At 34.9% G+C, this 57,671-nt stretch carries 47 protein-coding genes (1 of these 47 only partly in view); 18 read left to right on the top strand and 29 right to left on the bottom strand.

From position 1 onward, the window contains the following. The 6 genes from asnB (E0W73_RS05245) to E0W73_RS05220 form a co-directional block, all read left to right on the top strand. Positions 1-414, top strand: the final stretch of a protein-coding gene (gene asnB, locus E0W73_RS05245; protein WP_135221041.1) for an asparagine synthase B. It extends 1,263 nt beyond the left edge of the window; only the last 414 of its 1,677 coding nucleotides appear in the window; the start codon falls outside the window, past its left edge; it ends in the stop codon at positions 412-414. A gap of 302 nt (positions 415-716) precedes the next feature. Beyond that, positions 717-2,333 carry an asparagine synthase B gene (gene asnB / locus E0W73_RS05240; protein ID WP_135221040.1) on the top strand — a complete coding sequence of 539 codons (1,617 nt, stop codon included), beginning with the start codon at positions 717-719 and terminating at the stop codon, positions 2,331-2,333. A gap of 482 nt (positions 2,334-2,815) precedes the next feature. Beyond that, a complete protein-coding gene (gene gyrB / locus E0W73_RS05235; RefSeq protein ID WP_135221039.1) occupies positions 2,816-4,756 on the top strand; it encodes a DNA topoisomerase (ATP-hydrolyzing) subunit B in 1,941 nt (646 codons plus the stop codon). A gap of 111 nt (positions 4,757-4,867) precedes the next feature. Continuing rightward, positions 4,868-5,803, top strand: a complete 936-nt coding sequence (gene mdh / locus E0W73_RS05230) for a malate dehydrogenase (RefSeq protein WP_135221038.1) — start codon at positions 4,868-4,870, stop codon at positions 5,801-5,803. A 225-nt stretch (positions 5,804-6,028) separates the two neighbouring features. Beyond that, entirely contained in the window at positions 6,029-9,019 is a 2,991-nt protein-coding gene (gene secDF, locus E0W73_RS05225; protein ID WP_135221037.1) for a protein translocase subunit SecDF, read from the top strand. An 87-nt stretch (positions 9,020-9,106) separates the two neighbouring features. Next, positions 9,107-9,721 (top strand): acyloxyacyl hydrolase, encoded by a 615-nt coding sequence (locus tag E0W73_RS05220; RefSeq protein ID WP_135221036.1) that lies wholly within the window; start codon positions 9,107-9,109, stop codon positions 9,719-9,721. Positions 9,722-9,771: 50 nt separating this feature from the next. Here E0W73_RS05220 and lgt read toward each other — a convergent pair whose 3' ends face one another. The 5 genes from lgt to E0W73_RS05190 form a co-directional block, all read right to left on the bottom strand. Next, positions 9,772-10,704, bottom strand: coding sequence for a prolipoprotein diacylglyceryl transferase (gene lgt, locus E0W73_RS05215; RefSeq protein ID WP_135221035.1), 933 nt, complete (start codon positions 10,702-10,704; stop codon positions 9,772-9,774). A 67-nt stretch (positions 10,705-10,771) separates the two neighbouring features. After that, positions 10,772-11,020 (bottom strand): membrane protein insertion efficiency factor YidD, encoded by a 249-nt coding sequence (yidD, locus tag E0W73_RS05210; protein WP_135221034.1) that lies wholly within the window; start codon positions 11,018-11,020, stop codon positions 10,772-10,774. 107 nt (positions 11,021-11,127) lie between these two features. Beyond that, on the bottom strand, positions 11,128-12,609 hold the full coding sequence (cysS, locus tag E0W73_RS05205; protein ID WP_135221033.1) for a cysteine--tRNA ligase: 1,482 nt from the start codon (positions 12,607-12,609) through the stop codon (positions 11,128-11,130). Positions 12,610-13,090: 481 nt separating this feature from the next. Beyond that, the gene (gene folE / locus E0W73_RS05195; protein ID WP_135221032.1) at positions 13,091-13,762 is read right to left on the bottom strand and encodes a GTP cyclohydrolase I FolE; all 672 of its coding nucleotides are present in this window, start codon (positions 13,760-13,762) and stop codon (positions 13,091-13,093) included. A 199-nt stretch (positions 13,763-13,961) separates the two neighbouring features. Beyond that, positions 13,962-15,158, bottom strand: a complete 1,197-nt coding sequence (locus E0W73_RS05190; RefSeq protein WP_135221031.1) for a pyridoxal phosphate-dependent aminotransferase — start codon at positions 15,156-15,158, stop codon at positions 13,962-13,964. Positions 15,159-15,281: 123 nt separating this feature from the next. On the opposite strand from E0W73_RS05190, the gene E0W73_RS05185 reads away from it, so the two are divergent. The 5 genes from E0W73_RS05185 to E0W73_RS05165 all read left to right on the top strand — a co-directional run bounded on the left by E0W73_RS05185 (position 15,282) and on the right by E0W73_RS05165 (position 23,102). Next, positions 15,282-16,607, top strand: coding sequence for a PDZ domain-containing protein (locus tag E0W73_RS05185; protein WP_135221030.1), 1,326 nt, complete (start codon positions 15,282-15,284; stop codon positions 16,605-16,607). Positions 16,608-16,766: 159 nt separating this feature from the next. After that, complete coding sequence (locus tag E0W73_RS05180; RefSeq protein WP_135221029.1) at positions 16,767-19,397, top strand: gliding motility-associated C-terminal domain-containing protein; 2,631 nt, start codon at positions 16,767-16,769, stop codon at positions 19,395-19,397. Between the two features lie 27 nt (positions 19,398-19,424). Beyond that, positions 19,425-20,351, top strand: coding sequence for a PorP/SprF family type IX secretion system membrane protein (locus tag E0W73_RS05175; RefSeq protein ID WP_135221028.1), 927 nt, complete (start codon positions 19,425-19,427; stop codon positions 20,349-20,351). 10 nt (positions 20,352-20,361) lie between these two features. Next, the gene (locus tag E0W73_RS05170) at positions 20,362-22,491 is read left to right on the top strand and encodes an OmpA family protein (RefSeq protein WP_162847662.1); all 2,130 of its coding nucleotides are present in this window, start codon (positions 20,362-20,364) and stop codon (positions 22,489-22,491) included. A 128-nt stretch (positions 22,492-22,619) separates the two neighbouring features. Then, positions 22,620-23,102 carry a hypothetical protein gene (locus E0W73_RS05165; protein ID WP_135221026.1) on the top strand — a complete coding sequence of 161 codons (483 nt, stop codon included), beginning with the start codon at positions 22,620-22,622 and terminating at the stop codon, positions 23,100-23,102. 127 nt (positions 23,103-23,229) lie between these two features. Here E0W73_RS05165 and E0W73_RS05160 read toward each other — a convergent pair whose 3' ends face one another. After that, positions 23,230-23,610: a DUF1573 domain-containing protein gene (locus E0W73_RS05160; RefSeq protein ID WP_135221025.1), complete on the bottom strand. Its 381-nt coding sequence runs from the start codon at positions 23,608-23,610 to the stop codon at positions 23,230-23,232. Between the two features lie 243 nt (positions 23,611-23,853). Between E0W73_RS05160 and E0W73_RS05155 the strand changes: the two genes are divergently transcribed. The 3 genes from E0W73_RS05155 to E0W73_RS05145 all read left to right on the top strand — a co-directional run bounded on the left by E0W73_RS05155 (position 23,854) and on the right by E0W73_RS05145 (position 30,102). Next, positions 23,854-26,487 carry a valine--tRNA ligase gene (locus E0W73_RS05155; RefSeq protein WP_135221024.1) on the top strand — a complete coding sequence of 878 codons (2,634 nt, stop codon included), beginning with the start codon at positions 23,854-23,856 and terminating at the stop codon, positions 26,485-26,487. A 320-nt stretch (positions 26,488-26,807) separates the two neighbouring features. After that, complete coding sequence (locus E0W73_RS05150; protein ID WP_135221023.1) at positions 26,808-27,869, top strand: hypothetical protein; 1,062 nt, start codon at positions 26,808-26,810, stop codon at positions 27,867-27,869. Continuing rightward, positions 27,829-30,102 (top strand): hypothetical protein, encoded by a 2,274-nt coding sequence (locus E0W73_RS05145; RefSeq protein ID WP_135221022.1) that lies wholly within the window; start codon positions 27,829-27,831, stop codon positions 30,100-30,102. Before E0W73_RS05150 ends, E0W73_RS05145 begins: the two co-directional genes overlap by 41 nt. A 60-nt stretch (positions 30,103-30,162) precedes the next feature. Here E0W73_RS05145 and E0W73_RS05140 read toward each other — a convergent pair whose 3' ends face one another. The 6 genes from E0W73_RS05140 to E0W73_RS05115 form a co-directional block, all read right to left on the bottom strand. After that, on the bottom strand, positions 30,163-31,479 hold the full coding sequence (locus E0W73_RS05140; protein ID WP_135221021.1) for an APC family permease: 1,317 nt from the start codon (positions 31,477-31,479) through the stop codon (positions 30,163-30,165). A 122-nt stretch (positions 31,480-31,601) separates the two neighbouring features. Further along, positions 31,602-33,506, bottom strand: coding sequence for a S9 family peptidase (locus tag E0W73_RS05135; protein WP_135221020.1), 1,905 nt, complete (start codon positions 33,504-33,506; stop codon positions 31,602-31,604). A gap of 381 nt (positions 33,507-33,887) precedes the next feature. After that, positions 33,888-36,164, bottom strand: coding sequence for a TonB-dependent siderophore receptor (locus E0W73_RS05130; protein WP_135221019.1), 2,277 nt, complete (start codon positions 36,162-36,164; stop codon positions 33,888-33,890). Positions 36,165-36,406: 242 nt separating this feature from the next. Further along, positions 36,407-37,129, bottom strand: a complete 723-nt coding sequence (locus E0W73_RS05125; RefSeq protein ID WP_135221018.1) for a hypothetical protein — start codon at positions 37,127-37,129, stop codon at positions 36,407-36,409. Positions 37,130-37,254: 125 nt separating this feature from the next. Continuing rightward, positions 37,255-38,409 (bottom strand): PepSY-associated TM helix domain-containing protein, encoded by a 1,155-nt coding sequence (locus E0W73_RS05120; RefSeq protein ID WP_135221017.1) that lies wholly within the window; start codon positions 38,407-38,409, stop codon positions 37,255-37,257. 70 nt (positions 38,410-38,479) lie between these two features. After that, positions 38,480-40,804, bottom strand: coding sequence for a TonB-dependent receptor (locus tag E0W73_RS05115; RefSeq protein ID WP_135221016.1), 2,325 nt, complete (start codon positions 40,802-40,804; stop codon positions 38,480-38,482). Positions 40,805-41,029: 225 nt separating this feature from the next. Between E0W73_RS05115 and E0W73_RS05110 the strand changes: the two genes are divergently transcribed. Beyond that, entirely contained in the window at positions 41,030-42,190 is a 1,161-nt protein-coding gene (locus tag E0W73_RS05110; protein ID WP_135221015.1) for an MFS transporter, read from the top strand. Positions 42,191-42,385: 195 nt separating this feature from the next. On the opposite strand, the gene E0W73_RS05105 is transcribed toward E0W73_RS05110, so the two are convergent. From E0W73_RS05105 to E0W73_RS05065, 9 genes are all read right to left on the bottom strand, one after another. After that, positions 42,386-43,456, bottom strand: a complete 1,071-nt coding sequence (locus E0W73_RS05105) for an outer membrane protein assembly factor BamB family protein (protein WP_135221014.1) — start codon at positions 43,454-43,456, stop codon at positions 42,386-42,388. A 19-nt stretch (positions 43,457-43,475) separates the two neighbouring features. Further along, positions 43,476-43,952, bottom strand: coding sequence for a DUF6265 family protein (locus tag E0W73_RS05100; protein WP_135221013.1), 477 nt, complete (start codon positions 43,950-43,952; stop codon positions 43,476-43,478). A gap of 782 nt (positions 43,953-44,734) precedes the next feature. Beyond that, a complete protein-coding gene (locus tag E0W73_RS05095; protein ID WP_135221012.1) occupies positions 44,735-47,035 on the bottom strand; it encodes a DNA topoisomerase 3 in 2,301 nt (766 codons plus the stop codon). A gap of 174 nt (positions 47,036-47,209) precedes the next feature. Further along, entirely contained in the window at positions 47,210-48,370 is a 1,161-nt protein-coding gene (locus tag E0W73_RS05090; protein WP_135221011.1) for an FAD-dependent oxidoreductase, read from the bottom strand. 53 nt (positions 48,371-48,423) lie between these two features. Continuing rightward, positions 48,424-49,179: a helix-turn-helix domain-containing protein gene (locus E0W73_RS05085; protein ID WP_135221010.1), complete on the bottom strand. Its 756-nt coding sequence runs from the start codon at positions 49,177-49,179 to the stop codon at positions 48,424-48,426. A gap of 69 nt (positions 49,180-49,248) precedes the next feature. Continuing rightward, complete coding sequence (locus tag E0W73_RS05080; protein WP_135221009.1) at positions 49,249-49,809, bottom strand: dihydrofolate reductase family protein; 561 nt, start codon at positions 49,807-49,809, stop codon at positions 49,249-49,251. Between the two features lie 261 nt (positions 49,810-50,070). Further along, a complete protein-coding gene (locus tag E0W73_RS05075) occupies positions 50,071-50,313 on the bottom strand; it encodes a hypothetical protein (protein WP_135221008.1) in 243 nt (80 codons plus the stop codon). 288 nt (positions 50,314-50,601) lie between these two features. Then, on the bottom strand, positions 50,602-51,030 hold the full coding sequence (locus tag E0W73_RS05070) for a copper resistance protein NlpE N-terminal domain-containing protein (protein ID WP_135221007.1): 429 nt from the start codon (positions 51,028-51,030) through the stop codon (positions 50,602-50,604). A 14-nt stretch (positions 51,031-51,044) separates the two neighbouring features. After that, positions 51,045-51,455 carry a DUF6157 family protein gene (locus E0W73_RS05065; RefSeq protein ID WP_135221006.1) on the bottom strand — a complete coding sequence of 137 codons (411 nt, stop codon included), beginning with the start codon at positions 51,453-51,455 and terminating at the stop codon, positions 51,045-51,047. 363 nt (positions 51,456-51,818) lie between these two features. Here E0W73_RS05065 and E0W73_RS05060 point away from each other — a divergent pair, with 363 nt between their 5' ends. Next, on the top strand, positions 51,819-52,196 hold the full coding sequence (locus tag E0W73_RS05060) for a GreA/GreB family elongation factor (protein WP_135221005.1): 378 nt from the start codon (positions 51,819-51,821) through the stop codon (positions 52,194-52,196). Positions 52,197-52,488: 292 nt separating this feature from the next. Here E0W73_RS05060 and E0W73_RS05055 read toward each other — a convergent pair whose 3' ends face one another. From E0W73_RS05055 to E0W73_RS05025, 7 genes are all read right to left on the bottom strand, one after another. Further along, positions 52,489-52,920, bottom strand: a complete 432-nt coding sequence (locus E0W73_RS05055; RefSeq protein WP_135221004.1) for a hypothetical protein — start codon at positions 52,918-52,920, stop codon at positions 52,489-52,491. 104 nt (positions 52,921-53,024) lie between these two features. Beyond that, the gene (locus tag E0W73_RS05050; protein WP_244248436.1) at positions 53,025-53,162 is read right to left on the bottom strand and encodes a PhzF family phenazine biosynthesis protein; all 138 of its coding nucleotides are present in this window, start codon (positions 53,160-53,162) and stop codon (positions 53,025-53,027) included. A 42-nt stretch (positions 53,163-53,204) separates the two neighbouring features. Continuing rightward, positions 53,205-53,699 (bottom strand): SRPBCC family protein, encoded by a 495-nt coding sequence (locus E0W73_RS05045; protein WP_135221003.1) that lies wholly within the window; start codon positions 53,697-53,699, stop codon positions 53,205-53,207. A 2-nt stretch (positions 53,700-53,701) separates the two neighbouring features. Beyond that, on the bottom strand, positions 53,702-54,244 hold the full coding sequence (locus E0W73_RS05040) for an STM3941 family protein (protein ID WP_135221002.1): 543 nt from the start codon (positions 54,242-54,244) through the stop codon (positions 53,702-53,704). A gap of 144 nt (positions 54,245-54,388) precedes the next feature. After that, a complete protein-coding gene (locus E0W73_RS05035; RefSeq protein ID WP_135221001.1) occupies positions 54,389-54,835 on the bottom strand; it encodes a hypothetical protein in 447 nt (148 codons plus the stop codon). A 332-nt stretch (positions 54,836-55,167) separates the two neighbouring features. Then, positions 55,168-55,395, bottom strand: a complete 228-nt coding sequence (locus E0W73_RS05030; RefSeq protein ID WP_135221000.1) for a hypothetical protein — start codon at positions 55,393-55,395, stop codon at positions 55,168-55,170. Then, a complete protein-coding gene (locus E0W73_RS05025) occupies positions 55,382-55,771 on the bottom strand; it encodes a hypothetical protein (RefSeq protein WP_135220999.1) in 390 nt (129 codons plus the stop codon). The genes E0W73_RS05030 and E0W73_RS05025 overlap by 14 nt, the downstream gene beginning before the upstream one ends. Before the next feature lie 242 nt (positions 55,772-56,013). Between E0W73_RS05025 and E0W73_RS05020 the strand changes: the two genes are divergently transcribed. Together E0W73_RS05020 and E0W73_RS05015 are read left to right on the top strand one after the other, a co-directional pair. Continuing rightward, positions 56,014-56,319: a type II toxin-antitoxin system TacA family antitoxin gene (locus tag E0W73_RS05020; protein WP_135220998.1), complete on the top strand. Its 306-nt coding sequence runs from the start codon at positions 56,014-56,016 to the stop codon at positions 56,317-56,319. Continuing rightward, positions 56,291-56,788: a GNAT family N-acetyltransferase gene (locus E0W73_RS05015; protein ID WP_135220997.1), complete on the top strand. Its 498-nt coding sequence runs from the start codon at positions 56,291-56,293 to the stop codon at positions 56,786-56,788. Before E0W73_RS05020 ends, E0W73_RS05015 begins: the two co-directional genes overlap by 29 nt. 216 nt (positions 56,789-57,004) lie before the next feature. Here the strand turns inward: E0W73_RS05015 and E0W73_RS05010 are convergent, their stop codons facing one another. After that, a complete protein-coding gene (locus tag E0W73_RS05010) occupies positions 57,005-57,358 on the bottom strand; it encodes a hypothetical protein (RefSeq protein WP_135220996.1) in 354 nt (117 codons plus the stop codon). Positions 57,359-57,671 lie beyond the last annotated feature (313 nt).

The following is a 57,671-nucleotide window of genomic DNA, read 5'->3' as shown; positions in this document are numbered from 1 at the left end:
ATGATCAACAAAGAACATCCGATGGAAAAATGGGTAGTTCGTAAAGCTTTTGAAGATATGCTTCCAGAAAGTGTGGCATGGAGACAAAAAGAACAGTTTTCTGATGGAGTAGGATACAGCTGGATTGATACTTTGAAAGAAGTTGTGGCAAGAGAGGTCTCAGACGAGCAGTTGGCAAATGCTAGATTCAAATTCCCATTGCAGACTCCGACTTCAAAAGAAGAATATTATTATCGTTCTATTTTTGCAGAACATTTCCCAAGTGATGCGGCAGCATTATGTGTGCCTCAGGAAGCAAGTGTTGCGTGCAGTACCAAAATTGCTTTGGAATGGGATGAAGCTTTTAAAAACTTAAATGATCCTTCAGGCCGAGCGGTTGCCAATGTACATGACGACGCTTATGTAAAAGCCTAAATTTAATTTTAGAATTAGTATATATTGCAGAAAACGTTCTCTTTTACAGAGGGCGTTTTCTTGTCTTAAAGTGTTAAATTTTTAATTTAAAAAGGTTTGTTAAATGTCATTGATGATTATTTAACTTTCTTTTAATATATTTGACATCCCCAGAAAAAACATTAAGTATGCTTATATTTTAGGATATAAGTAACAGAAAGCAAATAAACATGCCTGGTTTTGCTTTCTCCGAAAAATTTTAATGATTTTTTAATGTTCATTTCAAAACGAAATGAGCAGAAATGTAATAAAAAAAGAATAGTATGTCTGGATTATTAGCCGTTATCGGTAAAGGAAAAGACCCGCAGCTTGTAAAAGATTTGTCTGAAAGAATGTCTCATCGTGGTCCTGATGAGCGAGATATGCACATTATGGAAAATGGCAGTGTGCTCTGTCATGAGAGTCTGTCCATTATCGATCTTAATTCGGGCAAACAGCCAATTCAGGGAACCGATAAAGCTTGGATGATTCACGATGGAGAGATTTATAATTATCAGGAACTTAAAAATACGGTTTTAAAAAATCATCATTTCAGAACCGATTCAGATTCAGAAGTTATCGTGCATTTGTACGAAGAGTTTGGATACGACTTTTGCAATAAACTTGATGGCGATTTTGCTTTTGTAGTAATAGATGGCGATAAATATATTGCAGGACGCGACCCGATTGGAGTAAAGCCTTTGTACTACGGTCTAGACGAACGCGGGCGAATTTATTTTTCTTCAGAAATGAAATGTCTTGCAGACCAATGCAAATCGTTTTCAACCTTTCCTCCAGGGCACTACTATACCGCAAAAACTGGTTTTGTAAAATATTATCAGCCGGAATATGAAGACCATAAAAAAGCAGATCAATCTTTAGAACTTGAAGCAATTCGCAAATCTTTGATTGAGGGAACCAGAAAACGCCTATTGGCCAATGTGCCGGTTGGAGTTATACTTTCGGGTGGTTTAGACTCATCGCTGACTTCTTCTATAGCTTGCAGGCTCCTTAAAGATAAAGGCGAAAAACTGCATTCATTCTCAATCGGACTTGATGCTGACGCACCAGATAATAAGGCTGCAAGGACAGCTGCCGAATTTTTAGGAACAGAACATCACGAAATTCATTTTACAGTAGAAGAGGGTTTCGAAATTTTAGAAAAAGTTATTTACCATATCGAAACTTATGATATAATTTCAGTACGTTCTGGTGTTCCTATGTATTTGCTTTCAAAAGCAATTGCCGATCAAGGCATAAAAGTGATTTTGTCAGGAGAAGGTGCCGACGAAGTTTTTGGTGGTCATTTGTATTTTAGAAACGCGCCTTCAGCAGAAGAATTTCAGGACGAAACGATTGAAAGAGTGCAGAAGTTGTTTACAGCCGATTTGCTTCGTGCCGATAAAACGACAATGGCCCACGGACTAGAAGCCAGATTTCCATTCTTGGATAAAGAGTTTTTAGATACTACAATTAGAATCAAAACAGAAGAAAAACAGCCAAAATCCTATAATGGCGTTGAAAAATACATTTTAAGAAAAGCCTTTGACACTCCAGAAGATCCTTATTTGCCTTCAGAAATTTTATGGCGCCAGAAAGAACAATTTTCTGATGGAGTAGGTTACAACTGGGTTGATGAATTGATAGAATATTGCGCATCAAAAATAACAGACGAACAATTAGCAGGTGCTGCAACTGAATTTCCATATAATTCGCCTACAACTAAAGAAGCCTATTTATACCGCTCAATTTTTCATCAATACTATCCACAGGTCAGTGCCGCACAAACTGTCCGTAAATGGATTCCGAAATGGCAAGAAAATCTTGATCCAAGCGGAAGAGCAAATGCTGCACATTTAAACGGAAATTTTGAAAAAGCCAAATCTGGAATAGCGGTTTAGAAAATTTGGATTCCAATACTAGAATTCTAAATTCCAATGTTTAAATTTCAACTATTTAAATTCCAGTATTTAAATTCCAAAATCCAAAAGTTCAAATTTAAAATAGAATTTATAAAATAATAAAAGCCGAAATGCATTCAATGTCGTTTCGGTTTTTTTGTTGGAGAATTTTAAATTTTGAAATTAGGGTTTAACTATTAGACATTAGCAATCGTTTGAATTTGGAATTTTAATATTGGAATTTGTCAATGAAGACAGCGCTGATTTTGGTATTTGTAATTTTAGTATCGAAATTTAAACATTGAAATTTTGATAAGTTTTGGATTTTGGATTTAAATATTGGGATTTTATTATTTTTTTTGGTTTTTAAAATAATTCTGTTAATAACTTAGAAGCTTTAAGCGTTATTTTACTGGGTATATAGCCTGCATTTTTATATATTTGCCTGTTAGACAATAAATACATTTATTAGAATAAATTATATGAGCGAAGAAATCAAGAAGAACAATTATTCAGCAGATAGTATTCAGGCATTAGAAGGGATGGAGCACGTAAGAATGCGTCCGTCGATGTATATTGGTGATGTAGGTGTTCGAGGACTACACCATTTGGTTTACGAGGTTGTAGATAACTCTATTGATGAGGCAATGGGTGGCCATTGCGATTCGATTAGCGTTGCAATAAATGAAGACGGTTCGGTTACGGTTGAAGATAACGGTCGTGGTATTCCGGTTGATTTGCATAAAAAGGAAGGAGTTTCTGCACTTGAAGTTGTAATGACAAAAATTGGTGCCGGAGGTAAATTCGATAAAGATTCATATAAAGTTTCCGGAGGTTTGCACGGGGTTGGGGTTTCGGTAGTAAATGCCCTTTCTGTACACATGAAATCTACTGTTTTTAGAGAAGGCAAAATTTATGAACAGGAGTATGAAAGAGGTAAAGCGCTGTATCCGGTAAAACAAATCGGAGAGACAGATAAAAGAGGTACTCGTCAGACTTTCTTTCCAGACGATACTATTTTTCAGCAGACGACAGAATTCTCTTACGATACTTTGTCTGCTCGTATGCGTGAGCTTTCTTTCTTGAATAAAGGAATTACGATTACGTTTACAGATAAAAGAGAAGTTGATGAAAAAGGCGAATTCAGAAGCGAGGTTTTCCATTCTGATGAAGGTCTTAAAGAATATATCCGCTATTTAGACGGAAACCGTGAGCCGATTATTTCGCATGTAATCAGCATGGATCACGAAAAAGGAGAAATTCCGGTTGAGGTTGCTCTTATTTACAATACTAGTTATTCTGAAAATATTTTTTCTTATGTGAATAACATCAATACACATGAAGGAGGAACGCATCTTCAAGGTTTTAGAAGCGGTTTGACAAGAACGCTTAAAAAATATGCTGATTCTTCTGGATTGTTGGATAAATTGAAATTTGAGATTTCGGGAGATGACTTCCGTGAAGGTTTGACAGCTATCATATCTGTAAAAGTTGCAGAACCTCAATTTGAAGGACAAACTAAAACCAAGCTTGGAAACAGAGAGGTAGTTTCTCCGGTTTCTCAGGCAGTTGGAGAGATGCTGGAGAATTATTTGGAAGAAAATCCAAATGATGCTAGAGTAATCATTCAGAAAGTGATTTTAGCGGCTCAAGCACGTCACGCGGCGAAAAAAGCGCGTGAAATGGTACAACGTAAAACCGTTATGGGCGGTGGTGGACTTCCTGGAAAACTTTCAGATTGCTCAGAACAGGATCCTGCAAGATGCGAAGTTTACCTTGTCGAGGGAGATTCGGCTGGAGGAACAGCAAAACAAGGCCGTGATCGTAATTTTCAGGCCATTCTTCCATTGCGTGGTAAGATTCTGAATGTTGAAAAAGCAATGCATCACAAGGTATTCGAAAACGAAGAGATTAGAAATATTTTTACGGCTTTGGGTGTAACTGTAGGAACTGCAGAAGACAGCAAAGCATTAAACATAGAAAAACTTAGGTATCATAAAGTAATCATCATGTGTGATGCCGATGTCGACGGTAGCCACATTTCTACCTTAATATTAACATTCTTCTTCCGTTTTATGAAGGAGCTTATCGAAGAAGGTCACGTTTATATTGCTGCGCCACCATTGTATTTGGTTAAAAAAGGAAATAAGAAAGAATATGCGTGGAATGATGTGCAACGTGACCAAGCAAACGAAAGAATGGGAGGAAGTGCAAGCATTCAGCGTTATAAAGGTCTTGGAGAGATGAACGCGGAGCAATTATGGGAAACCACAATGGATCCAGAATTCAGAACTTTGCGCCAAGTAACAATTGAAAGTCTTGCTGAAGCAGACCGTGTTTTCTCTATGCTGATGGGCGACGAGGTACCGCCACGTAGAGAGTTTATCGAGAAAAATGCAGTTTATGCAAATATTGACGCATAAAATGAAAATTTAATAATTCCAATTCGTTTAATTGTTTAAATTTACTAGACAATTAAACGAATTGTCTTTTTTAGGAATAGACAAATAGTAATAACCGATAAAGTAAAAAATATGAAAGTTACCATTGTAGGAGCAGGAAATGTTGGAGCTACCTGTGCAGATGTTATTTCTTATAGAGGAATTGCTAGCGAAGTAGTATTGTTGGATATTAAAGAAGGTTTTGCCGAAGGGAAGGCGCTGGATATTACTCAGTGTGCTACCAACACAGGTTTTAATACCAAAGTTTCAGGAGTAACCAATGATTATTCTAAAACAGCCGGCAGTGATGTAGTCGTAATTACATCAGGAATTCCAAGAAAACCAGGAATGACCAGAGAAGAATTGATAGGCATTAATGCTGGAATTGTAAAAGCAGTTGCCGAAAATGTACTTAAGTATTCTCCTGACACTATAATTGTGGTGGTTTCCAACCCGATGGATACCATGACTTATCTTGCTTTGAAAGCAACAGGTCTTCCTAAAAACAGAATAATTGGTATGGGAGGCGCTTTAGACAGTTCTCGTTTCAGAACTTATCTTTCTTTAGCGTTAGATAAACCGGCAAATGATATTTCAGCAATGGTAATCGGGGGGCACGGAGACACTACTATGATTCCGTTAACTCGTTTGGCTTCTTATAATGGTATTCCGGTAACTCAGTTTCTTTCTGAAGAAGTATTGCAAAAAGTGGCAGCAGATACAATGGTAGGTGGAGCAACACTTACAGGATTGCTTGGAACTTCTGCTTGGTATGCTCCAGGGGCATCGGTAGCTTATTTGGTAGACAGCATTCTAAACGATCAGAAAAAAATGATTGCATGCTCTGTTTTTGTAGAAGGAGAGTACGGCCAGAGCGATATCTGTATTGGAGTGCCTTGTATAATAGGCAAAAATGGGGTTGAAGAAATTGTCGATATTAAATTAAACGATCAGGAACAAGCGCTGTTTGCAAAAAGCGCAGATGCAGTTCGCAGCATGAATGATGCTCTGAAATCTATTTTAGTATAATAAAAACCGAAAAAAAAGAAAAAGGCTGCACTTTTGCAGTCTTTTTTTTGAGATTAATTAATAAATTAATTGGTTAATATTTTCGTTAATTATATATTTGCTCGGTTTAAAAAAAAATTGGTAATTCGTGATCTCGTTTTTTTGTTTTAAAAAATCATGTCAGGGCTTATTTTATGGGACTTTAAAACAAAAACAAAAATAAAACATAATTAATTTTTAGTAATAATGCAGAATAAAGGACTTATTAAATTTTTCGCAATTCTATTTGCATTGGTAAGTATTTACCAACTATCATTCACTTTTGTGGCAAATGGTGTCAAAAGTGAAGCTAAAGCTTTTGCAGGAGATAATCCTGATAAAGAGCTGAAATATTTAGATTCTATTGGTAAAGTAAAAGTATTAAATCTTGGTTTTACTGATTTCACTTACAACGAAGTGAAAAACAAACAGCTTAATAAAGGTCTTGACTTAGAGGGAGGAATCAACGTAATCCTTCAGATTTCTGTAAGAGACATTTTAAAAGGGCTGGCTAATAATTCTAAAAATCCGGTATTCAATAAATCGTTAGCGGATGCAACTGCAAATTTAGAAGGAAATAAGACCTATTTAAATAAGTTTTTTGAAGCTTTTGACGCCAATTCAAAAGGTTCTGTAAAATTAGCATCACCAGAAATTTTTGCAAACAGAAGTCTTCAGGGAGAAGGTGGAGTTGATTTTCAAATGTCTGATGCTCAAGTTCAAAAAGTAATCAAAAGAAAAGTTGACGAGTCTATCGAAAGTGCTTATAAAGTATTGAGAGAGCGTATCGACAAATTTGGTGTTACACAGCCAAACATCCAAAAATTAGGAGAAACAGGAAGAATCTTAGTAGAGCTTCCAGGGGCTAAAGATGTAGACCGTATCAAAAAATTATTAGGAGGAAAAGCTCAATTAGAATTTTGGGAAACTTATAAAATCGAAGAAATCGGAAGCTTCCTAGTAAATGCTAACGAAGCTTTAAAGAAAACTGAGGTTAAGAAAACTGAAACTAAAACTGTTGCTAAAGACTCATTGAACGCTTTATTGACAGATGCTAAAGATTCTACTGCAGCTAAAAAAGGAAACAATCCGTTGTTTGATAAAATCATCATGAACGGTAATGGTCCTGTTTTAGGATTTTTTGCTCCAAAAGATACAGCCGTTATCAATTCTTACTTTAAAAGACCTGACATTAGAGTTTTACTTGGCGCAGATCAGCACTATGCTAAATTTGTATGGAGTAAACCAACAACTATAAAAGATCCTACAGCAAAAGATATCAATACTGCAAAAGATATCGAAGCAGTTGAATTATATGCTTTAAAAGGAAACAGAGACAACAATCCAGCAATGAGCGGTGGAGTTGTAACTGATGCAAAAGATACTTTTGATCAAATGGGTAAACCTGCAGTATCTATGCAGATGAACAGCCAGGGAGCAAAAGTTTGGGAAGAATTAACAGGAAGAGCTTTTTCTCAAAAAGGTTATATCGCTATTGTTCTAGATAACATCGTATATTCTGCACCAGGTGTTACAAGCGGACCAATTGCTGGAGGAAGATCTGAAATCACAGGTTCTTTTGATGTAGCTGAAACTAAAGATTTAGCAAACGTATTGAATGCCGGTAAATTACCAGCTTCTGCAGATATTATCCAGTCTACTGTTGTAGGGCCATCTTTAGGTCAAGCAGCGATTGATGCAGGTACAATTTCATCTGTATTAGGATTCCTATTAGTTTGTGTTTGGATGGTATTCTATTATGGTAAAGCTGGTTGGTATGCAAACCTTGCTTTATTATTAAACTTACTTTTCTTATTCGGAATTATGGCAAGTTTTGGTTTCGTACTAACATTGCCAGGTATTGCGGGTATCGTGTTGACATTAGGTACTGCGGTAGATGCGAATATTATTATATACGAAAGAGCAAAAGAAGAATTGCGTGAAGGTAAATCACTTTCTGAAGCGGTTCAAGCTTCTTATGGATGGCATGGTGCGATGCGTTCTATTATTGATGCAAACGTTACTCACGTTTTAACTGGAGCAATCTTATTTATCTTTGGTACAGGTCCGATCAAAGGTTTTGCATTGACTTTGTTAATCGGTATCGTAACTTCATTATTTACTTCGATTTTTATTGCGAGAATTTTTATCGACAGAAATATTGCTGGAAAAGCTGATTTAACGTTCTCTACAAATATTACTAAAAACTGGTTTACAAACTTCCACTTTGATTTTATTAAAGTTAAGAAGTTCACTTATATCTTCTCTTCTATTGTTACAGTAGTGAGTTTAACTTCTATCTTTTTCATTAACGGATTAGATGAAGGTGTTGATTTTGTTGGAGGTAGAACTTTCCAAGTTAAATTTGAGAAGCCAGTTGATGCAGCTGTAGTTTCTGACGAGTTGTCTGCTGCTTTTGGAACTCCAGTTGAGGCTAAAATCTTAGGAGATGATGATCAGTTGAAAATCACTACTAAATACAAAATTAAAGAAGATGGTGTTGCTATCGATGAAGAAGTAAACCAAAAATTATACAAAGCTTTGTCTAAGTATTATACCAATACTTCTTATGAGAAATTTACGAATACTTATGATGGTAAGAAAGTAGGGGTGTTGCAAGCTTCTAAAGTGGGAGCTTCGATTTCTGAAGATATCAAAACTAACTCTTACTGGGCGGTTCTTGGTGCAATGGCAGTTATCTTCTTGTACTTAATGGTTTCTTTCCGTAAATGGCAATATTCATTAGGAGCGATTGCTGCAGTAGCACACGACGTTATTTTTGTATTAGGAGTTTATTCATTATGCTATAAATTTATGCCTTTCCACATGGAAATGGATCAGCACTTTATCGCAGCGATTCTTACGGTAATTGGTTATTCCATGAACGATACTGTAATCGTATTCGACAGAGTTAGAGAGTTTATCATCGGAAACCGTAAAGGTAGTTTTGAAGATATCGTAAATGCTTCTATTAATACTACATTATCTAGAACATTGAATACTTCATTAATGATGATCATCGTTTTATTGACAATGTTTATCTTCGGTGGAGAATCAATCCGTGGATTTATCTTTGCAATGTTAATCGGTATTATCGTTGGTACATATTCTTCATTATTTATCGCTACTCCAGTATTGGTTGATACAATCTCTGCTGATGAGAAACATACAATTGAAGACAAACACAATAAAGCTTAATTAGAAGTTTTTTTAAATAATTAGAAAGATCCAGTGAAAACTGGATCTTTTTTTTATACTATATTTAAATACAGTTTAATTTAGTGTATGACAAGAAAATTACTTTTTGGTTTATTATTGGTCTTAACGGCTAAAACAGTTGCGCAGGAATCCTATTCACGTTATGCTCTAGGTTTTAATTACGGTTTTGGAAGTGAATTCAATAACAGAAACTATATATTTACGAATCATTTTTACAAGTTGCAGTTGTGTTACAAGCTAAAGGAATCGAAACTATTTAAGTATGCAATCCTTCTTCAGCCAGAAATCAATTTTGGAAAACATCAATTGTTGAATCTCTATTTTGTAAAACCCGATGATTCGGATTTTGAAGAAAGGAGAAATCGATATTTGCTTCTAAAAGATGTTCGAGAATATGTTCTTAATGTTGGTTTTTTGATTAGGAAACCTTTAATAAAGCATTTTTCGGCTTATCTTTTGGTGAGTTTAGGTCCAATGATAACCGACACAGAAACAGAAAGAATGTCCAAAGGTTTTGCTTTTGCCGATGTGTTGGCAGTTGGACTTACGATAGATTGCAACAGTTTTCAGTTTGATGTCCGTCCGAGTGTAAGACATGTTTCCAATGCTGGTTTAGGAAGCAATAATGCAGGTTATAACAGCAAAAATATTGAATTTGGTATTCTGTATAAACTTAAATAAAAACGCCCAATATTTGACTTATTGGCGTTTTTGTTTTATGTGACAAATTGTTAAGATTGCGCTAGTGGATTTCTTTGTGCTCTTATGATAAAGAAAAGACCTATAATTATAAATGGAATACTTAGCCATTGTCCTGTAGAAAACAAGCCTAATTCCTGCTCGATGCCTCCTTGGCTTTCTTTTACAAATTCGACTATGAAACGAACAACAAATAAAAGCACTAGGAACAAACCAAACAAAAGTCCTGATTTAAGTCTTGCATTTGTTTTCCAATATAAAAAGAATAAGATTGCAAAAACAAATATATAGCAAAACGCCTCATATAACTGTGTTGGGTGTTTAGCAGGAACCTGAGCCAATAAATCGGCAAATTTAGGATCTGTTGCTATTGCTGTGTAGGCATCTTTTGGGTTCGCAATTTGTGTTGCATTTACAGCTTCGGCTTTGCTGAATTGGTCGTGCAAAAATCGAACTCCGAAAGAAGATGTCGTTTCGTGTCCGATAATTTCAGAGTTGAAGAAATTCCCTAAACGAACAAAAATTGCACCGCTTGCAACCGGAATTACAACTCTGTCTAAAATCCATAAAAGCGGACGTTTAAGGATTTTTTTGCTGTAATAATACATTGCAATTATAATCGCGATGGCTGCACCGTGACTTGCTAATCCCTGAAAACCTGTAAATTCGAATTTTGGCTCAAATCTGAAAGGAAGAAAAATTTCCAGTAAATGGTTTCGGAAATATTCCCAATCGTAAAAAAAGACATGACCTAATCTTGCGCCTGCCAATGTCGCAAGAACCGTCCAAACAAATAGAGAGTCTAATTTATCAAGTGATTCGTTTTCGCGTTCAAAAATCTTTTTCATTAAGAACCATCCTAAACCAAAAGCGATTACGAACATTAAACTGTAGTAGCGAATCATAAAAAATCCCAAATCTATTCCTTCTGAAGGATTCCAAACAAAATTTAAGGCTTGTGTCATGTATATAATATGTTTTTATAGTGTTGTAAAAATAAATATTTAATAGAGAGCGCTTCTTTATAAAAAGTTAATGTTTATGTGAACATTTCTTTTCTGGAACAGGATCGTATCCATTTTTTCCCCAAGGATGACAGCTCAAAATTCGTTTGATTCCTAAAAATCCTCCGTAAAACAATCCATGTTTTTGCAGAGCCTGAATCATATAGGTCGAGCAAGTAGGCTCAAATCTGCAAGAAGCCGGTGTAAAAGGCGAAATAGCAGTTTGATAAAACCGTACCAAAAGCACAAATGGATAGATCAGGATTTTAGACAACATATTTTTTTAGTGTTCAGTGTTCGGTTTTTTTTGTATTCAGTTTTACGGTAATTTAGGTCAAATTGCAAATCTGAAGCCTGAAAAACACTGAATACTGAACACTTATTTTATTGTATGCTAAATGAAGTTCCTTCTTTTCCGTCCTTAAGCTGGATTCCTAAAGCGATTAACTGATCTCGAATCTGGTCAGAAAGGGCAAAATTCTTATCTGCTCTCGCCTGATTTCTCATTCCGATCAGCATATTTACTACACCTTCAAGTTTGTCGGTAGTACCATCTGTAGCTTTTTCATCATTCAAACCTAAAACATCAAAAACAAAAGCATTAACTGCTGTTGAGAAGTCTTTTAGATCTTCGGCAGATATGGTTTCTTTTCCATCCTTCAATAAATTTACATAACGAACAGCTTCAAACAACTGCGCAATCAAGATTGGAGTATTAAAATCATCGTTCATTGCGTCATAGCAAAGCTGTTTCCATGCTTTGAAATCTATAGAACTGCCGTTTGATGCTGATATGTTTGGTAAAGCATCAACGGCTTCCATTAATCGTTTGTATCCTTTTTCAGCAGCAATTATTGCATCATCAGAAAAATCGAGAATACTTCTGTAATGCGCCTGAAGCATAAAGAAGCGAGTTACCGAAGCCGAAAAAGGTTTGCTTAAAACAGTATTGTTACCGCTAAGAATCTCGCCTGGCAGAATATTGTTTCCGGTAGATTTTGCCATTTTCTTTCCGTTTAAGGTAAGCATGTTGGCGTGCATCCAGTAATTTACCGGAGATTGTCCTGTGCAGGCTTCATTTTGAGCAATTTCGCATTCATGGTGTGGGAATTTCAAATCCATTCCACCTCCGTGAATGTCAAAATGAGTTCCGAGATATTTGGTGCTCATTGCTGTACATTCAAGATGCCAACCCGGAAAGCCATCGCTCCAAGGAGAAGGCCATCTCATGATATGTTCAGGTTCGGCTCTTTTCCAAAGGGCAAAATCCTGTGGATTTCTTTTATCAGACTGCCCGTCAAGGTCGCGTGTATTGGCAAGCATGTCGTCGATATTTCTGCCGCTTAAGATGCCGTAATTTTTAGTTTCATTGTATTTTACCACATCAAAATAAACCGATCCATTTGCTACATAACCAATTCCCGTATCAATTATTTTTTTGATGATTTCTATCTGTTCGATAATATGTCCTGTAGCAGTTGGTTCTATGCTTGGCGGTAAAAAGTTGAAAGCTTTTAGAATGTCATGAAAATCAACAGTATAGCGTTGTACGACCTCCATTGGCTCCAATTGCTCTAAACGTGCTTTTTTGGCAATTTTATCTTCGCCTTCATCAACATCATCCACAATATGTCCAACGTCGGTAATGTTTCGAACATAACGAACTTTATAATCAAGATGCAAAAAGTATCTGAAAATCACATCAAAAGACATAAAAGTTCTCACATTTCCTAAGTGAACATTACTATATACCGTAGGTCCACAAACATACATTCCAACATTCCCTTCATGGATTGGTTTGAAATCTTCTTTTTCACCAGATAGTGAATTGTATATTTTGAGAGGTTGCGTTGTATATAATGGCATATTTTTGACTTAAATGTTTATTGTTTATGGTTTGTTGTTTATTGTTTTTGGTTGAAAATGTTATTTAAACTTTAATCCTTTGAGTTCACAATTATTAAGATAGTCCATCATTGCTCCAATTTTGTTTTTTATAAGTTCAACACTTTCATTTAGCTTTAAATGTTGTTCTTCAGAAATCAGTTTTTGTCAAAAGCTGTGTAAGATTGCGATTTAACCTAACCAGCGGAACCTTTTGCCATACTTAAAAAATTGGTGAATTTCTATTTCCATTTCGTTCAAAACCTCAGCAATATTATCCATAACTGGATCTGAACTTCTGTCAGTTTGATCTTTGAGAATAGTTTGTTTTTAAGCTTGTATTTTGAATTAGAAATTCGATTTGCTGACAGATTTCTCATGCCAGTCTCCAAATTTCCAAATCTTCAATCTATCTATTTTCGCCATCAGAACAACAACTATTAACTAAAAACAATAAGCTTTTTTAAAACTGAGTGTCTAGTTTAATGTAATCCAGAAATTCTCTTTTTGTTTGCGGATCTTTGAATTTCCCTCCGAATTCAGAGGTTACGGTACTGCTTTCGATATCTTTAATACCGCGTGAATTTACGCAAAGATGTTTTGCATCAATTACGCAGGCAACATCTTCAGTTCCTAAGGCTTTTTGTAATTCCTGAACGATCTGCATAGTCAGACGCTCTTGAACCTGAGGTCTTTTAGCATAATATTCGACAATACGGTTCATTTTAGACAAACCAATAACTCTTCCGCTCGAAATATAAGCCACATGAGCGCGTCCTATGATAGGCAGTAAGTGGTGTTCGCAGGTAGAGTAAACGGTGATGTTTTTCTCTACAAGCATTTCGCCATATTTGTAATTGTTGTCGAAAGTAGAAGCTTTTGGCTGTTTTGCAGGATTAAGTCCGCCAAAAATTTCTTTTACAAACATTTTTGCAACTCGGTTTGGAGTACCTTTTATGCTATCGTCTGTTAAATCCATTCCAAGAGTCTGCAGAATGTTTTCAACATCTTTTTTAATTTTTTCTATTTTTTCTTCGTCAGTAATATCAAAAGCATCTGCTCTAAGCGGGTTTTTTGCATTGCTGCTGAAGTGATTATCTCCTATTTCGTCTAAAAAATCTTCGTTATTTATCATTAAAAACTACTATTAGTATATGTATTCCTTTTTTAAGGCGGTAAAGATAATTAATAAATGGGAAACCTTTTCTATCGTTTTTATTATTTAATTCATGCTTTTTGGATATTCTGTAATTTAGTCTTAGAGCAGTTCATTAAAAGCACAAAAGACAATAACATTTTTGTTATTGCCTTTTGAGCTAAGTTTGGTTTCAGTTTTATTTTTTTGTGTAAACTTTTAAAGCTTCTTTTAAAATGTTAACAGCCGTAATAAGGTCTTTTTTGTTCAAGACATAAGCAATACGCACTTGATTCAATCCCATGCCGGGTGTCGAATAAAACCCTTTTGCAGGAGCAATCATAACGGTTTCGCCATTTAAATTATAACTTTCCAATAACCATTGAGCAAAATCGTCAGAATCGGCTATTGGCAGTTGGGCAATACAATAAAAAGCACCCTTTGGTTTGGTCACAATAACGCCTTCAATTTTGTTTAATTCAGAAATCAGCGTGTTACGTCGTTCTTTGTATTCGCCAATTACTTCGTCAAAATAGCTTTGAGGTGTATCAATTGCAGCTTCACAGGCAATCTGTTCGATTGTAGGCGGACTTAAACGTGCTTGAGCAAATTTCATTACCGTCGCAAGAACCTCCTTGTTTTTAGTAACCAGACATCCTATTCGCGCACCACACATACTGTAACGCTTAGAAACAGAATCTACCATAATCACATTTTGTTGTACATCTTCTAAATTCATCACCGAAAAATGCACATCATCTCCATCATACAAAAATTCGCGATACACTTCGTCTGCTATTAAATACAGGTCGTGTTTTTTTATCAAAGAAGCAAGCTGTTTGATTTCGGCTTCAGAATATAAGTAGCCGGTCGGATTTCCAGGATTGCAAATCAGAATGGCTTTTGTTTTGGGTGTGATAAGTTGCTCTACTTCTTCAATGCTTGGCAATGCAAAAGCGGTTTCGATAGAAGAAACAAGAGGAACTACGGTTGCACTTGTTGAAGATGCAAACGCATGATAATTAGCATAAAAAGGTTCAGGAATGATAATTTCGTCTCCTGGATCTGTAATTGTGGCCAGTGCAAAAAGTAAGGCTTCAGAGCCACCAGTGGTTACAATGATGTCTTCTGGGTTTACATTTACATTTTGGCGCTGGTAAAAATGAGCTAATTTTTTTCTATAACTTTCATATCCGGCTGACGGACTGTACTCTATAATACTTAAATCAATATTTTTTACCGCCTCGATGGCCACTTCGGGTGTCTTGATATCCGGTTGACCAATGTTTAAATGATACACCTTGTGTCCTTTTTGTTTTGCAAGATCTGCAAAAGGAGCAAGTTTGCGTATCGGTGATTCGGGCATGTTTCTGCCTTTGTGTGAAATTGTTGGCATGAGTTTAAATTATTGAAGTGCAAATTTGCATTTTTTTTTCGAATATAACGTATACAATATGAGCACTTGCGAAAATGTAACAATTATAGATATATTTACTAATTTTATAATAAAATATTGCCAATGAAAAAATATATAGGATTGTTTTTTGGGTTATTGCTGCCATTTTTTATTTCCGCACAAGGCGATTTTTCGATTCAAGGCAAGAACAGTAAGGTGGTGATTCCATTTAAAATGATCAATAATCTTGTTTTTATTCCGATAAAAGTAAACGGAGTTGAGCTAAATTTTCTCCTTGATTCTGGAGTCGAAGAGACAATACTTTTTAGTATGGAGGAAAAAAAAGAGGTTAGTTTTAATAATATAGAAAAAATAAGACTTCGCGGACTAGGGAGCGAGGAAGAGGTTGAAGGACTGAAATCTGCCAACAACGTTCTCGAGACGCATGGCTTGCGTTCGAGCGGGCATTTGGTTTATATAATCCTCGATCAGAGTTTTAATTTGTCTTCGCATATCGGGATTCCAGTCAACGGAATTATTGGCTATAAATTCTTTAAAAATAATGTTGTCGAAATAAATTACAGTAAAAAGAAAGTGATAGTCTATGGAAGTAAGAGTAAAATCAAGCAGAAACTCGAGAAAAAATTCACTCAAATCCCAATTACGATAGAAAGATCTAAGCCTTATATACAGACAAATGCAGTGGTTGATTCTGTTGCAATGTCGGCAAAACTCCTTGTAGATATTGGAAACAGTGATGCCTTCTGGATTTTTGAGAACGACAAAATAAAGCTTCCTAAAAAGAATTTTCCTGACTTTTTAGGAAAAGGATTCAGCGGCGATATTGAAGGGCATCGCGCCAAAATCGAAAAGTTTTCTATTGACGGATTTGAGTTTAAAAGGCCAATAGTTTCTTTTCCTGATTCGTCATCTATCAAAAATGTAAAAATGGTTCCTAATCGTATTGGGTCTGTCGGAGGAGAAATTTTTAAGAGATTTACTCTGGTTTTAGATTATCAAGATCAAAAGCTGTACCTGCGTAAAAATAGCAGATACAAAGAACCTTTTACCTATAATAAAAGCGGTATTACGGTACAACACAATGGATTGCAGTGGGTGCAGGAAACAGTGCATATGGAGACTGTTCAGGTTTCAAACTCTTTTAGCGATGTGAGTTACGACGGAAAAAAAGACGATAATTTTAAATATAAATTTGCTTTAAAGCCTGTTTACGAAATTGTAAACATTAGAAAATTCTCGGCCGCCGCCAAATGTGGTCTGCAGGCAGGAGATATTATTGTAAGCATTAATCACGAAAGGCCTTATAAGTATTCTTTGCAACAAATTAATCAAATGTTAAAATCAGAAGAGGATGTTTGGATTACATTAGAGGTAGAGCGCGACAGTGTCATTTTAAAATTCAGATTTAAACTACAAGATGAGCTTTAAGATGCTGTTTTAAAATGTGTTAAATAATTTTAATAAATGTTTGATTTTTATTAATATAATGCAGTTTCTATTGAAATTTGTGCAAAAATGAGTGTTAAATTGCATTTTATGCTAATAGTGGGCTAAATTTTAGTAAGTTTATCAAAAAAATACCACTTTATGGCAAAAAACTACAATAAATTCTTACGAATATTTTTATTTTTTGTTTTTTTCTCAATATTTTCTTCTTCGCTCCATGCACAATGTGCAGGTACAGATGCTGTTTTTACAGTCTGTGATATTCCTAATTCAAGCAGTAAGACAATCGATTTGTTTGCCCTTTTGGGAGGAAGCCCAACGCCGGGAGGAACTTGGACAGACGATTACGAGTCTGGAGGTCTTAATTTAAACACGGGAATTTTAAATGCACAGCTTATCCGTGAGAGTGGCATTTATAATTACACTTACACAGCGCCCGCCAACAACGGTTGCACCGATAATACAGCTATAGTTACAGTAACTATTGGCGGTTATTCTGGGGTGACTTCTCCCAATGTTTCTGTTTGTAGTTCTGTTGGTTTCTTTAATCTTTTTCAGGCATTTAATGGTGTAGATGTTAGTCCCCAATCAAATGGGCAATGGTATAATGATACGACCAATCAGTATGTCAATTCTTCTATAAATGTTACGAATATGCAGGGGAATTATAAATTTACCTATACTATGCCAGCTATCGGAACCTGTCCTGCAATGTCTTCGACGGCATTTATAAGTGTTTTCAGAGCACCAGAATCTGGTACTCCAGCTCATTTAGATTTATGTGCCAGTGACGGCCTTTCTGCATATACCGATTTAGATTTGTTCAGCAGAATTTCAGGCTATGATTTGGGTGGTACATGGAGAGATAATTCGGGAACGGGCGAATTGACTTTTAATGGTGATCATAACATTAACCTTGAAAGAATATACAATACCCGAGGCGAAGGAACGTACAATTTTTCGTATCGAGTGCCTTCCAACAATCCGATTTGTCCTGACGACATAACGACTGTAAGAATCAGACTGGAAACAAAACTTGATTTTACAGATGCAGTTGTCGTCGTTAACTCTGATATCTGCGAAGATGAAATCCCGACAGCAAGTTATTCTGTCATGATAACAAAAGGTCCTGCACCTATTCCGAACGGAACTTACTATGTTTATTTTAATGTATCAGGACCAAATGGCGGTTCTGAGCGAGTAACAGCAAATTTTACAAATGGTATCCTAATATTTCCTATAAGTTCGGATTATTTTAAAAACGTAGGTATTTTTAATGTCAACATTACCAGTATCGTTTCGGTAAACAGTATATTGGCTTGTCAGAATATCATCAACAATCTTTCAGACGATTTGATTATTTATCCGCTTCCAGATTTAACAGATGCTGTTTTGGATACTCCTGTAGTTTGTCAGAATCAAGATGCATTGATAAACATGAGCAATGCTGTAAATCTTGCCGATGGAGTCTACGATATTGTTTACAATATTTCTGGAGCAAACACAGCAACTGCACAGGTTGTACGTATAACAGTCGTAGACGGAAAAGCTGTTTTTACGGTACCCGAGGTTTTAAATGCAAGAAGCGGCACATCGGTCATCAGGATTACGAGAATTACTAATGTTGTATCGCAATGTACCAATACTGCAAATGTAAGGGGTGAAATCCTAATCAATCCATTGCCTAATTTTTCGACACTAAGGATTCAGATTCAGAATGTTTGTTTTGGTGAAGCAGTTAGAGCAACCATTTCTGGTTTTGGAAATTTGACAGATGTGGCTATATCTTACACCATTACCGGAAGCAATATTTCGGGAATAGAAACCATCACTCTGGCTCCTGTAAACGGAAGCGCTTCTTTTGTCGTTCCAGCAAATTTGCTTTCAAATTCAGGAACTTCAACCTTGAATATCACCAATTTAAAAAATAATAGCACAAATTGTGATACCGCTGTTATAGGGGTTTCAGATTCTTTTGTCTTAAATCCGATTCCGGTGGCACCAACAGTAAACAATCAGACTTTTTGTAAAGCCGACGATGCTTCTGTAGAAGATCTGCAACCGCATGGAACGCAATATAAATGGTACAATTCACCGACTTTAACAACGCCTCTTGCTGAAAGTTATATTCTAAAATCTGAAAATTATTATGTAACAGTTACTTCTGCAGCAGGATGTGTTTCTCCTGCATCTATGATTACGGTCACGATAACCGATGTCCCTGCTCCGGAACTCAAGCAAGACGGCGAAAATTTCTGTGGACTCGATAATCCGACAATTTTAGATTTGTCTAATAATACCAATTCGCCAATGACAGTGGTTTGGTATGATGCTCCAACTGGTGGAAATCTGCTCTCTTCATCAACTATTTTGATTGATAAAAATACCTATTACGGTTTTGATTTTTCGCCGACGGATAATTGTTTCTCAGATCAGAATTTAGCTGTAACGGTTTCGTTAAAAGATTGTGATGCACCACAGTATCCGTTTTTTATTCCTGATGGATTTTCTCCAAATGGAGACGGTGTAAATGATTCGTTTGTAATTAAAGATATCGAATTTCTATATCCAGATTATACGCTCGAAATCTTTAACAGATACGGACTTGGAATGTATAAGGGAGATAAAAATAAACCGGCATGGGACGGTATGAATTACGAAAGGAGCGGCATTGCGGGTGGCATTGCTCCAAACGGAGTTTACTTCTATGTGCTTCATTTTAATAAAGACAATAAACCGCCTGTTCAGGGTCGTCTTTATTTAAATCGATAATTCATTTTTTTTTTAATAAATCTTCAAATGAAAAAAATTATACTTTTTATAAATTTCCTTTTCTGTCTCTCAGTTACCGCACAGCAAGATCCAGAATACACACATTATATGTACAACATGAGCGTGGTAAATCCGGCCTATGCAACAGGAGTTCCCGCTATGATGAATTTTGGAGCGCTCTACAGAACACAGTGGGTTGGGGCGGTAGGAGCTCCTAAAACTTTTACCTTTTTTGGACACAGCGCTTTGTCGGATAAGGTCGAGGTCGGACTGTCTTTTATTTCTGATGATATCGGAGACGGTGCTAAAAAAGAAAATAATCTGTATGCAGATTTTGCTTATGTTTTAAAATTAGGAGGAAAGTATAACCTTTCGCTCGGACTTAAAGCCGGATTTTCATCAATGCAGACTAATTTTAATGGATTCCGTTTTACAGATCCGCAAACCGATTTTGCTTTCTCCGAAAACATAAATGCGACAAAGCCTAATATTGGTGTAGGAGCTTATTATTTTAGAGATAATTTATATGTTGGATTATCTGTTCCGAATTTACTAAAGTCAAAATATATCGAAGAAAAATCAGGAATTAATGCTTTTGGTTCTGAAGAAATACATACTTTTTTAACAGCAGGTTATGTTTTCCAGATGAATGATATGCTGAAGCTGAAACCTGCATTTATGACCAAAATAGTAAAAGGAGCTCCAATGACTTTCGACTTTACAGCCAATGTGCTCTACAATGAAAAGTTTGAATTTGGAGCTGCCTATAGAATTGGTGATTCTGTGAGCGCTTTATTCAATTTCAACATCACTCCAACACTTCGTGCGGGTTACGCTTACGATTATACGCTCACCAATTTCGGACAGTTTAACTCGGGTACACACGAAATTATGCTATTGTTTGATCTTGACTTATTAGGAAAAGGATTCGATAAATCGCCAAGATTCTTTTAAAATGAAAAATATGAAAAAACTCATCGTTATTATATTCGTATTTTCAATACAGTTTATAAATGCTCAAGATCAAGAATTAATCAGAGCAAAGAAATTCTTTGATAGGACTTATTACAGTGAAGCAATCATTCTCTATCAGAAATTGGCAGACGAAAAACCATCTCAGGAAGTCATCAAAAATTTGGCAGATTCTTATTATTACACCAATGATTTGATTAAAGCACAACGCTATTATCGTCTCTTGATCAATAATTATAATAATGGTCTCGATAGGGAATATTATTTTAGATATGCTCAGACTCTTAAAGCTACCAACAGTTACGAGGATGCCAATAATATGCTCAAAGAATATTTTTCTAAATCTGGAAATTCTGATGATATCGTCAATTTCGAGAAAGATATCAAAACTTTAGAAAATGTAACGGCAATCGGAAAACGTTTTGAAATTAAAAATCTTCCGATCAATACGCCAAATTCTGAATTTGGAGCTGTTAGATACAAAGACAATCTAGTCTTTGCCGGTGTAAAACTGAAACCTGGATGGTTTGATAAAAAATACAAATGGGATAATAATACTTACCTGAATCTAGTTTCGATTCCACTAAAAAATATATTTTCTTCAGACTCGCTTGTACATTATTTTGCTAAAGAACTGAAAACGGGAATGCACGAATCGAATGCTATTTTTACAAAAGACGGCAAAACGATGTATTTTACTCGTAATAATTCTAAAAACGGAAAGAAAAAGAAGGATGATAAGAAAATTTCGAATCTGCAGATTTTTAAAGCCGAATTAGTAGATGGAAAATGGACCAATATTACTTCGCTTCCTTTTAACAGCCCAAACTATTCGGTTGAACATCCAGCTTTGAGCGCCGATGAGAAAGTATTATATTTTGCTTCTGATATGCCGGGATCATTTGGTTCGTTTGATATTTATTCAATTAATATTAATAAAGGAGCATTTGATACGCCAAAAAACCTCGGGCCAGAAATCAACACCGCTAAACGTGAGCAATTTCCTTTTGCATCAGCAGATCATAAACTGTATTTTTCTTCAGACGGACATTTAGGATACGGTTTATTGGATGTCTTTGTTTCGGATATTAATGGAAACGAATATTCTAAACCGGTAAATATCGGTTTACCATTAAATTCAAATCTAGATGATTTTGCCTTTAATATTGATTCGGAAACCAAAGAAGGCTACTTTGCCTCTAACAGAGAAGGCGGGAAAGGAAGCGACGATATTTATCAGTTTAAAGAAATCAAGGATTTGATTGTCGAAGACTGCAAACAGTTTATAGCCGGAACGATTACAGATATGGACACGGGGCTTCCGCTTGAAAATGCAACTGTAATTCTGCAGGATTCTGATAAAAATACTTTGAACACATTTACAACTCCGCTTGACGGAAAATTTAATTTTACTATTGCCTGCGAGGCTTCTTATAAAATCTCTGCTTTTAAGGAAAAGTATACAAACGAATCAAGACTTGTTACGGCAGATAAAACAAGAGATGCAGTAAATGACGGTTCATTGGCATTGAAATCTATGGAAGCAATCAAGCTGGAAGAAAAAGAAAATGCAGAAAAGAAGAGAAAACAAGAACTTATTTTAGAAGAAGAAAACAAGAAAAAAGAAATTCTGGCCGCAATTGAACTGAAGGAGAAGGAGAAAAAAGCCAAACAGGCAGAAATTGTAGCTGCAGAAATTAGAAAAACTGAAAAAGTAAAACAGATTTTAGAGCAGGAAAAAGATGTTGTCAAGGACAAAGATCGTCTCATCATCAAGACAGACCCGATTTACTTCGATTACAATTTATGGTATATCCGAAAAGAATCAAAAGTGGTTTTGGGAAGAGTGGTTGAATTGATGAAAAAATATCCCGGAATGATAATCGAAATCGGTTCGCACACTGACTCGCGCGGGAATGAAAAGTTTAATGAAAATTTATCTCAAAAAAGAGCCAATTCTACTCGGGAATTTATTATTCAATCCGGCATTGATGCCAAAAGAGTTGTAGCAAAAGGCTACGGAGAATCGGTGCCGATTATAAAATGTAAAACTGATGAATCTTGTACAGAAGAAGAGCATGAGTTGAACAGAAGGTCAGAATTTGTGATTAAGAATTTATAATTTTCTCCGGTAGAGCCGACAGCTTTTTAAAACTTTCGGATTTCATCTTCAAAGAAAATTTTGCCAAAATCTTTTTGTTGATTTCTTTTTTATTTAATTTTATAGACCTAACAATTGAAATTTATATTATGAAAAATCTGACCTTATCTTGTCTGCTTTTGGCCTGCATTGGACTCCAAAGCTGTAAAAATGAAGAAAAGCAAAAAGCCGAAGCTGCTGCAAAAGCAGAAGGAGAAGCAGTAGTAAGCACTGCCTGCTACAAAGCAATTTATGAAAAAGATACAATAGATTTAAAATTGAATACCTTAAAAAACGGAAAATTAACGGGAGACATGATAATGAAGGTTGCTCCAGTAACGGTGAGGACCGGAGAAGTTGCTGGCGAATTTCATGGTGACACCTTATTTATAGATTATACTTTTAAGGAAGCTGCAAGCCAAGGAAAGACTTTCAAAAATCCGATGGCATTGTTAAAACGTGACAATCAGCTCATTTTAGGAAACGGAACTATGCAGACTACTATGGGCGTTACCTATTTAGTAAAAGACAAGCCAATCGATTTTGACCGTGTTAAATACAAATTTGATTCAGTTGAGTGTATTGAAAAATAAGGATAAGCTAATTATCATATCCTAACACCACAGGTTTTAAAAACCTGTTGATTTAAATTATAGAATGATAAAAAAAGCCGTTTCTACTTAAAGAAACGGCTTTTGTAATTTATAATTTTAAGTTTTTTTAGAAAACTTCACCTTTAATTTTAAGGGCTACACGTCCGTCAGGATAATTGACTGCATTGGTTTCGACTGTAATTGTTTTACGAATCGGACCGCTTGCCATATTGTATTTCACATCAATTTTTCCTTTTTTTCCTGGCATAATAGCTGCGGCAGGTTTGGTAACAACGATTGAACTTAATGTTGATTCTGCTCCAGTAATTAGCAGTGGTGCGTCGCCTGTGTTTGTAAACTCAAAGGAGCGAACTCCGCTGTCTGTCTTAGAAATTTTTCCATAATCAATTGTATTGTCTGGGGCAGCAAATTCAATTTTTGCGCCATTTTGTGCATAACCTATTGCGCTAAACAATACGATAGCAATAAAAGAGGCAACATTTTTCATTTTGAAATTGTTTTTAAGTTGTAAGTAAATATACATTCTTTTAATTAACACACAAATTATTAATTCGTTTTTTATAGTGTACTTAATTATTTACTTTTGCTGTCAATTATAATTACAAAAATTGAACCAAAGTTTTGGTTTGTTTGTTATAGTGGTTAATCGTTTCATTGATTTATTCAAGTAACGATTAAGCCACTAACAAATTGACGATTAAACGAATTAACGATTAAACAACCTAATTAAATGACAATTCCAGCACAATTTGACGCTAAGACGATTGAGAACAAATGTTATGATTACTGGATGAAAAACAACTATTTTCATTCAGAACCAGATCATAGAACACCTTATACAATTGTAATCCCACCGCCAAACGTCACTGGAGTCCTTCACATGGGACATATGTTGAACAATACGATTCAGGATGTTTTAATTCGTAGAGCGCGTCTTAAAGGATTCAATGCTTGTTGGGTTCCGGGAACAGATCACGCTTCTATTGCTACTGAGGCAAAAGTGGTAGCAAAATTAAAAGCAGAAGGAATCAATAAAAACGACTTGACCCGTGAAGAATTCCTAAAACACGCTTGGGAATGGACAGATAAATACGGAGGAACAATCTTAGAACAGCTTAAGAAATTAGGTGCTTCTTGCGATTGGGAACGCACTAAATTTACAATGGATCCAGATATGTCTGCATCTGTAATTCGTTCTTTTGTTGATTTATACAACAAAGGATTAATTTACAGAGGTTACCGAATGGTAAACTGGGATCCAGAAGCCAAAACGACTCTTTCTGACGAAGAAGTTATCTACGAAGAACAACAAGGAAAATTATTTTTCTTAAAATATAAAATAGAAGGTTCCGAAGATTTCTTGACGGTTGCAACAACACGTCCTGAGACTATCTTCGGAGATACTGCCATCTGTATCAATCCGAATGATGAGCGTTTTACACATTTAAAAGGTAAAAGCGCTATCGTTCCAATCTGCGGTAGAGTAATCCCGATTATCGAAGACGAATATGTAGATGTTGAATTCGGTACAGGATGTTTGAAAGTAACGCCTGCACACGATATGAACGATAAAACGTTGGGAGAAAAACACAATCTTGAAATCGTTGATATTTTTAATGAAGATGCTACTTTAAACAGCTTCGGATTACATTATCAAGGAAAAGACCGTTTTGTAGTTCGTAAGGAAATCGAAAAAGAACTTCAAGAAATCGGTGCTTTAGCAAAAACAGAAACACACTTAAATAAAGTTGGAACATCTGAAAGAACCAAAGCCGTAATCGAACCACGATTATCAGACCAATGGTTCCTTAAAATGGAAGAATTGGTAAAACCAGCCATTAAATCGGTTTTAGAAACAGGAGATATTAAATTACACCCAAAACGTTTCGAAAACACGTATGCACATTGGTTAAACAATATTCGTGATTGGAATATTTCTCGTCAATTATGGTGGGGACACAGAATTCCTGCATATTATTATGGTGACGGTAAAGAAGATTTTGTTGTTGCAGAAAACATCGAAGAGGCACTAAAATTAGCGCAAGAAGCAACAAACAATAAACAATTAACAACAAGCGACCTTAAACAGGATGTTGATGCTTTAGATACTTGGTTTTCTGCATGGTTATGGCCGATGTCTGTTTTTGGAGGAATTATGGATCCAGAAAGTCCAGATTTCAAATATTATTATCCAACAAATGACTTGGTAACAGGTCCAGATATCTTGTTTTTCTGGGTGGCGAGAATGATCATTGCAGGTTATGAATATGCGGGCGAAAAACCATTTACAAATGTATATTTAACTGGTTTAGTGCGTGATAAACAACGCCGTAAAATGTCTAAATCATTAGGAAATTCTCCTGATCCTTTAGATTTGATTGATAAATTCAGTGCAGACGGAGTTCGTGTAGGATTGCTTTTAAGTGCTTCTGCAGGAAATGATATTATGTTTGATGAAGAATTATGCAGTCAAGGAAAAGCGTTCTCAAACAAAATCTGGAATGCTTTCAAATTGATTAAAGGATGGGAAGTTTCAGAAACTATTCCACAACCAGAATCATCAAAAGTGGCAATCGAATGGTACGAAGCCAAGTTGCAACAAACTTTAGTTGACATTGAAGATAATTTTGAGAAATACAGAATTTCAGATTCATTAATGGCAATTTACAAATTAGTTTGGGATGATTTCTGTTCTTGGTTCTTAGAAATGATCAAACCAGCTTACCAACAGCCAATTGACAGCGTAACTTTCGCGAAAGCGATTGAAATGTTAGAAAACAATTTGAAGTTGTTGCATCCGTTTATGCCTTTCTTGACGGAAGAAATTTGGCAGTTAATCGCTGAAAGAACTCCAGAAGAAGCTTTAATCGTTTCAACTTGGCCAGAAATAAAATCATTTGATGCTAAATTAATCGCTGATTTTGAAAATTCTATCGAAGTGATTTCTGGAATCAGAACCATCAGAAAAGACAAAAATATTCCGTTTAAAGATGCAATTGAATTAAAAGGAATCAACAGCGAAAATGTTTCTACTTATTTCGATTCAATCATCACCAAATTAGGAAACGTTTCGGCTTTCGAATATGTTTCAGAAAAAGTAGACGGTGCATTGTCTTTCCGTGTAAAATCAAATGAATATTTCATTCCGATTACTGGAAATATTGATGTTGAAGCAGAAATCGCAAAACTGACAGAAGAATTGAATTACACAAAAGGATTCTTGAAATCGGTAGAAGCAAAGCTTTCAAACGAGAAATTCGTAAACGGAGCTCCAGAGAAAGTGCTTAATTTAGAGAAGCAAAAACAAGCCGATGCCTTGGCAAAAATTGCTACAATTGAGCAGAGTTTGGCTGGTTTGAAATAAGAGTCATCTCTGTTTTGATTATATAATTAAACCCGACAGGTTCAAAAACCTGTCGGGTTTGTTGTTTTATACATACAGTTTGTCATTCCGAGGAACGAGGAATCACACTAGTGACTCAACAAAGATTGGCGATTTTTATTGTGGAATTTCGAGTGTGATTCCCCGTTACAGAAGTATTGTCTTTCTTTTTATAGATAATCCGATTTATTGTTTTTATATACCCCATTTTTTTAAAAAATAGTCTAAGTTTTTTGATTTTTGTATCTCGAAAAAATATAAATTTAGTACGATTTTACGTTAAAACAAAAAACGTCTTTACAATGAAAAAATATCTTTTATTTGTGTTTGCTTTCTGTTTTTTATTGGGGTGTTCTAATAAGGAAAATAAAGTTAAAAATATAGAGAGAGCTTTCTATTACTGGAAAAGCGGATCTTCTTTTAGTACTGAAACAAGTAGTCAGCTTAATAAATTGGAGGTAAAGAAAATCTATTACAAACTTTTTGAAGTAGATTACAGCGAAACGATGGGAAATTTTCCTTATCAAAAAAATAATCCTGATCAATATACCTTCCGGGATTTAGATTCTGTAAATGTTGTTCCTACTATTTTTATCAAGAATGAGATTTTTCAATACAATAATGAAAAGTCATTGGATAAGCTTGCAGATAATATTGTTTTTCTGATAAACAAATACCGCAAAGAACGTTATCGATATGGTAATAATGAGGAAATTAATTTTGATTATTCTGAAATTCAAATTGATTGTGATTGGACAAAATCAACAAAAGACAAATATTTTTATTTATTGAAAAAGATAAAAGAATTGTCAAAAAAGGAAATTAGTTGTACCCTAAGACTTTATCCGTATAAATATCCGGATATTATGGGAGTTCCACCTGTAGATAAAGCGATGTTAATGTGTTATAACTTGATAAAACCATTATCACAATCGGATAAAAATTCAATTTTAGATATAAATGAATTGAAATCATATCTGGATAAAAAAAGAAGCTATCCAGTGCATTTGGATATTGCATTGCCTGTTTTTTATTGGACGTTATGGTATCACAATAATCGTTTTGCAGGTTTAGTTGATTTTAGTTCGGCAGATATAAGTGGCATTACTAAACAGACTAAACCGATGTGGTATGAGATGACTGAAGATTACACTTTTGAATATGAATATTATTTAAAAAAGGGCGACCAATTAAAAATTGAAGAAGTCGATACCAAGACACTTCAGGAAGCAATTTCTATTATTAAGAAAAATGTAGAATTAGACGACACAACTACAATTTCGTTGTTTCATTTAGGCAATAGTACTTTAAAAAAATACAAAAATGAAGAGATTTCTAGTTTTTACAGCGCTTTTAGTAAGTAGTTGCTTCTACAGTTTTGCATGTGGTTATTCTCCGTATGGGGAAGATGTAAGGTATTGTCTGTTTAAACCTGATTATTTTAATTATTATCAGTACAAATCATTTTTTTACAATGCTGATTTATGGGGATTTGATTATGGCAGAAATCCGCAGGATTATAAATTGAATATAGATTCTAACATAGCAGACTGGTATAATTACACCAACAAAAAAGTTTCAATTGATGCTATTGAAGATTTTAATTTTAATTTATCATACACGGATATTCATTCTAAAAGTGATAACGACTTTATTAAATATTTGTATCAAAACAATAAAACAACCGCAATTACTTACCTTAAAATGGCAAAAAGTTGCGAAATGGTTAGTAGTGATACAGAAGATGTTTGGGAAAGAAACGAAGAGTCAAATAATCGAGGTAAATTTGAATTATTAGACAAAATGGTAGAAGCTACCAATAAAGAACAAAATCAATATTTTAAAAGAAAGTATGCTTTTTTAACGATAAGACTGGCTTATTATTCGGGAAAAAAAGATGTTATAAAATCAGTTTTTGAATCTAACTTCAATAAGAGCAAAAGAGATTATTTGTACTATTGGAGTTTGTTCTTTTACACTTTTACAAAAGAAAATCCGGGATATATGGTTGATGTGGCTAATTTAATGGCGTATTCTCCAGAAAAAAGTTACGCTAGTTACTATTATTTTCATCGTGATTTTAAAATTGAGGAAGCCTTAAAATATGTTAAGAACAAAGAAGAAAGAGCCAATGTTTATGCTTATGCATCTGTTCAAAAGGTAGATAAAAATCTTGACTACCTGAGAGAAATTTATAAAAACAATCCACAGTCTCAAATATTAGGTTTTCTGCTTTTGCGCGAAATCAATAAGATTGAAGATTGGGTTTACACGCCTTATTATACCAATTATACCCCAACAACAAATTATGTTGATTTTTGGAATGATAAAGTCAAAGTCACAACTGAAACTTTACGCAATCGCTCTGAAAACGATAGATTGTATGCAAAAGAAGTTTTAGATTTTATAAATACGGTAGATGTTGCTAAAACACAAAATCCTATTGTTTGGGAAGCTTCAAAAATTAATTTACAATTTATTACAAGAAATTATAGCGACTGTTTAAAAAACATTTCTCTATTTGAAAAAGAACATAAATCTGAAAAGATAACGGGAGAAATAGAAAAAATAAAAGCGCTCTGTATTACTGCAAATCAGGAAAATGGAAAAGCATTTATTAAACCTGAAATTGAAAGTATTATTTTAAAATACAAGGATGATCCACGTTTTATTTTCGCTTTAGGAAGAGAATTAGAATTTAGAGGAAATATTACTGATGGATTAGCTTTGTTGTCTTTAATTGAAGAAACAGCAAAGGAAACTTATGATTCAAATGATGTAGAATGGAGAAGTAACCGATTAAAAACTTCTGGTAACTTACAAGAGTTTTCACGTTATTTTGACTATCTGGATTTTGTTTATTCTGCCCAAGATCTGCAAATAATTGTTGATCGATTAGACAAAGACTCTTATACAGAATTTCAAAAAATAATTTATGTCAAATTGCTGAAAGACAAAGATTATCTTAAAGATTTATTAGGAACAAAATACCTGAGAGAAAATCAGTTGAGTAATGCTTTAACCGTTTTTAAGTCTCTAGATAAAAAATATTGGGATGACAATTACAATGCTTGGGAAAGAGGAGAATATGGAGATTATTATGTTTTTGATCAAAATCCGTTTTATGATTTTAAATATACCGATTCTTTTATTGAACATAAAGAAAAGTATGTTGTAACCAAGCTTGCAGTAACGGAGCGGATTATTAAGTACCTTAATTTAGCAAATAATGTAAATACAAAAGATCGGGATTATTATTACTTTCTTTTGGCAAACTGCTACTACAATATGTCAAATAATGGAAACTCTTGGATGATGCGCCGTTATAATAGTTTCGGCTATCAAAGCAGTTACCTAAACGAATCGTATATTGATGAAATAGAATATCGAAACAAAGTCAAAGCAATTGCTTTTTATCAGTTAGCCTATCAAAATGCAAAAACAGATAAATTTAAAGCACTCTGTCTGCGTATGATGGATTATGTTGAAAAAAATGAATATTCAAACTCAAAAAAAGTAGCTAAAGAGTTTTCGACATATAGCTCTGATCTTTCAGGATGTGAAAATTTAGAATCTTATTTTAAAGCAAGAAGATAGATTTGCTTTATGATCAAGCCTAACAGGTTTTTAAAACCTGTTAGGTTTTTCTACGCATACTTACTTTTTCTTCCTCAAAACCCAAAACACAGGATACGAAACAATCGTAATTCCCAAAATAACTAGAAAACTTATAGGGTCGCTATAGATAAATCCGAGCAGTAAACCAATTGATGCCAAAATAGCAATAATCGCGGCCCAAGGATACCAGAAAGAGCGATATGGTCGTTCTAAATCTGGTTCTTTGGTTCTTAGTTTTAAAAGTGACGCATATGCCAATCCCCAGACAATAATGGAGATAAAAGCGGCAAAAGAAAATAAAACCTCAAAGGATCCGACAAATATGATTAAGAACAAGCTGAAAAAAGAAGAAACCAATAAGGCCGTAACAGGAGTTCCGCCTTTGTTTACTTCAGTTCCCTGTTTGATGAAAAATCCGTCACGGCTTAATCCGTAAAGAATTCTCGGCGGAATCATCATAAAAGCATTCAAAATACTGATTAAAGAAAAGATAGAAATTACAGTTACTATAATGGCGCCGTTTTTTCCAAAAAGAACTTTAGCCACATCGGCAGCAGCCAAATTTGATTTCGCCAAAGTTTCAACCGGCAAGACATGAAAAAAGGCAATATTTACCAAAGTATAAATAACAGCTACCAGAATGACACCGCTGAAAAGTGATTTCGGAATGTTCTTTCCTGGATCATCATTTTCTTCAGCAAAAAAACTAACGCTGTTCCAGCCGTTGTAAGTTCCGATAATTAACTGCAATGATTTAAAAAATCCAAATAAAAGACCAATTTGAAAAAACGAATTATCGGTTTGAATTTTCGGAACTTCAATTCCGGCATGCATAAAACAGGCTGTAACCAAAGCCACAAAACAAATAACTTTTAAGAAACTGGTAATCTGCTGGATCACGCTTCCGTTTTTGACACCGCTTAAATGAATTAATACGAAAGCAGTTAAGAGCGAAATGGCCATAATAGTGGAATAATTTTTAAGCTCTGGAAATAATATAATAAGATATTCACTGATTACAATACAATAAAAAGCAGGCGGAATTGCATTGGTAATATAATCAAACCATCCAGAAAGAAAACCTGCATAGTCGCCAAAAGCCCTTTTGATATAATTGTAAGAACCTCCTGCTTTTGGGAGCATGGCACCCAATTCGGCATATAAATTGGCGCCAATTAAAACATACAAGCCACCAAAAATCCATGAAAAAATAATCAGCCAATAATTGTCTAAAAGCCCTGCGATTGCTCCTGGAGTGCGAAGGATTCCGACCCCAATGGTACCACCGATTAATACGGCAATATTAAAACTAAGGCCAAGTGTTGTTTTTAATTGATTGTTTTTGGTATGGGACATTAAAACGCTATTTATTGTTTACGGAATATATCGTGCAAAAATAGCCATTTTAGAACAGTTTCCTAAAGAAAACAAAAACCTCATTCTTTTACGGAATGAGGTTTTTAATGGATTAAAAGATTTTATTTTTTTGTTTTTAGATATTTGTCCAGAAAAGCGAGTGTTTTTTTAGAGGTGGTAATCTGATTTTCTTTTTTCTGAAAACCGTGGCCTTCGTCAGGATAAACAATGTATTCTACTGGAACGCCATTTTTTTTGACACCGGCAACTATTTCGTCGCTTTCTATCGGAAGAACTCTTACGTCATTGGCGCCTTGAAAAACCAAAAGCGGTTTTTTGATTTTCTGATAATTGTATAAAGGCGAAATCTTTTTTAAACGGATACTGTCTGAAGTGTAAGGATCTCCTAGCTCATCATACAAAGCCGTTCTGAAAGATTCCCAGTAAGGCGGAATGCTTTTTAAGGTTCTTGGCCAGTTGGCAACGCCAAAAAGATTAACGCCAACTTTAAATTCTTCAGGATGAAAGGCCAAAGCGCCCAAAACCATACAGCCGCCATAACTTCCGCCATAAATGCCAATAGCATTTGGATCGATATAATTTTGCTCTGCCAGCCATTTTTTACCCCAGATACAATCTTTTAAATCGCCATTGCTATGGTCTTTGTTATCTAATTTGTAAAATGTTTTTCCGTAACCGCTGCTGCCGCGATTGTTAACCGCCAGCACTGCGTAACCGTGATTTACGAGATATTGAATACTATTTGAATATCCGATTCGGCTTTGCCCTCCTGGACCGCCGTGAACCCAAACCAAAGCCGGAACTTTATTGTTTTCTGATGCCTGAAGCGGTTTGTAATAAATGGCAGGAATCTCTTTTCCGTCAAAAGATTTAAAACGGACAACTTCTGCTTTTACTAGGTCGTTCTGGTCAATTTTTTTGCTTATGGTCGAGGTCAGCTGCTTTAATTCTTTTTTAGGAATGTCGTAAACGTATAGGTTTGGAGAACTTGTACTGCTTCCTACTGTGAGCAATAATTTGTTTTCGCTGTTGGAGATAATTACGTTTTGAACATCACCGTCTTTTAGGTCGGGGAAATCTATTTTTTTTCCAGTTTTATGGTCAAAAAGCAAAACTTTGTTTTTCCCGTCATCATTAATAAAAATGACATGATACTTTTCGTTTTCGCTCAAATTCATATAACTGACATCCCATTTATCTTCAAAAACTTTTTCAGATTTTCCGGTATTCAAATTGTATTTTACCAGATAACTGAATTCACTGTCCAGATTTGTAGCATAATACAGAATGCTGTCATTCTTTTCAAAAACCATCGGATTATAGTTTGCCGCTTTTGCCGTACTGATTTTTTTGGTTGTTTTGGTGTTGTTATCGTAAATGTACAATTCGTTTGTGTCGGTTGTAAGTTCTTTTGTAAGAGCAATATATCTTTCGGTTTTGCTAATGGCGTAAGGCGAGTATCCCATTTCGTTTTTGTATAAAACTGTAGGTTTCCAAGTAAGCGTATCCAATTTTATGACATCAAAATATTTAATATTGCGCTTGTTGCTGCTTACATACATATTTTTTTTGTCAAGGCTCCACCCCATAAAATTATTGGTGCTGTTGGGCCAGGGAGTAAGATCTTTGGGAGCGGCATTGGTTCTGTCCGCTAAGTAAAGATGAGCGTTTTCATTACCGCCTTTGTCAGAAGAATAAATAAATTTTGAACTTTCGGGAAGGTAATCGATGGCGTAATTGCTTTCTACGGTAGATTTCGTAAGCGCGACTGAGGTAGTGTCGGCTATGTTTATTTCGTAGAGATTAGCAATTCCGGTCACGTTGCTGTTCATTAAGATTTTGGTCTCGTCTTTATTGAACCCAGCGCCGCCGATTGATTTGGTGTCATAAAAATCTTCTACGGCATATTGTATTGGCATTCTTGCTTCCTGATTTTTCTCTTCTTTTTTACACGATTGAAGCACTAGCAGTGAAAAAAGACCAAATAACATAAATTTTTCTTTCATTTGTAAATGGTTTTAAATTATTGATTTTCAATTGATGATAATCAAATTTATAAAAAACATTTAAAGAAGTAGAAAAAATCTTATTTAACTCGTTGGGTGAAATATTTTCAAACATAGAAACATAGATTTAACTAAACTTAAAAAAGGCGTTTCACTAGTCTAAATGCACATAGTTTAGCTATGTTTGGAAACTTGTTTCTTCCATTTTCTTTTTTCGGCACAAAAAACGATGCTTCTATGTGTTAAAATGCTTTTATTTTTTAATACACCCAACGGGTTTATTTATTGTTAAATTAGAATTTGTCGTAAAAAGGCAAAGCTCTTTCTGTTTTTTATAGAATACAGAAAAAGCTTTGCAGGTTTAAAATCTAATTCAAAATTTTAGAATTTGTAACGCAGGCTTGTCATAATTTGACGAGGTGCGATCGGATTGACACTGTAATTTTCGTGAACCGTATAATTTAATTCGTTTGTAATGTTTGATAATTTGCAAAGAATAGAGATTTTTCTCCACGTATATCCAAGAGATGCGTCGATTGTAGTGTATCCTTTTAACGGAATTTCCCTGTCCCAGATGCCACCCGGTCTTGTCGAATCGTACTGACTGTTCCAGCCTCCAATTCTGTCTCCGATGTAATTTCCGATCGCTCCGAGAGAAATGCCTTTTAAGAAACCCTCTTGAACCGTATAAAAGAAACTTAAGTTAGCGGTATTTTGAGGAGTCCTAGCCACGCGATTACCTTCAATAAAACTTCCGTTTAGTCCAGAAGTTTTAGTATAACGCATATCATTGTAGCTGTAACCGGCAATAATACTCAAACCATCTATAGGTCTAGCATTCACATCAATTTCTATTCCTTTGCTTTTAGTTTCACCGCTCAAAACTTTAACGTTGGTATCCGTGTTTGGTGTTCCATCGGCTTTAAACTCTGCCATTTGAGCCAGATTGCTGTTCGTAATTTGATAAACAGTTACGTTTGTGCTGAGCAATCCGTTTAAGAAATCGGTTTTAACTCCCGCTTCGTATTGGTCGATTATAGAAGGTTTTATAGGTTGTAAATCAGCCGTTGTACCAGTATTTGGAGTAAATGATGTCGAATAGCTTCCGAACAATGAAACCGTCTTTAAAGGCTGATAAACCAATCCCGCTTTTGGTGAGAAAGCATTGTCTAAACGTTTTGGTGTAATTACCGGAACTGCATTTTCGGGAGCAACTGTTTGTTTTCCGCCAACGTATGTTTCTTTGTAAGTCGTTACTTCAGCTTCCTGCCAAGACCATCTGATGCCGGCCAATACTTTGAATTTTTCTGTAATCGAGACAAAATCTTGGAAATAAACTCCAAAACGATTGGTTTCTGTTTTGGCAATTTGAGTAGCTCTGTCGGTAACAGGAATATCGTTTCTTTGAGTGCTTGGGTCAAAAGTAAACAGATTTATCTTGTCATATAAGGTTGGACCGTACACAGGCTGTCCGTTTTTGGTTCCAGTTTGCACATATTTTTCATCAAATGTGTAAGTGTAAGCAGTCGCAAATGAATTTTCCCAATCGGCGCCAGTAAAGATCTGATGTTTTACAGATCCTGTATTAAAATTGCCTTGCAAACTCAACTGATCACCTAAAATTTGCTCCAAGTTTTTGTTTTTTGCCAAACCTCTGTTCCATTCACCCGGTGTCGCATACGTATCTAAATTTGATAATTGAGCGGTAGAGTAGCTCCCTCGGTTATAATTTTGTAAAGAGGAATTAAAGTTAAGTTTCCAGTTTTTATTGAAATCATGATTTACTAATACAGAAACGCTTGAAGATTTTGTATTTCCGTTTGACCAAAGCGATCCATAAAAAGCATTACGCGGCAGGTCTAAAATTTGTTTTCCGATAATTCCAGTTCCAAAATCTGGAGTCCAGTCAGCAGTAAGATAATCTCCCTGAACTGTAATTTGTGTTTTTGGATTGATGACGAAAAGCAAAGATGGATTAACATACAAACGCTCGTTCTTTACCACATCTCTAAAACTTTCTGAATTTTCGTAAGAACCATTAATTCTAAATGCAATAGATTTTGATAGAGCTCCATAAAAATCAAATGCTGGCTTGTAGTACGAGTAGCTTCCCATTTGCATGGAGATTTCTCCTCCTGTTTTGAATAATGGCGTTTTGGTCACAAGATTCACAATGCCGCCTGGGGCAACATTTCCGAATAATAGCGCCGAACCTCCTTTAAGAAATTCTACTTTATCTAAACCAGAAACATCAGGAATAGAACCTGAATTATAACGAAAACCGTTTTTAAACATATTATTGGCAGACATGTCGTATCCTCTAGAGAAAAAAGATTCCTGTGCGCCGCCTCGTGCAGAGCTTACATAAACTCCGTTGGCATTTTTGAGAACTTCGCTCAATCGGATAGCTTGCTGCTGTTCGATAACTTCTGAACCAATAACTTGTATAGACTGCGGATTATCCATTGGTTTTAATCCTGAACGAACTGCGGTTACGGGTTTTGGCTCTTTGTTTTTGGTAACGATTACTTCGCTAAGAGTTTCGCCTTTTCTGTTTTTAACAGTATCTGAAACTGTGGTATTCTCGACACTTGTATAGTCTTGGCTGTAAGACGCAAGACTTGCTAAGGACAATAGTAAAAGTAAATTATATTTCATGTTATTTATTTAGATTTAATAAAAATAAATTTCTGCAAATATAGATACACGTACTATTTACGAGATAATTTCAAACGGAATTTCTTGCTTAAACCTTTATTAGTTTTTTCTTAAGATTTGCTTAATAATTTTCTAATTTTATTTTAATTTTGTAATGAATTAGTTTTTGAGCAAAAAAAAGACCTTGCTCTTTTTAGGCAAGGTCTTTTTTTAAACTTAAAATTTAAGGAATAATCTCCTGATTATTTTACTACGATTTGATAAGTAGCCATTTTCCAGATTTCATCGTATTTTTTTCCATTTTGTTCGCCAGCAGATTTTTCAGTATGAGCGTATTCTACCATGTAATTTCCTGACCAGATAGGAGTAAAAGAAAATTCGCCTTTATCATTTGTCCATAATTCTTTTTCCCAGCCGTTTGGAGCAATTACTTTGATTTTTGCTTCCTTAGCAATAGCGCCATCATAAGAGGCAACTCCTGAAACTTTTACGTTTTTCTTAGCAATATCAGCATTTTCAGAAAAAACAGCGATTTTATTTGAATTTGCTGCAATACTGTTTCCAGCATTTTTGTTTCCAACCACAACTGTCGCGCTAGAGTTGTAATCTAACTTCATTGTCCCGTACACTTCACCAACGGTGTGGTGCATCACGATTGTATAAACACCATCTTCATCTGGTGTAAAGAAAGACTGAAATCTGTTGTCTAAAGCTTTAGTTGTCAATTTGGTTTCCTTTTTCGAAGGACTGATGACAACTAGGCTGAAATCTTTTAAATCTGAAAACCATTTATCGGCTTTTGTGATGTCATTATCTGAGAATTCTCCAAAATAAATCGAAATTTCCTGCACTTTTCCTTTTGTTCCGGTTGGTTTTGTTTCAATCCAAAGGGCGTGTGCAAATATTGGAAAAGAAACCAGCATCAAAAAGAAAGAAGCAATGATTTTAAAAGTATTTGATTTCATACGATCAAGTTTTAATTGTTAGATGATATTTTCTACAAACTTAAGTCTTATTTAGAACAATTTAAAATAAAACTTAAAAAACTGCTTTTTTTTCTCCGATTTTAATCTTTAACAAAATCTAGGAATTATGATTTCTTCTTCTTCGTTTTATTATTGCGTCCCCACCAGATATAAAATCCCGTTATAGGGAGACTCGCACAGACTAAACTGGCAAAAAATGCCAGCACTTTTCCCGGAAAACCAAGTATGCTCCCCACGTGAAGATCATAGTTTATAAATCGAAACTTTTCTCCATTGTTTCTGTCTTGATAGGTAGTGGTTTTAAGTTTTTTTCCTGTGTACTGATCAAATTCTTCTGCGGTATCGTCAAAACGGCTTTCAAATCTGATGAATGTATTAAAAGTTCTCAGCGAGTCTTTTTCGCTCGGAATAAACATAAAGTAACTTTCTGCATCGGGGTAAGATTTTTTAGTCGCAGCAAAAATTTTATCTGTTGCGGTATTTTTGGTATATTTTGTAGTATCAGACACCAACGGCTCGGGTCTTTCAAATGTTTTTCCTCCATTAAAAATCCATTGCACGCCTTTATCATAACTTTCAAAAGCCCAGACCAAACCTGTTAAGGCAATAATTAGAGCAAAAATCATAGCGTAAAATCCGAGAATATTATGCAGGTCGTAATTTTTTCTCTTCCACTGTGTGGTGTTTTTCCATCGAAACCAAAAACGCTGTTTTGCGGCTTGTTTGTTTTTAGGCCACCAAAGCACCAGGCCGGTTATTAGTGAAATTATAAAAATGATAGTAGCTGTTCCAACGATTGGATCGCCAATATCGCTGTTAAGGCAGAGGGTCTGGTGCAACATTCGAACAAAAACAAAGAATTCAAAATTATATTCTTCCTGTTGCTGTACTTTTCCGCTGTAAGGATTGAGGTATAGATAAGTGCTTTGATAACGATTCCAATACCAAAAAGCATCTTGGTCTAATTCTTCAAAAAACCAGATCATTACGGTGCGGTCATCATCGTTAATGATTTTACACCCGGAAAGCGCTTGGCTAGGATGGTTTTTTTGATTGGTTTCTTTTGCAATCTGCAGTAATCGGCTTATGGGAAGTTTTTCGCCTTTTATCTCGTCTGCGTAATAATAGTCGTGAACTATGGGGCGCAATTCTTCCTCAAAAGAATACAAACAGCCTGTAATACCCAGAATGACAACAATTAACCCCGAAGAAAGTCCGAGCCAGAGATGGATTTTAAGAATAAGTTTTTTAAAGGTCATAACAGTAACTTCTAATTAAAAGCGCCTCAATTTTTACAATTGAGGCGTCAGTTAATTGCTATTTAAGATTTTAGAATCGGATTGTCAAATTAGCCAGAACACTTGTTGGAGCGTTTGACGATCCCCAGAAATCCCAGTACTTTTCGTTTGTTATGTTGTTGAATTTCAAGCCAATTCTCCAAGAAGGCTGGTCATAATAAATCGTTGCATTGTAAACGGTGTAAGACGGCATGTAAACAGTATTTTCTGCAGTAAAGTAATTTTTGTCGATATAATTGGCACCCGCACCAATTCCTAAACCTTTCAGCTTATTTTGGAAAGTATAGGTGGTCCAGAAGTTAACTACATTTTCTGGTGCGCCTGTTGCTTTGTTTCCTTCGATGGCCGCCACAGAAGCTTTTACAATTTTATTGTCGTTGTAAGCATAACCTGCTACGATATTGAATCCGTTAAACGGATTTGCCATCAATTCGAAATCAACACCTTTACTGACTTGTTTTGCATCTTGGAAAGTGTATCCGTTCAAGTCTGTTCTTGTGGCATTGTCAATCGTGATATTATAGTAACTAATCGATCCGCTTAATTTTTTATTGAACGCTTCGGCTTTTACACCTCCTTCATACTGAATCGCATAAACTGGATCTAAAACCAACTGTGTAGAGTTTGGTTGTGTAACTGGCTGCATATTCTGGAAACCGTTCATATAATTTCCAAATACCGAAACTTGGTCTTTTACCACCTCATAAACCAAACCTAATTTAGGCGAAAGCGCTGTTTGGCTATAACCTTCTACGGTTCCCACTTTTGCTCTTTCAAAATTATCCAAACGCAAACTTAACATAGCAGAAAGCCTGTCTGTAAAATTAACCACGTCGCAGGCATAAACGCTGATTGTTTTTTGGTCGGCAACTGGAGATGAGGTCAAAACAAGACCGGCATCAACAGCTTTTCTTCTAATCGGAGCAAAATCGGTCGTAACATCAATATTATCAAGAGTGAATGTCCTCCCGCCAGAAAAATTAGAATTATAGATTCTGTAGTTTACTCCGGCCAAGAATTTGTGTTTAATGCTTCCGGTATCAAATTTTCCGTTGATATTTTCCTGAATATTTGTGAAGTTGTTATAAATAGGTCCCCACAAACCAACTCTTCTGTCTACCTGCGTTGGAGAATTCCAAACAGCATAAGTCTGGTAACTGCGCTCAACATCTTCGCCTACAAACGAAAATACGGTTGTCGATTTCCAGTTTTCTGATATTTCGTATTCCGCTTGAGCGAAAACTTTTGTAGCAGTTGTTTTGGCATCGTTGTCGTCGTGAAACATCGATTTTTTATAATTTATTTGCAGATCAGTAGGATTGGTGATGCCAGAATTTGCCGCGTACGTATTGTAAGTACGTCTGGTGTTGTTTACATTATAAAGTTCAGCATCAATATTGAAGGTAAGCTTGTCAGATGCTTTATAGGTTAAACTTGGCGCAAAAAGCAACGTGTTGTTAAACCCATAATCCAGAAAGCTTTTTTCTCTATTTACAGCAACATTCACTCTAAATAAAACCGTTTTATCTGCATTAAGCGGTGTATTAACATCTGCCGTTAGACGGTTTAGGCTGAAACTTCCGCCGGTATAAGATATTTCGGCAGCAGTAGTTTCAAAAGGTTTTTTGGTCACTAAATTTACGACACCTCCAAAAGAAGATACAGACGAACCAAATAAGGTTCCTGAAGGGCCTTTCATAATTTCAATTCGCTCTACATTTCCAAGATCTACAGAAGAACGTCCAGAAACCGTTTCCATCCCGTTACGTGCATTTACTCCCGTTGAAAAACCTCTGAAAATCAGTCCGATTCCTCCTGAAGGATAGCTGATTGGAACAACTCCTGGCGAATTTTGCACCGCATTTTTGATGTCTACGGCGATTTGTTCCTGCAAAAGTTCTTTTTGTATGACACTGTAAACCTGAGGATTTTCAAGATTAGTCAAAGGCATACGAGCGACATAATCGGTCTTTTTAGATAAGATGCTTTTTTTGCTATTAATGACCACTTCTTTCAGTTCTTTATTCGAAACTTTTAATTGAAGATTTAGTGAGGTGGTTTCGTTTTCGGCAACTGTGATTTCCTGCTCTAGAGTTTCATAGCCTGTTAGTGAAATCTGAAGAGTATAGGAGTTGGCTTTTACTTTGTTGAATTCAAAACTACCGTCATCGTTGGTGATGCTCCAATATTTTGAATTTTTTAAAATGACATTGACACCAGCGGCAGCTTCACCGTCTGAGGTGGTTATTTGTCCTTTGATTTTTCCATGGTTTTGCTGTGAAAATCCAGCGAAGAATGTTAATAATAAACTGACTGTAAAAAGAAAACGGGATGTTTTCGGATTAAGATATTTCATTTTGGCTTTTATTGGTTTATAATATGTTTTATTTAGAATAAATAAAAACAGTACAAATTTATAAATTAATATTATTTTAACAATTTTTGGTTCAAGTTTTTTTTGTGAATGGTTTTATAAAGCGTGGAAAGTTTTGAAAATACACGTTTCGTAATCGTTATTTAAAGAGTTTAGAAGCACTTAAAAGTTCAAAATGTTTATTTTTGCACTCTGAAAAATGAATTCATGATTTTACCTTTCTTAAAAAAGTTTGAGAATACGCCAAAAGGATATCGTATAGCCAACACTGTTTTTTTCTTTCTGTCAGGATTTGGATATTCTTCCTGGGTTTCCAGAATTCCGCATATACAAGCTCAATTACATTTAAGCGAAGCTCAGTTTGGAGCAGTTTTGTTTGCCTTTCCCATAGGCCTCATGCTGACTATGCCTTTTACAGGAAAACTTTTAAACAAGTACAGCAGCCGGTATATTATGCTGTTAGGGGCAATTATGTTCAATATTGTATTGTCTCTGCCGGGTTTGGTTGCTTTTGTATGGCAGCTGGTTATTGTGCTTTTAATTTTTGGAGCTTCGCGCAATATCTTCAACCTTTCTATTAACGCGCAGTCTCTTGAAGTTCAGAAATTATATCCAAAATCGATTATAACGCGTTTTCATGCTGTTTGGAGCATTGCGGTATTTTCTGGAGCGGGATTGGGTTATATTATGGTTACTCAAAAGATAGCACCAGCGCATCATTTAATTGGAGTGAGTGTATTTATGTTGGCGCTTACGGCGTTCTTTTATCCAATGAGTATTCATAACGAGCCTGTTCCGGTTAAAAAGAAATTCTTTTCGATGCCAGAAAAGAATCTGGTAAAATTTGCGCTGATTTGTTTTGTTTCTATGGCTTGCGAAAATACCATGTACGACTGGAGCGGTATCTATTTTGAAAATATATTAAAAGCTTCTCCAAAACTGACCAGTGCGGCTTTTGTATTTTTTGCCACAGCAGTAACCTTAGGACGTATTTTTGGTGATTATGGCGTAATGAAATTCGGAACCAAAAAAATTCTGCTCTACAGCGGTATTTTAATTACTGTTGGTTTCGGAATATGTTTTGTTCTGCCTTATGCATATCCGACTATTTTTGGTTATGTTTTAATCGGATTTGGAGTTTCTTGTGTGGTGCCTTTGGTGTTTAGTATCGCAGGAAGGTCTTCAAAGCTAAGCAGCGGTTCGGCTTTGACTTCAATTTCGACAATTGGTTATCTCGGCTTTTTGCTGGTGCCGCCAATGGTTGGTTTTATTTCTGAATATCTGAGTATGAAATGGGCTTTTCTAGTTATGGCGCTTTTAGGTATTCTGATGATTTTTATGGTGAATAAAATCGGAGAGAATGAGTAATTTTTCTTAAGTTGCTTAGGTTCTGAGTTGCTAAATTGCTAAGTTTTTTGGCTCGGGTACAAATTTTTCCTTAAGTTTAAATTTTTCAAATTGATTCATTGCATTTAGCGGCGTTTTGATTTTTCCCTGTCCACAGGAAGAGAATGAAATTACAGTAAGCAATAAAAATGTTTTAATGAATTGCTTTGTCATTTGTTAATTCTTCTTTACCGTTTCAACAGTTTTAGTAGGATCCGCATTTTGTCCTGCTGTCTTAAAAATAGATTTAAGGGCTTTTAATTCGGTATCAACAGCGTAAACTTCTCCTGATTCGTCTGCAAAATAAACTACGTTTTCTATAAGCGCTGGGCTTGATTTTATTTTATCTTTTGCCAAAAACTTCTTGATCAGTTTTCCGGTCGATTTACTTATTACGTAAAGATTTTTGTCATCACTTCCAAAAAAGATTTTATCGCCTGTAATAAGCGGTTCAGTGCGAATGCTTGCGGTAGCTTTAAATTTCCATTTCGTCGTCATGTTGTTTTTGTCCAAACAAAAGAAAAAGCCGCCGTCATTGCCAAAAAATATAAGATTACCTTCTTTTAAAGGACTTGAAGAGACCCAGTCGTTAGTCGCTACAGAAGAAATTACCTTTTTTCCATCCAGACTGTATTTGTAGAAATTACTGTCATTGCTTCCAAAAAAGATATTGTTTTCGTCTATAATAATTTTGCCAAAAACGGCTCCCAGAGCAATTTGGTATGAGTCAATCAAAGCAACTTCTTTGCTTAGTTTGTAGATTTTCCCTTTATTATCGGCTATAAGCAGGTAATTGTCTTTTGTAGAAACAGGCGAAGTTATTGGGGCATTAGCGTAGAATTTTCCCAAAGTAGAACCGTCTCTCGGATCCAAAATAAAAAGGCTTGAACCAGACGAAATATATAAGTTGTTGTCTATAAAAATAGGTTTATGCGTAATGGCTTCATAAGTGCCAAGATTTTTCTGCCAGATTTGTTTTCCGTCTGAGCCTATGCAATATACAAGGCCGTTGCTATCTCCCAAATAAATTTTATTGTCTTTGACTTCGGCTTGACCGTAGATTTCAGTTTCGGCGCTAAAGGTCCAATTTGTTTTTTTTGAATCAATACTGACAGAATACAGATTTTTGTTAAGACTTCCGAATATTAAATTTTTGTTTTGAACACTAATTTTAGAAATAATGCTTTGTCCTTGTAAAACATTTAATGTCGCAAAAAAACCGATGAATAGTACAATCTTGATTTTCATATTTTAGTCAGTATAAAGTTTATTTTTTTGTCATCACAAATTTTTCTGATGCGGGTTTTCCATTCAGATTCCCCGAAATTTCAGCAGTTAAGGTACTAGCACTGCTTTTTGTATAGGTTATTTTTTGTGGGTAATCGTGTTTTGGGTTTTCAAAAACTAATTGTTTGTCTGATGCTGAAGTTGATGGAAAGAAAACAGGTTTATCCTCGTTCTGACCTTTTACTGTAGCTTTGTATGTCAATGTTTCTGCTAATTGCGCCAAAATAATGCTTTCAAAATGCAAAGTATCTTTTCCTTTGATGAAATAGGAAGTGGCGCTGAAGGTGCTGTCGTTTAATTTCTGCCAGTTTTCGGTTAAAACTCCATCAGCAGAAGTGTTTTCCCAGTTTCCAATCAACCAGTCTGCTTTTTTGATTTTGTCTTTTTCTACTGTTTCTTTTTTTTGACAGGAAACGAAGGCTATAATTAGGGTTATAAGAGTAATTTTCTGGAACATATTTTTAAGGTTTTGGTTGGGTGCTAATGTATGAAAAAAATATTTGTCATTTAAAGTAGCCACGATTGGAGCGATAGCGAACTTGCCAAGCAATTCTCGAATTTTTCTTAAAACTGGAACGATGTTTTTGCCACAAATTACACGGATTTACACAAATTTTTCTTTGAAAATTGGGGCGAGATTTGCCACAAATTGCACAAATTTTTCTTTGAAAACTGGAACGATGTTTTTGCCACAAATTCCACAAATTCCACAAATTTTTCTTTGAAAATCGGGACGAGATTTTTGCCACAAATTACACAAATTACACAAATTTTTCTTTGGAATTGAGACGATATTTTTGCCACAGATTAAAATGATTACATTGATTTTCTTCCAAACACTGGCAGTTTTTAATTAATCATAAATCAAATCTGCTAAATCTGCAAAATCTGCGTGAAACAAAATCATTTTGATACTGCTCTTGAAAGTAGCCATGAATTTTTTCTTTGAATATTGGGACGAGATTTTTGCCACAAATTACACTAATTTACACGAAATTTCTCTTTTAAAATTAGGTCGAGATTCTTAACCACAAATTCCACAAATTACACAAATTTTTTTTTGGAAGTTGAGACGATATTTTTGCCACAGATTAAAATGATTGCATTGATTTTCTTCCAAACACTGGCAGTTTTTAATTAATCATAAATCAAATCTGCTAAATCTGCGTGAAAAAATAATCGTGGAAATTAGTGTAATTTGTGGCAATAGATAAAGAAAAGAATCTGTGGCTGAAAAAATTAAACACTTTCCTTCAAGATAGAATATACCAATTCTTTTGTCGGTTTTTGATTTTGTAATTTAGCTCTGACTTCATCAAAAGAAATCTTAAAATCGCAACCCGATTTGTATTCAGAACAGCCGTAAGCGGTTTTGCCTTTTAGAATGTTTCCTTTATTGCATTTCGGACAGCTTAAAGAATCTGGTTTTTCTTCCTGCGTTTTCTTTTCTGTCTTCTTGGGTTCCAATTTTAATTTATAGTTTTCTTCAAAACGAATCAAACCTTCAACTGTTCCAGAATCTGTTTTAAAACCTTTAATGTTTACTGTTGATCCTTTTTGAACCAATCGTAAATATTGGCTTTCACTGATTTTTTTATCACGAAAAACAAATGGCAGCACAAAATCACAACCTGATTTGTATTCGCTGCATCCAAAAGCCGTTTTTCCTTTTATCAGATTTCCTTTTTGGCATTTCGGACAGCTTTCTGCCGAAATTCCGGAAACTTTCTTTTTTTCTGTTTTTACAACGGGTTTCTGAACTGTTGCGGCATGAGAAATGTTAGCATGTTTAGTTTCGCTTCTAACTTCATAGACCAAAGATTCAACCATTCGCTTCATGTTTCTGATAAAAGCGGCTGCAGTAAAAGTTCCTTTTTCAATATCTTTCAGCTGTTTTTCCCATGAACCTGTAAGTTCTGCTGATTTTATCAATTCGTTCTGAATCGTATCGATCAACTGAATTCCAGTTGGAGTAGGCAGAACCTGTTTTTTGTTTCGAACGATATACTGGCGCTTAAAAAGCGTTTCAATAATGTTCGCACGTGTAGACGGACGCCCGATTCCGTTTTCCTTCATCAATTCGCGTAAATCTTCGTCATCGACCTGTTTTCCTGCGGTTTCCATGGCACGCAGTAAGGTCGCTTCTGTAAAATGATTTGGCGGTTTGGTTTCTTTTTGAAGGAAAGAGGGTTCGTGAGGCCCTTTTTCGCCCACAACAAAAGCGGGCAGTAAATCTGGTTCTTTTTCTTTTGCATTTGGATCTTCAAATACGACTCTGAATCCCTTTTTTAGAATTTGTTTTCCTGTGGCCTTAAAAGTTACCTCAGCAGCTTTTCCGATTACTGTCGTATTTGCTACCAGACAATCATCGTAAAAAACAGCAATAAAGCGTTTTACAATAATATCATAAACCTGCTGCTGATTGTACGGCAGATTAATCTCGATTCCGGTCGGAATAATAGCGTGGTGATCGGTTACTTTTTTATCATTGAAAACCTTTGGTGATTTTTTGATTTTTTTCTCTAAAATCGGTTGCGTTAATTCGGCGTAATTGGTTAGTTTTTGAAGAATTCCCGGCACTTTTGGGTAAATGTCGTTTGGTAAAAATGTAGTATCTACTCTGGGATAAGTGACCACTTTTTGTTCGTAAAGCGACTGCGCAATTTTAAGCGTATCTTCTGCCGAAAATCCGAATTTCTGATTACAGTAAACCTGTAAACCTGTTAAGTCAAACAGTTTTGGCGCATATTCGTTTCCGTTTTTCTTATCAACAGAGACAATTTCAAAATCACTTTCTTTTACTTTTTCTGCTAAGATTTCTCCATCTTCTTTTTTCAGGAAACGTCCTTCTTCATAGCTGAAAAGTGTTTCTCTGTAAAGCGTTTGCAGTTCCCAATACGGCTGCGGCTTAAAGTTTTCGATTTCCTTAAAACGGTCCACAACCATCGCAAGCGTCGGCGTCTGCACACGACCAATGGAGAGCACCTGTTTGTAACCGCCGTGTTTTACGGTGTACAAACGGGTGGCATTCATACCTAAAAGCCAATCGCCGATTGCTCTTGAAAATCCGGCGTAGAACAAATTATCGTAATTCTCGGAAGGTTTTAAATTATCAAAACCTTCTTTGATTGCTTCAGTAGTTAGAGACGAAATCCATAAACGTTTTATTTCGCCTTTATAATGCGCTTCGTTCATGACCCAACGCTGGATCAATTCTCCTTCTTGCCCAGCATCCCCGCAGTTTATGACCAGTTCGGCTTTGTCAAATAAGCTTTTTATGATTTTGAACTGTTTTTCGATACCTGAATTCTGAACTACTTTGGTTTCGAATTTTTCAGGCAGCATGGGCAGATTGTTCAAATCCCAGCTTTTCCAGTGCGGTTTGTAATCGTTAGGTTCTTTTAAGGTGCATAAATGCCCGAAAGTATAAGTCACGGCATAACCATTGCCTTCATAATAACCATCGTGCTTGTTATTGGCTCCCAATACAGCAGCTATTTCACGGGCGACACTTGGTTTCTCGGCTATACAGACCTTCATTTTATACTTTCTAGTTTAATAAGCGAAATTAGGGATTTTATGAGAAAAGGGCAAAGATTCTCGAGTTAAGTGGCAAAGAGACAAAGTGGCAAAGTGGCAAAGTTTTTTTTGGATCATTAGATTTTTATCGAATTACTGATTTATTTCTAAAACATAATTTGCGCCAGATCAAAATTAATGTTGCTGAAAAAAATCCAACATTGTTTTTAAGGCATTTTTTGAGTGCATTTTTTCTCCATTTTCTAGTGATTCTTGTGCGGCCTTTGAGGCTCTTTGCAGCATTTTGGTTTCATAAGATGAAATTGCCTCTTGTGTCGATTCAAAGTTTTCAGAGGTTAAAGATTCGCTCAATTCCAAAGCATCTAGCATCGCCATGTTTGCGCCTTCACCTGCAAATGGAGGCATTACGTGAGCGGCATCTCCGATTACGGTCAAATTTGGTATGGTTTGCCAACTTTGGTCAAGAGGCATGCAGTTAATCGGACGCGGCACAAAAGGAATTGAAGCATTTGCAAAAAGTTCGTGCCAGATGTTGCTCCACTCTGGATATTCTTTCCGAAACCATTTTAAAATCTGTTTATTATCAGTGTAGTCCAGACCATTTTCTGAAATCCAGTTTTTATCGGCTTTAAAGCTGGCATAAAATCCTAGATCACCATTTCCTTTTTGTCCCATCAAAATATTTTTTGTATTTCCAAAAGCCATTATTTTTCCGCCATTAACCAATGACGCAATCTGCGGAACCGCTTTTGCAGCATCATAAATTGTGCCTTCCAACATTGTGATGCCACTGTAAAAAGCTTTTATATCTGTGAGATAAGGCCTGATTTTAGAATTAGCACCATCAGAACCAATCACAAGATCGGCATAAACCGAGCTGCCGTTTTTAAAATGCAGCAGCCATCCATCGTTTTGAGGTTCCATAGCAAGAAAATGACTATCCCAAATCACCGTTTCGGGTTGTAGCGATTCTAGTAGTATTTTTCGAAGCGCACCGCGGTCTATTTCGGGACGAAAATGTTCGTCTCCGAAGTTTTCATTCTCATTGATTTCATGATCGCTAAAAAATATTTCGGCTTGTTCGTTTGTAATTCGTGTTTTATCAGCTCCTGGGAGAAAATTATTTTTGAATTCGTTTAATAAGCCTGCTTTGCGAATAGCGGCCAATCCCGATTCGTCATGAAGGTCAAGAGGAGAACCTTGAATTCTTGCATTTTTATCAAAATCTCGTTCATAGACTTTTACATTTACATTTTGAAGCTGTAGTAGTTTGGCCAGCGTGAGACCGCCTGGACCACCGCCAATAATGGCGATTTGTTTGTTTTCTAGTAACATTTCTTTTTAGATTTTGTTCTGTTTCGCCTTTTGGGCCTTGATTCGGAACAAAATTATTGCTCTTTGAGAACGGATAATAGTATAAATCGGTCACCCTTGTTTTTTAATAATTCTTTGGGTACAACTCCAGAAAATTTTTTGATTTCTTTGATGAAATGATTTTGGTCGGTAAAGTTCAGTTCCGGAAAAAGCTTTCCTTTTGCAATGTGAGGCAAAGAAGCTTTAAAACGAAGAATCTTGCAGAAAGCGCTCAACGATAGTCCGAACTGTTTGTTGAAATAGCGGTTGATTTGCCTGCTGTTCCAGTCTGTTTTTTCTGAGAGTTCTTGTACAGACATTTCGCCGTTTGAAGCATAAACAAGCTTAAAGAGACGACGTTTTTTTTCATCGATTTGAAGAGGCAAAAGTGCGTTTATTTTTGAGGATGCTTTTTCTTTAAAGGTTTCAAAATCCTTAAAGTCTTCTTTCTTGAAATCCCAGAAATTATCGGGCAGTTTTTTGGAAGAATTGAGCAGGTCGCCAATTTCAGTTTTGAGAATATATTCAACTCCCAAGGGTTTGAAACTGATTTTAAAGGCTAGGGTGTGAGGCGGAATGTTTCTTTGTTCTGGAATAGTTTCTAGTCCAATTAAAATAGTATCAAAAGTAGCTGACTCAGACTGCATAAAAAACAAATCGATTCTTCCATCTGGCATGATGACAACTTCTTTAGGCTGATCGGACTGGTTATGAAACATACCAATGTTCTCAACAAAATCTATTGCAGATTGCTCTGGAATTACAAATTGATAGTAAAAGTCGTTGTTCATTTTTTTGTTTTTTGCCGCTAAGGCGCTAAGGCACGAAGTTTTTTAATTTTCCCATCTATTTATTGGTTATTATGATTTTACATATTTGTGAAGCACAATTCCGTTGGAATAAAATGCTGCTTTTGCTAATTTGTACTTTGATTCAGATTTGAAAATAGGCAGACCTTTTCCGAGCGAAACTGGATGTACAAATAAATTGAGTTCATCAATAAGGTTTTCTGAGATTAAGGAAGAAACAAATTGAGCGCCGCCATAAACCATTATATCAAGGCCAGATTGTGTTTTTAGTTGCTCGACTGCGTGTTTTAAATTTCCGTTTTCAAGTACCGTATTTTTGCCTTCTATATTTTTTAATGTTTTGCTGAAAACCACTTTTAACGTTTCGGTAAAGAATTTTGCAAAATCGGTTTCTGAATTTTCACTAGTATTCTCTGAAGCTTTCTGCCAATGCGGAATCGAGATTTGTGCCATATTTCTGCCCAGCAAAATCATATCTGTATTTTCTGTAATGCTGTTAAGGTACTCGATGTGTTTTGTATCTGTCTCTTGCAGCATCCAGTCGAGTTCGCCATTTTCGCCGCCAACAAATCCGTCGATGGTTATGTTCATTTGTAATTTCAGCTTTCTCATAAGTTACATTATTTGAGTTAGAAAAGTAATATTTCTTGCTTAAGACTCCCTGTTTTTTAATTTTGACCCAATCTTCGACATAAATCCCTATAAACGGAATCGTTTTTGTATCGACAATTCTAAAATAAGTTGCAGGATATTTTTCCTGAATTTGCTCTGCCGTGAATTTTGATACGTCAAGTCAGACAGATGATAGTTTTCATGGATTTTAACAAAATTATAATGTTACGTAAATTTCTGAAATTTTACGAATAAGTTAATTTATCGATTTCGAATTGCTTCAATAATTTCATGATAGTTTTCAAAAATATCGGGACTAATCAAAAGTTTTTTATCATCTTCAAGAACAAGAACACTTTCAAAATAACCACGGCTTATTTGTCCTGCTTTTCCCTGCATTCCAGGAACTCTATGCGAATGGATACTAATTACTGAAGAAAAAGGTATGAATTCTGCCTCACGAGATACAAAAGTTGTTTTCGTAATTCCGTCTTCTGTCACCATGATTTCATAGACTAAATTAAGATTAAGAAGCAGACCAGATGTAATACAAATAAAAAAAAATAATGAAACGGCAATTATTGTCAGATCTCCATTACTTAAATCATCATAAAAGACTAAAAGAAAAAAAATAAGCAGAATAAAGAAAAAAAGACATCTTCTTGTAAGAAATAGAGTTCTAAATTTTGAATGCACTTCCATGTAAATAATTGTAGGCCTTCTCTTTGGCGTTTTTCAGTTTTTAACTTCGGTTAATTATGAGCATCAATAAGTCAATCTTTTTCATTACAATTATACTTTAAAAACGTCAATTCGTCTTATCCAGGCAATTTCAGATTCAAAAAACTGGAGTTTGGTTTTGACCACTTTAGCACTTTTATCGCGTGGATTTTTAGCTATAAATCTCGCTGTCGAAGTATTAAAATCTAAGGTGTATTTTTCGTCAAAATCTTCTTTTTTGTCAGTAGAGAAAGTAATAAGATTGTCTTTTGCAGTCCATTTTCCTTTTCCGTATTTATGAACTTCTGTAGGATTTACGCCTTGTATTTTGGAATAGGAATGAAAAACGAATGTTCCGTCTTGATTCAGCGTCAGTTGGTATTCAATAAGATGTTTTTCTCCTTCACCCAAAGAACGAGTATATTCTCCCGAAAACTGATTTGTTTGCGCCAGTAAACTCAGGTTTGAAATTACAAGGAATGCGGTTATAATTTTTTTCATAGTATAATGTGGCTTTATCTGCTTGATTTCATTGCTTTAAGTTTCTTGACATTTGAGTCCTTTACAAACTTTTCGTATTCATCGGTTTCCATTCCGAACAAGGCAATTTTTCCTTCGCTGTCGCTGTGAATTCCGAAACCGTATGTTTTGGTCAGGGGAGAAGCGCGCAGACAAGCTTGCCCTTTTGAGAAAAACTGTTCTCTTGCCGCTTTGTATTCGTTTTTGGTAACATCATTCCGATCAGCAAAAACCTGAAAGAGGACATCGTCTGAGGTATATTTGTACGGATTTTTAGCAATTATCTCATACTGCATTTCGGCAACCGTCTTTTTTTCTTTTGATGGCGGTTTTGTACCGCTGTCTGCTTTGGTATCTGTAGCAACTTCTATGAAAGTATCAAAATAATTAGTGGTGTGCGTTTTCATCTTGAAAAGTTTTTATGTAAATATACTTTTTTTTCTTACAGAATATCTAAAAAAGCCTTATATTGTCACGATAATAAGTTTATGATGATCACTGCAAATTTTTACTTAATAAACAGTTCTTTGATGTGCCTAATGAGCGCATTGCTGTATTTGCATGACGATACTTTCTTAAGAAGCTCAAAAGAGTTTATTCCTTTTGCCCTGTCACAACTCTAGACAGGGATTACCTTTTTATCAAGCTCATTTTTTTTAAAACTTCCATTTTCATTCAGGATAAAATATAACTGAATTGTGTTGGGCTGTCAGATATTCAGTGAAGAGTTGAATGTCGTTCTGTATGAAAATGATCCAAACAAGAAAATCATGTCACAAAATATTGTTTTAACCACTGGAACTTACGATTTAATTAAAGATCACGTACGAAGAAAAAAAGTAACGCCTCATGAAGAAGAACTTCTATTGGACGAATTAAAACACGCCACCCAAGTCTTAAGAAGAAATCTGCCTGAAGATATTGTTTCTGTAAACAGAAAAGTAACGTATAAAGACCATGTCAAAAATGAAGAAAAAACAATTCTTTTGGTTGGTCCCGAAAAAGTGAAAGTAAGCAAAAACAAAATTTCGGTTCTTTCAGATGAAGGTATTGCCATGGTTGGTTACAAAGTAGGCGATGTTGTAGAATGGCCGGCTAAAAAAGGAAATTTGAAACTCGAAATTTTAAAGGTAGAAGTAGAGGCTTAATAGTATTTGCTGCTATGGACAAAATAAAAAAGGGGCTGTCGCAAAAGACAGCCTCTTTCGGCAAAAGGTAATATTTGCAAAAAAACTTCCATAAACCCCAGAGGGGTACAATATTTATAGAATTTCAATAACAAAATGAAAAAAGCTCCAGAGGAGCGACATAATAGTATAGATTTTAAAAAAAACATGTCGCTCCTATGGAGCTTTATAGTGTATACATTTACCTTTTTCTATAAATATGATACTTCTCCGAAGCTTACCAAAAAGGAGCTTTATTTTTGAGACAACCCCATTAAAATAGTATTGAAATTCGTTCTTTACTATTTAAATATTCAATTTCTAAAAGCATTTCACTTAATTGTAATTGAGCCTCTTTTTCTGTTTGTTCAACATCTTTATAATATTGTTCATCGCAGACAATTGGATCGTAATAGGCCTGTGTCTCCATGTTTGAAGCGCCCCACGGATAATTTTCGGGAATCTCTCGTTTATATCTTTCAAAAGTTCGAAATTTTTTATCGTAAATAGACTTATAGAATTTTTCTAAATCAATTTTAATTTCGATTGCTGTATCCTTGTTTCTGTTAAGATAATTATCTAGTCTGGTTTCAAACTCCAGTAAACAATTCTTGTTATGATCATACATTTTTAATGAGTGTAACAGATCAATTTTGAAAGAATCTAGGTTTTCGAACGGCTGAATTCTTAATTTTCTAATATTCATAAATTGTTTTTTTATAACTCGTTGGGTGAAATTATTTTCAACACATAGAAACATAGTTTAATTAAACTTAAAAAAGGCGTTTCACTAGTTTAAATGCACATAGTTTAGCTATGTGTGGAAACTTGTTTCTTCCATATATTTTGCATCATTTCCGAGTCTAAGACTGTTTCTGGAAGGCAAACTGCAGCTGGATTTCCTTTAAATTTTTCATTTGTAAATGAGTCAACAAAATAAGTCTTCATTTTTATAGAAGTGTTAAAAAGTATTATTGTATAAATATTCTTTTAATTATTAATCATAGGATTCAAATCCTCATCTTTATTTCTTAAATCCAGTCCGCCTTCGTAAACCGATTTTAAATTGGTCAAATAAAAATGCCAGCCGTTGGAACAGCCTAGTCTTATGTATTGTTTAGACGAATCGTCTGTTGGAATATTATGATGACGAAGTTCAACTATCGTATAACCATTTGTTTCGCTCAATTTTATATCGACCAAGCAATTTCCTTCAAATGTAAACTGTAAAAAGTCCTTTCCGTTAGCAGAAGTGATTTTTCCTTTCATGGCATCATCGTACAAATACCAAAGCCATTCATAAGAACTGTTTTCTGTAATGTTTCTGTTTTTGTCAATTGGTTCCTGATTGGCATCAAAAAAAGAAACCTTTTCGAGAAACCATTTTTCAAGTTCATTTGCAATTGTCCAAGCGTTATAGATTTCGCCGATTTTAGCTTTAACGGCTATTTTTTTGGTGAAAGAAGTCCAGTCGAAGTTTTTCATTTTTATTCGGTTTTATTTTCATTAAATTTTCTTTGCAGCAAATCATACAAATCCTTAAAATTAGTTTTCAGTGTATTTGCTGAGATGCTGATGGGTGAACCATACGTTTTGTAATTCATTTCTGCCGTTTTCCTTTTCAGAATTCCGCTTTGTCGGTTGATGTATTCGTTTGGATTTTTTACCGCAATGATTAAAAATTTCTGATTCATTACATTGACAGTACTAATTCTCGTAATGTCGCTCCACAAAACAATTCCGGCAGCAATATTGCTTGAATTGTCGGTAATTCCTTCAGAATTAATTAGTAAACCAGGCTTTTTGTCTCCTAGTTTTTTGAAGATTGTAAATCCTGCATATCCGAAAAAAATAACCGAAACTATACCACAGGAGAAAAACAATATTGGATTTCCATAAATGGGATGATTGCTGGTTGGAGGAGCTGTTAAGAACCAAATCCCGAGACAGATAAAAAGAACTGAAATGACTAATGATAAAAACATTTTTTTCTTGCTTAACGGAATTTCAATTTGATTTGCTGAAGACATAGGTTAGTTTTCTAGAATGATAATAATGCCCGTTGGGTTTAATTGATTATTTTTTATTCAACATATAAAAAAACATAGACTTGAGAAGAAACTAAAAAGAAACTAGTTTCATTAATTTCATTTGATGGGTTTTTACTTTACGAATCACTGATGTTGTTTTGCTAATTCCATTTTAAGTTTTTCTATTACTTCTTTTTCAAATTCTCTTTTCAGCATGATGTTCCCAAGAAGACCTAAATCCTGATTAACAAGTTGCCATTCTGATTCTCTGTCTTTGTAAACCGCAACGAGCGCAAAATCTGTAGTTTCTTCAAAAGGCCTTGTCCATGCTTCAATTCTCTTGCCGTTAAGATCAAAAGAAATGTCGTGCCAGTAATCTTTTGAATATTTATCTTTTAAGTCGGCATTTTTGAGCTGTAGCTTTTCTAGCGCCATTAGGACTTCATTTTCAGGATATTTTAGATAATACGTTTCTGCGTAAGGATATCTTCCTGCGGCATAAAAGTGAAAAGTTGAAAAAAAAGAAACTATTTTATAAGTAACAAAAAGAGCTATCGAGACAATTATCAAGATCTTTAGTTTAGACTGCATTGTTTGGATATTAGTTTGATTTAGGGTTTTGCAACTGTATAATTGTTTAAAGATAAAAATTTTTGATTGACAGAAGCCTCTAGAATATATTATTATATCCCATCAGATTTCCAATCGAAATATACGTAAAAATCAAACCAATGATGATTAAAAAAATAAGACCACAGCCGTTGTAATTATCTTTTAAAATAAATTTTTCAGGGTTCTCTGGATCGTAAATTATTTTTATGGGTTTATCTATATTTCCTCGATAAGATCTAAATTTATCTAAATCGGAAGAGGTATGCAAAAAAGGTTTTCGTGTAATTATTGTTCCCGCAGCAAGCAGAAACTCAACAAACAGGAGATTTATAGCCTTCGCTGTCTGCTTCGTAAGATACAATTGTTCCTGTTGTTTCGATTCCGTTTTTGTTGATTTTATATAAGAATACGATATAAAACGTTGCGTAAGCCAATGCAAATATTCCTAGAATCAGGAAACAGAGTACAGGTTTAAAAATCATGCAGACTACAAAAATCACAACTATTATGATTCCGTATTTTTTATCAAAATTTGCCACAAGAAATACTTTCTTTAAGTTTAATTTTTTTATGATATGGGAAAACCCAAAAATCATATCCATCAGGTGCGTATGTTGCGCAATCCTCTATTTTGCAAATCTGAAAAGAACGAATCACATTTTCAAAAGCTGTTTTTTTGCCGAATTTTAAATGGATTCCCTTGTTCGGATTTTGGATTTTTTTTATTTTTTGAATTTCAAGCTGAAAATCATTTAAAACGCTGTCATCATGTCTAGCGTTGCCGTTGAGCTGTAATCTAAGCATCGATTTTGTTTTTACATAATCTTCTAAATTATAGCCCAGTTGCTTTTCTATACTCTTATCCCTATAGGAAATATATGTTGCATTTTGAGCAAATGCCTTATATCGCAACATCAACAAAAAGCAGTTTGCGATAAAGATGATTATAAAACTGGAGAAAATATAAAAAGGTTTTAGTCTCATTTATGAATCTTATAAATACTAATCATTTCCTTACGTTATTTCTCTATTCAAATCTAAACAAATAAATTATCATTCTACTTTTGAAGATTCAATTAAGTTAAAATTTAACCAAATACTGATTTGTACGTAAAAATAACGTACATTTGTAATTTAGACATTTAATATTTTTACTTATGAATACATTAATTAACGATAGGATTGATGTTCGAATTAGCAAAGAACAAAAAGAGTTAATTAAGTACGCATCTGAATTGCGCGGCTTTAAAAACTTGTCTGAGTTTGTTGTTTTTTGCATCAATGCCGAAGCTGCAAAGATTATTACTGAAAATAATCTAGTAGTCAGTACGATAGAAGACAAGAAGATTTTCTTAGAGTCAATTTTGAATCCGCCAAGTCCAAATGAGAAGCTTAAGGAAGCTCAATTAAAATATAAAAATTTTTTGGAAGGCGATGAGTTTGATAATAGAGAAATTAAGTAAAGACCATAAAAAAAGTGGCTTTGATTGTGAAAATACAGTTTTAAACAATTATATTCAAAAACAAGCTAAACAAGATAGGAACCGAGATTTATCTGTTTGTTACGTTCTAGTCGATTCTGAAAATAAAAAAATAGTAGGCTATTATACATTATCTGGAAATTCAGTAAATACGCAAGATTTTCCTTTAGAGTTAGTAAAAAGAATGCCTCCATCTTATCAAAATCTACCAACTATTTTATTGGGTAGATTAGCGGTTGACAAAGAAATAAAGGGAAAAGGCTATGGAGCAATATTACTGATGGATGCATTAAAAAAATGTGTTGACATTTCTAGGTCTTTAGGTGTTTTGGCAGTAATTGTAGATCCAATTGACAGTAACGCAGTCACATTTTATGAGCAATACGGATTTATACTGTTGCCCGGTACAGGAAAAATGTTTATACCCATAAAAACTATTGAAAATTTTTAGTTTATATAAGAGGCCGCATTGTAAAATAGCCTTTTTTTATTTACTTAATTTCGATTTTTTATGATGAAGAGACAAAATTTCCTGGTTTAAGTTTAGAAAAAAAACTGCATGCACAAATGCTTCTTGACAAAGTTTAAATTCTTCGTCATTTAACATTTTGACTTTTGTATAACAGGCAGCAGAATCTTTTCTTCAGTTTTATCTTTCTAGTGTAAATTATTCACAAATTAAAGTATCAAAATCTACATGAAGCTGATTTGTATCTTTATCAATATTAACCCAATTAAAGCTTTTTAAAATATAAGCATTTCCTCCATCAATTTGAACCCATTCATCTATTCCTTTGGCAGCATTTGTCAAATCGTTTTTAGCTGTCATTCCGATAGGAGCGACAAAACTTCTGCCTTTTGTTAAATATTTGCAATTACTTGTCTCTATTTCTGATTGCGTTATGTATTTTGATTTTGTTAAAGTAGGAAGCGAATTGTGTACTTGAAGTGGAGACATGGTAGTACAAGAAGTAAGAAATAAAATTACGCCAATAAGGTTTAGCTTAAGTAGTTTATTCATTTTAGATAGATTTAGTTTTATCAAATATAAGATATTTAGTGTAAGTTTTAAACATCGATGTTGCGCAATCCCGAAAGCTTTCGGGACTGACTTTGCGCCATTTTCTTTGTGATTAATTTGAAAACAGAAACGTCTCAAAGTCTCTGACTTTATTTTAGGAATGTCTTGTATTAATTATTTTTAGAACAGTAAGTAAAAAGTCGGGAGATTTTTGTTTTGTTAGTGTTTTTTTAAGAATTATAAAAAAACGCAAAGTCAGAGACATTTGCGTAGCTTTTCGGTTGAAGACTTTGGGGAGCTGGGGGCGGGGATT

Source organism: Flavobacterium foetidum, from assembly GCF_004634245.1.
Lineage (GTDB): Bacteria > Bacteroidota > Bacteroidia > Flavobacteriales > Flavobacteriaceae > Flavobacterium > Flavobacterium foetidum.
Note: the sequence above shows the minus strand (reverse complement) of the source record. Positions and strands in the feature narration are given on the sequence as shown.

Excerpts from the sequence above, each read along its gene's own strand:
- E0W73_RS05090 (WP_135221011.1), bottom strand. The coding sequence starts at position 48,370 with ATGTTACTAGAAAACAAACAAATCGCCATTATTGGCGGTGGTCCAGGC.
- E0W73_RS05040 (WP_135221002.1), bottom strand. The coding sequence starts at position 54,244 with ATGTCTTCAGCAAATCAAATTGAAATTCCGTTAAGCAAGAAAAAAATG.
- E0W73_RS05165 (WP_135221026.1), top strand. The coding sequence starts at position 22,620 with ATGAAAAATCTGACCTTATCTTGTCTGCTTTTGGCCTGCATTGGACTC.
- E0W73_RS05220 (WP_135221036.1), top strand. The coding sequence starts at position 9,107 with ATGACAAGAAAATTACTTTTTGGTTTATTATTGGTCTTAACGGCTAAA.
- E0W73_RS05125 (WP_135221018.1), bottom strand. The coding sequence starts at position 37,129 with ATGAAATCAAATACTTTTAAAATCATTGCTTCTTTCTTTTTGATGCTG.
- E0W73_RS05010 (WP_135220996.1), bottom strand. The coding sequence starts at position 57,358 with ATGAATAAACTACTTAAGCTAAACCTTATTGGCGTAATTTTATTTCTT.
- folE (WP_135221032.1), bottom strand. The coding sequence starts at position 13,762 with ATGATAAATAACGAAGATTTTTTAGACGAAATAGGAGATAATCACTTC.
- E0W73_RS05160 (WP_135221025.1), bottom strand. The coding sequence starts at position 23,610 with ATGAAAAATGTTGCCTCTTTTATTGCTATCGTATTGTTTAGCGCAATA.
- E0W73_RS05065 (WP_135221006.1), bottom strand. The coding sequence starts at position 51,455 with ATGAAAACGCACACCACTAATTATTTTGATACTTTCATAGAAGTTGCT.
- E0W73_RS05110 (WP_135221015.1), top strand. The coding sequence starts at position 41,030 with ATGATTTTACCTTTCTTAAAAAAGTTTGAGAATACGCCAAAAGGATAT.
- E0W73_RS05150 (WP_135221023.1), top strand. The coding sequence starts at position 26,808 with ATGAAAAAATATCTTTTATTTGTGTTTGCTTTCTGTTTTTTATTGGGG.
- E0W73_RS05120 (WP_135221017.1), bottom strand. The coding sequence starts at position 38,409 with ATGACCTTTAAAAAACTTATTCTTAAAATCCATCTCTGGCTCGGACTT.
- E0W73_RS05135 (WP_135221020.1), bottom strand. The coding sequence starts at position 33,506 with ATGAAAGAAAAATTTATGTTATTTGGTCTTTTTTCACTGCTAGTGCTT.
- yidD (WP_135221034.1), bottom strand. The coding sequence starts at position 11,020 with ATGTTGTCTAAAATCCTGATCTATCCATTTGTGCTTTTGGTACGGTTT.
- asnB (WP_135221040.1), top strand. The coding sequence starts at position 717 with ATGTCTGGATTATTAGCCGTTATCGGTAAAGGAAAAGACCCGCAGCTT.
- E0W73_RS05105 (WP_135221014.1), bottom strand. The coding sequence starts at position 43,456 with ATGAAAATCAAGATTGTACTATTCATCGGTTTTTTTGCGACATTAAAT.
- E0W73_RS05055 (WP_135221004.1), bottom strand. The coding sequence starts at position 52,920 with ATGAATATTAGAAAATTAAGAATTCAGCCGTTCGAAAACCTAGATTCT.
- E0W73_RS05130 (WP_135221019.1), bottom strand. The coding sequence starts at position 36,164 with ATGAAATATAATTTACTTTTACTATTGTCCTTAGCAAGTCTTGCGTCT.
- E0W73_RS05075 (WP_135221008.1), bottom strand. The coding sequence starts at position 50,313 with ATGGTGACAGAAGACGGAATTACGAAAACAACTTTTGTATCTCGTGAG.
- E0W73_RS05145 (WP_135221022.1), top strand. The coding sequence starts at position 27,829 with ATGAAGAGATTTCTAGTTTTTACAGCGCTTTTAGTAAGTAGTTGCTTC.
- E0W73_RS05100 (WP_135221013.1), bottom strand. The coding sequence starts at position 43,952 with ATGTTCCAGAAAATTACTCTTATAACCCTAATTATAGCCTTCGTTTCC.
- gyrB (WP_135221039.1), top strand. The coding sequence starts at position 2,816 with ATGAGCGAAGAAATCAAGAAGAACAATTATTCAGCAGATAGTATTCAG.
- E0W73_RS05085 (WP_135221010.1), bottom strand. The coding sequence starts at position 49,179 with ATGAACAACGACTTTTACTATCAATTTGTAATTCCAGAGCAATCTGCA.
- E0W73_RS05080 (WP_135221009.1), bottom strand. The coding sequence starts at position 49,809 with ATGAGAAAGCTGAAATTACAAATGAACATAACCATCGACGGATTTGTT.
- cysS (WP_135221033.1), bottom strand. The coding sequence starts at position 12,609 with ATGCCATTATATACAACGCAACCTCTCAAAATATACAATTCACTATCT.
- E0W73_RS05095 (WP_135221012.1), bottom strand. The coding sequence starts at position 47,035 with ATGAAGGTCTGTATAGCCGAGAAACCAAGTGTCGCCCGTGAAATAGCT.
- E0W73_RS05015 (WP_135220997.1), top strand. The coding sequence starts at position 56,291 with ATGAGTTTGATAATAGAGAAATTAAGTAAAGACCATAAAAAAAGTGGC.
- E0W73_RS05170 (WP_162847662.1), top strand. The coding sequence starts at position 20,362 with ATGAAAAAACTCATCGTTATTATATTCGTATTTTCAATACAGTTTATA.
- E0W73_RS05185 (WP_135221030.1), top strand. The coding sequence starts at position 15,282 with ATGAAAAAATATATAGGATTGTTTTTTGGGTTATTGCTGCCATTTTTT.
- lgt (WP_135221035.1), bottom strand. The coding sequence starts at position 10,704 with ATGACACAAGCCTTAAATTTTGTTTGGAATCCTTCAGAAGGAATAGAT.
- secDF (WP_135221037.1), top strand. The coding sequence starts at position 6,029 with ATGCAGAATAAAGGACTTATTAAATTTTTCGCAATTCTATTTGCATTG.
- E0W73_RS05020 (WP_135220998.1), top strand. The coding sequence starts at position 56,014 with ATGAATACATTAATTAACGATAGGATTGATGTTCGAATTAGCAAAGAA.
- E0W73_RS05060 (WP_135221005.1), top strand. The coding sequence starts at position 51,819 with ATGTCACAAAATATTGTTTTAACCACTGGAACTTACGATTTAATTAAA.
- mdh (WP_135221038.1), top strand. The coding sequence starts at position 4,868 with ATGAAAGTTACCATTGTAGGAGCAGGAAATGTTGGAGCTACCTGTGCA.
- E0W73_RS05025 (WP_135220999.1), bottom strand. The coding sequence starts at position 55,771 with ATGTTGCGATATAAGGCATTTGCTCAAAATGCAACATATATTTCCTAT.
- E0W73_RS05140 (WP_135221021.1), bottom strand. The coding sequence starts at position 31,479 with ATGTCCCATACCAAAAACAATCAATTAAAAACAACACTTGGCCTTAGT.
- E0W73_RS05035 (WP_135221001.1), bottom strand. The coding sequence starts at position 54,835 with ATGCAGTCTAAACTAAAGATCTTGATAATTGTCTCGATAGCTCTTTTT.
- E0W73_RS05045 (WP_135221003.1), bottom strand. The coding sequence starts at position 53,699 with ATGAAAAACTTCGACTGGACTTCTTTCACCAAAAAAATAGCCGTTAAA.
- E0W73_RS05180 (WP_135221029.1), top strand. The coding sequence starts at position 16,767 with ATGGCAAAAAACTACAATAAATTCTTACGAATATTTTTATTTTTTGTT.
- E0W73_RS05070 (WP_135221007.1), bottom strand. The coding sequence starts at position 51,030 with ATGAAAAAAATTATAACCGCATTCCTTGTAATTTCAAACCTGAGTTTA.
- E0W73_RS05050 (WP_244248436.1), bottom strand. The coding sequence starts at position 53,162 with ATGAAGACTTATTTTGTTGACTCATTTACAAATGAAAAATTTAAAGGA.
- E0W73_RS05115 (WP_135221016.1), bottom strand. The coding sequence starts at position 40,804 with ATGAAATATCTTAATCCGAAAACATCCCGTTTTCTTTTTACAGTCAGT.
- E0W73_RS05190 (WP_135221031.1), bottom strand. The coding sequence starts at position 15,158 with ATGCCAACAATTTCACACAAAGGCAGAAACATGCCCGAATCACCGATA.
- E0W73_RS05155 (WP_135221024.1), top strand. The coding sequence starts at position 23,854 with ATGACAATTCCAGCACAATTTGACGCTAAGACGATTGAGAACAAATGT.
- E0W73_RS05175 (WP_135221028.1), top strand. The coding sequence starts at position 19,425 with ATGAAAAAAATTATACTTTTTATAAATTTCCTTTTCTGTCTCTCAGTT.